At 65.2% G+C, this 55,578-nt stretch carries 54 protein-coding genes and 1 tRNA gene (1 of these 55 only partly in view); 26 read left to right on the top strand and 29 right to left on the bottom strand.

Features of this window, described 5'->3' with window-relative positions:
- On the bottom strand, positions 1-1,166 hold the 5' portion of the coding sequence (gene dacB / locus AC3WJU_RS11760) for a D-alanyl-D-alanine carboxypeptidase/D-alanyl-D-alanine endopeptidase (protein ID WP_492259913.1). 199 nt of this gene lie to the left of the window's left edge; only the first 1,166 of its 1,365 coding nucleotides appear in the window; the start codon lies at positions 1,164-1,166; its stop codon lies off the left edge, out of view.
- 313 nt (positions 1,167-1,479) lie between these two features.
- Between dacB and AC3WJU_RS11755 the strand changes: the two genes are divergently transcribed.
- From AC3WJU_RS11755 to AC3WJU_RS11745, 3 genes are all read left to right on the top strand, one after another.
- On the top strand, positions 1,480-2,007 hold the full coding sequence (locus AC3WJU_RS11755; protein ID WP_492259908.1) for an inorganic diphosphatase: 528 nt from the start codon (positions 1,480-1,482) through the stop codon (positions 2,005-2,007).
- Positions 2,008-2,049: 42 nt separating this feature from the next.
- Positions 2,050-2,649 (top strand): hypothetical protein, encoded by a 600-nt coding sequence (locus AC3WJU_RS11750; protein ID WP_306964393.1) that lies wholly within the window; start codon positions 2,050-2,052, stop codon positions 2,647-2,649.
- A 67-nt stretch (positions 2,650-2,716) separates the two neighbouring features.
- The gene (locus AC3WJU_RS11745) at positions 2,717-3,799 is read left to right on the top strand and encodes an FUSC family protein (protein WP_284990217.1); all 1,083 of its coding nucleotides are present in this window, start codon (positions 2,717-2,719) and stop codon (positions 3,797-3,799) included.
- A gap of 77 nt (positions 3,800-3,876) precedes the next feature.
- On the opposite strand, the gene AC3WJU_RS11740 is transcribed toward AC3WJU_RS11745, so the two are convergent.
- A complete protein-coding gene (locus AC3WJU_RS11740) occupies positions 3,877-4,722 on the bottom strand; it encodes an HAD family hydrolase (protein ID WP_059388920.1) in 846 nt (281 codons plus the stop codon).
- Positions 4,723-5,024: 302 nt separating this feature from the next.
- Positions 5,025-6,305, bottom strand: coding sequence for a serine--tRNA ligase (serS, locus tag AC3WJU_RS11735; RefSeq protein WP_059388919.1), 1,281 nt, complete (start codon positions 6,303-6,305; stop codon positions 5,025-5,027).
- Between the two features lie 111 nt (positions 6,306-6,416).
- Between serS and AC3WJU_RS11730 the strand changes: the two genes are divergently transcribed.
- Positions 6,417-7,463, top strand: a complete 1,047-nt coding sequence (locus AC3WJU_RS11730) for a diacylglycerol/lipid kinase family protein (protein WP_059388918.1) — start codon at positions 6,417-6,419, stop codon at positions 7,461-7,463.
- A gap of 46 nt (positions 7,464-7,509) precedes the next feature.
- On the opposite strand, the gene AC3WJU_RS11725 is transcribed toward AC3WJU_RS11730, so the two are convergent.
- From AC3WJU_RS11725 to AC3WJU_RS11715, 3 genes are all read right to left on the bottom strand, one after another.
- Positions 7,510-7,728, bottom strand: a complete 219-nt coding sequence (locus AC3WJU_RS11725) for a hypothetical protein (RefSeq protein WP_078107002.1) — start codon at positions 7,726-7,728, stop codon at positions 7,510-7,512.
- A 129-nt stretch (positions 7,729-7,857) separates the two neighbouring features.
- Complete coding sequence (gene pheA, locus AC3WJU_RS11720; RefSeq protein ID WP_306964385.1) at positions 7,858-8,805, bottom strand: prephenate dehydratase; 948 nt, start codon at positions 8,803-8,805, stop codon at positions 7,858-7,860.
- A gap of 31 nt (positions 8,806-8,836) precedes the next feature.
- Positions 8,837-9,163, bottom strand: a complete 327-nt coding sequence (locus AC3WJU_RS11715) for a rhodanese-like domain-containing protein (protein ID WP_059388916.1) — start codon at positions 9,161-9,163, stop codon at positions 8,837-8,839.
- An 82-nt stretch (positions 9,164-9,245) separates the two neighbouring features.
- Between AC3WJU_RS11715 and AC3WJU_RS11710 the strand changes: the two genes are divergently transcribed.
- The 3 genes from AC3WJU_RS11710 to AC3WJU_RS11700 are packed head-to-tail and all read left to right on the top strand — an operon-like array spanning position 9,246 to position 12,968.
- Positions 9,246-9,989 carry a Type 1 glutamine amidotransferase-like domain-containing protein gene (locus tag AC3WJU_RS11710; protein WP_284990213.1) on the top strand — a complete coding sequence of 248 codons (744 nt, stop codon included), beginning with the start codon at positions 9,246-9,248 and terminating at the stop codon, positions 9,987-9,989.
- A complete protein-coding gene (locus AC3WJU_RS11705) occupies positions 9,982-11,439 on the top strand; it encodes an amidase (RefSeq protein WP_492259907.1) in 1,458 nt (485 codons plus the stop codon). Before AC3WJU_RS11710 ends, AC3WJU_RS11705 begins: the two co-directional genes overlap by 8 nt.
- A gap of 50 nt (positions 11,440-11,489) precedes the next feature.
- Positions 11,490-12,968, top strand: coding sequence for a peptide MFS transporter (locus AC3WJU_RS11700; RefSeq protein ID WP_370872292.1), 1,479 nt, complete (start codon positions 11,490-11,492; stop codon positions 12,966-12,968).
- 82 nt (positions 12,969-13,050) lie between these two features.
- On the opposite strand, the gene AC3WJU_RS11695 is transcribed toward AC3WJU_RS11700, so the two are convergent.
- Entirely contained in the window at positions 13,051-13,647 is a 597-nt protein-coding gene (locus tag AC3WJU_RS11695; RefSeq protein ID WP_441432801.1) for a DUF4190 domain-containing protein, read from the bottom strand.
- A gap of 208 nt (positions 13,648-13,855) precedes the next feature.
- On the opposite strand from AC3WJU_RS11695, the gene pgm reads away from it, so the two are divergent.
- A complete protein-coding gene (gene pgm, locus AC3WJU_RS11690) occupies positions 13,856-15,520 on the top strand; it encodes a phosphoglucomutase (alpha-D-glucose-1,6-bisphosphate-dependent) (RefSeq protein ID WP_284990210.1) in 1,665 nt (554 codons plus the stop codon).
- Positions 15,521-15,526: 6 nt separating this feature from the next.
- Here the strand turns inward: pgm and AC3WJU_RS11685 are convergent, their stop codons facing one another.
- Both AC3WJU_RS11685 and AC3WJU_RS11680 read right to left on the bottom strand, forming a co-directional pair.
- Positions 15,527-16,027, bottom strand: coding sequence for a 2'-5' RNA ligase family protein (locus AC3WJU_RS11685; RefSeq protein ID WP_284990209.1), 501 nt, complete (start codon positions 16,025-16,027; stop codon positions 15,527-15,529).
- Positions 16,028-16,227: 200 nt separating this feature from the next.
- On the bottom strand, positions 16,228-16,833 hold the full coding sequence (locus AC3WJU_RS11680; RefSeq protein ID WP_078107055.1) for a malonic semialdehyde reductase: 606 nt from the start codon (positions 16,831-16,833) through the stop codon (positions 16,228-16,230).
- A 188-nt stretch (positions 16,834-17,021) separates the two neighbouring features.
- Here AC3WJU_RS11680 and AC3WJU_RS11675 point away from each other — a divergent pair, with 188 nt between their 5' ends.
- On the top strand, positions 17,022-18,374 hold the full coding sequence (locus tag AC3WJU_RS11675; RefSeq protein ID WP_492259906.1) for a uracil-xanthine permease family protein: 1,353 nt from the start codon (positions 17,022-17,024) through the stop codon (positions 18,372-18,374).
- A gap of 83 nt (positions 18,375-18,457) precedes the next feature.
- Here AC3WJU_RS11675 and AC3WJU_RS11670 read toward each other — a convergent pair whose 3' ends face one another.
- Positions 18,458-18,922 (bottom strand): GatB/YqeY domain-containing protein, encoded by a 465-nt coding sequence (locus tag AC3WJU_RS11670; protein WP_492259905.1) that lies wholly within the window; start codon positions 18,920-18,922, stop codon positions 18,458-18,460.
- Between the two features lie 187 nt (positions 18,923-19,109).
- Entirely contained in the window at positions 19,110-20,252 is a 1,143-nt protein-coding gene (locus tag AC3WJU_RS11665; RefSeq protein ID WP_306964375.1) for a glycerate kinase, read from the bottom strand.
- A 132-nt stretch (positions 20,253-20,384) separates the two neighbouring features.
- Between AC3WJU_RS11665 and AC3WJU_RS11660 the strand changes: the two genes are divergently transcribed.
- Both AC3WJU_RS11660 and AC3WJU_RS11655 read left to right on the top strand, forming a co-directional pair.
- Entirely contained in the window at positions 20,385-20,735 is a 351-nt protein-coding gene (locus AC3WJU_RS11660; RefSeq protein ID WP_284750952.1) for a YciI family protein, read from the top strand.
- 7 nt (positions 20,736-20,742) lie between these two features.
- Positions 20,743-22,014: an RNA polymerase sigma factor gene (locus AC3WJU_RS11655; protein WP_492259904.1), complete on the top strand. Its 1,272-nt coding sequence runs from the start codon at positions 20,743-20,745 to the stop codon at positions 22,012-22,014.
- On the opposite strand, the gene AC3WJU_RS11650 is transcribed toward AC3WJU_RS11655, so the two are convergent.
- From AC3WJU_RS11650 to hxlB, 4 genes are all read right to left on the bottom strand, one after another.
- On the bottom strand, positions 21,956-22,741 hold the full coding sequence (locus AC3WJU_RS11650; RefSeq protein WP_492259903.1) for a glycerophosphodiester phosphodiesterase family protein: 786 nt from the start codon (positions 22,739-22,741) through the stop codon (positions 21,956-21,958). The two genes, AC3WJU_RS11655 and AC3WJU_RS11650, sit on opposite strands and share 59 nt — an antisense overlap.
- 38 nt (positions 22,742-22,779) lie before the next feature.
- Positions 22,780-22,935, bottom strand: coding sequence for a hypothetical protein (locus AC3WJU_RS11645; protein WP_441432808.1), 156 nt, complete (start codon positions 22,933-22,935; stop codon positions 22,780-22,782).
- A 386-nt stretch (positions 22,936-23,321) separates the two neighbouring features.
- Positions 23,322-23,945 (bottom strand): 3-hexulose-6-phosphate synthase, encoded by a 624-nt coding sequence (gene hxlA / locus AC3WJU_RS11640; RefSeq protein WP_059388908.1) that lies wholly within the window; start codon positions 23,943-23,945, stop codon positions 23,322-23,324.
- 54 nt (positions 23,946-23,999) lie between these two features.
- The gene (gene hxlB / locus AC3WJU_RS11635) at positions 24,000-24,620 is read right to left on the bottom strand and encodes a 6-phospho-3-hexuloisomerase (protein ID WP_492259902.1); all 621 of its coding nucleotides are present in this window, start codon (positions 24,618-24,620) and stop codon (positions 24,000-24,002) included.
- 139 nt (positions 24,621-24,759) lie between these two features.
- On the opposite strand from hxlB, the gene AC3WJU_RS11630 reads away from it, so the two are divergent.
- Positions 24,760-26,034 (top strand): helix-turn-helix transcriptional regulator, encoded by a 1,275-nt coding sequence (locus tag AC3WJU_RS11630; RefSeq protein WP_492259901.1) that lies wholly within the window; start codon positions 24,760-24,762, stop codon positions 26,032-26,034.
- Between the two features lie 29 nt (positions 26,035-26,063).
- Here AC3WJU_RS11630 and AC3WJU_RS11625 read toward each other — a convergent pair whose 3' ends face one another.
- The 4 genes from AC3WJU_RS11625 to AC3WJU_RS11610 form a co-directional block, all read right to left on the bottom strand.
- Positions 26,064-26,873 (bottom strand): HAD family hydrolase, encoded by an 810-nt coding sequence (locus tag AC3WJU_RS11625; protein ID WP_306964366.1) that lies wholly within the window; start codon positions 26,871-26,873, stop codon positions 26,064-26,066.
- A 47-nt stretch (positions 26,874-26,920) separates the two neighbouring features.
- Entirely contained in the window at positions 26,921-27,445 is a 525-nt protein-coding gene (locus AC3WJU_RS11620; RefSeq protein WP_492259900.1) for a YbhB/YbcL family Raf kinase inhibitor-like protein, read from the bottom strand.
- Positions 27,442-28,410, bottom strand: a complete 969-nt coding sequence (locus AC3WJU_RS11615) for a carbohydrate kinase family protein (protein ID WP_492259899.1) — start codon at positions 28,408-28,410, stop codon at positions 27,442-27,444. The genes AC3WJU_RS11620 and AC3WJU_RS11615 overlap by 4 nt, the downstream gene beginning before the upstream one ends.
- Positions 28,411-28,479: 69 nt before the next feature.
- Positions 28,480-29,289: an alpha/beta hydrolase gene (locus AC3WJU_RS11610; protein ID WP_059388903.1), complete on the bottom strand. Its 810-nt coding sequence runs from the start codon at positions 29,287-29,289 to the stop codon at positions 28,480-28,482.
- Between the two features lie 173 nt (positions 29,290-29,462).
- Between AC3WJU_RS11610 and AC3WJU_RS11605 the strand changes: the two genes are divergently transcribed.
- From AC3WJU_RS11605 to AC3WJU_RS11590, 4 genes are all read left to right on the top strand, one after another.
- On the top strand, positions 29,463-29,747 hold the full coding sequence (locus tag AC3WJU_RS11605) for a hypothetical protein (RefSeq protein WP_306964360.1): 285 nt from the start codon (positions 29,463-29,465) through the stop codon (positions 29,745-29,747).
- 54 nt (positions 29,748-29,801) lie between these two features.
- Complete coding sequence (locus AC3WJU_RS11600; protein WP_059388901.1) at positions 29,802-30,905, top strand: GTP pyrophosphokinase; 1,104 nt, start codon at positions 29,802-29,804, stop codon at positions 30,903-30,905.
- Between the two features lie 6 nt (positions 30,906-30,911).
- Entirely contained in the window at positions 30,912-32,411 is a 1,500-nt protein-coding gene (locus AC3WJU_RS11595; RefSeq protein ID WP_441432812.1) for a SulP family inorganic anion transporter, read from the top strand.
- 237 nt (positions 32,412-32,648) lie between these two features.
- Positions 32,649-33,635, top strand: coding sequence for a bile acid:sodium symporter family protein (locus AC3WJU_RS11590; protein WP_059388899.1), 987 nt, complete (start codon positions 32,649-32,651; stop codon positions 33,633-33,635).
- Between the two features lie 3 nt (positions 33,636-33,638).
- On the opposite strand, the gene AC3WJU_RS11585 is transcribed toward AC3WJU_RS11590, so the two are convergent.
- The 4 genes from AC3WJU_RS11585 to AC3WJU_RS11570 all read right to left on the bottom strand — a co-directional run bounded on the left by AC3WJU_RS11585 (position 33,639) and on the right by AC3WJU_RS11570 (position 36,931).
- The gene (locus AC3WJU_RS11585) at positions 33,639-34,259 is read right to left on the bottom strand and encodes a LacI family DNA-binding transcriptional regulator (protein ID WP_059388898.1); all 621 of its coding nucleotides are present in this window, start codon (positions 34,257-34,259) and stop codon (positions 33,639-33,641) included.
- A gap of 3 nt (positions 34,260-34,262) precedes the next feature.
- Positions 34,263-34,997, bottom strand: a complete 735-nt coding sequence (locus AC3WJU_RS11580; protein ID WP_492259912.1) for a LysR family transcriptional regulator substrate-binding protein — start codon at positions 34,995-34,997, stop codon at positions 34,263-34,265.
- A gap of 69 nt (positions 34,998-35,066) precedes the next feature.
- The gene (locus tag AC3WJU_RS11575) at positions 35,067-36,131 is read right to left on the bottom strand and encodes a sulfate/molybdate ABC transporter ATP-binding protein (RefSeq protein WP_059388897.1); all 1,065 of its coding nucleotides are present in this window, start codon (positions 36,129-36,131) and stop codon (positions 35,067-35,069) included.
- Positions 36,128-36,931, bottom strand: coding sequence for an ABC transporter permease (locus tag AC3WJU_RS11570; RefSeq protein WP_284988591.1), 804 nt, complete (start codon positions 36,929-36,931; stop codon positions 36,128-36,130). Before AC3WJU_RS11570 ends, AC3WJU_RS11575 begins: the two co-directional genes overlap by 4 nt.
- A gap of 133 nt (positions 36,932-37,064) precedes the next feature.
- On the opposite strand from AC3WJU_RS11570, the gene AC3WJU_RS11565 reads away from it, so the two are divergent.
- A complete protein-coding gene (locus tag AC3WJU_RS11565) occupies positions 37,065-37,514 on the top strand; it encodes a DUF5997 family protein (RefSeq protein WP_059388896.1) in 450 nt (149 codons plus the stop codon).
- Positions 37,515-37,664: 150 nt separating this feature from the next.
- Complete coding sequence (locus AC3WJU_RS11560; protein ID WP_059388895.1) at positions 37,665-38,282, top strand: hypothetical protein; 618 nt, start codon at positions 37,665-37,667, stop codon at positions 38,280-38,282.
- A gap of 25 nt (positions 38,283-38,307) precedes the next feature.
- Here AC3WJU_RS11560 and AC3WJU_RS11555 read toward each other — a convergent pair whose 3' ends face one another.
- The 5 genes from AC3WJU_RS11555 to AC3WJU_RS11535 all read right to left on the bottom strand — a co-directional run bounded on the left by AC3WJU_RS11555 (position 38,308) and on the right by AC3WJU_RS11535 (position 44,695).
- Entirely contained in the window at positions 38,308-38,994 is a 687-nt protein-coding gene (locus tag AC3WJU_RS11555) for a GntR family transcriptional regulator (protein ID WP_306964347.1), read from the bottom strand.
- A gap of 34 nt (positions 38,995-39,028) precedes the next feature.
- Entirely contained in the window at positions 39,029-40,762 is a 1,734-nt protein-coding gene (locus AC3WJU_RS11550) for an acetyl/propionyl/methylcrotonyl-CoA carboxylase subunit alpha (RefSeq protein ID WP_492259898.1), read from the bottom strand.
- Positions 40,759-42,384 (bottom strand): 5-oxoprolinase subunit B/C family protein, encoded by a 1,626-nt coding sequence (locus AC3WJU_RS11545; RefSeq protein WP_492259897.1) that lies wholly within the window; start codon positions 42,382-42,384, stop codon positions 40,759-40,761. The genes AC3WJU_RS11550 and AC3WJU_RS11545 overlap by 4 nt, the downstream gene beginning before the upstream one ends.
- Entirely contained in the window at positions 42,381-43,139 is a 759-nt protein-coding gene (locus AC3WJU_RS11540; protein WP_492259896.1) for a LamB/YcsF family protein, read from the bottom strand. The genes AC3WJU_RS11545 and AC3WJU_RS11540 overlap by 4 nt, the downstream gene beginning before the upstream one ends.
- A 164-nt stretch (positions 43,140-43,303) precedes the next feature.
- Positions 43,304-44,695 (bottom strand): flavin monoamine oxidase family protein, encoded by a 1,392-nt coding sequence (locus AC3WJU_RS11535; RefSeq protein WP_284988583.1) that lies wholly within the window; start codon positions 44,693-44,695, stop codon positions 43,304-43,306.
- A gap of 107 nt (positions 44,696-44,802) precedes the next feature.
- Here AC3WJU_RS11535 and AC3WJU_RS11530 point away from each other — a divergent pair, with 107 nt between their 5' ends.
- Positions 44,803-45,510 (top strand): TetR/AcrR family transcriptional regulator, encoded by a 708-nt coding sequence (locus AC3WJU_RS11530; protein WP_441432818.1) that lies wholly within the window; start codon positions 44,803-44,805, stop codon positions 45,508-45,510.
- Positions 45,511-45,634: 124 nt separating this feature from the next.
- Here AC3WJU_RS11530 and AC3WJU_RS11525 read toward each other — a convergent pair.
- Positions 45,635-45,717: transfer RNA gene (locus AC3WJU_RS11525), tRNA-Leu, on the bottom strand.
- Between the two features lie 363 nt (positions 45,718-46,080).
- On the opposite strand from AC3WJU_RS11525, the gene AC3WJU_RS11520 reads away from it, so the two are divergent.
- The 7 genes from AC3WJU_RS11520 to pknB all read left to right on the top strand — a co-directional run.
- On the top strand, positions 46,081-46,824 hold the full coding sequence (locus AC3WJU_RS11520) for an FHA domain-containing protein (protein ID WP_284988580.1): 744 nt from the start codon (positions 46,081-46,083) through the stop codon (positions 46,822-46,824).
- A 5-nt stretch (positions 46,825-46,829) separates the two neighbouring features.
- A complete protein-coding gene (locus AC3WJU_RS11515) occupies positions 46,830-47,312 on the top strand; it encodes an FHA domain-containing protein FhaB/FipA (protein WP_059390255.1) in 483 nt (160 codons plus the stop codon).
- Between the two features lie 3 nt (positions 47,313-47,315).
- A complete protein-coding gene (locus AC3WJU_RS11510) occupies positions 47,316-49,052 on the top strand; it encodes a PP2C family protein-serine/threonine phosphatase (protein ID WP_492259895.1) in 1,737 nt (578 codons plus the stop codon).
- The gene (locus AC3WJU_RS11505) at positions 49,049-50,416 is read left to right on the top strand and encodes an FtsW/RodA/SpoVE family cell cycle protein (protein ID WP_059388888.1); all 1,368 of its coding nucleotides are present in this window, start codon (positions 49,049-49,051) and stop codon (positions 50,414-50,416) included. Before AC3WJU_RS11510 ends, AC3WJU_RS11505 begins: the two co-directional genes overlap by 4 nt.
- Complete coding sequence (locus AC3WJU_RS11500; RefSeq protein WP_059388886.1) at positions 50,413-51,870, top strand: penicillin-binding transpeptidase domain-containing protein; 1,458 nt, start codon at positions 50,413-50,415, stop codon at positions 51,868-51,870. The genes AC3WJU_RS11505 and AC3WJU_RS11500 overlap by 4 nt, the downstream gene beginning before the upstream one ends.
- Positions 51,867-53,678 (top strand): protein kinase domain-containing protein, encoded by a 1,812-nt coding sequence (locus tag AC3WJU_RS11495; protein ID WP_332603074.1) that lies wholly within the window; start codon positions 51,867-51,869, stop codon positions 53,676-53,678. The genes AC3WJU_RS11500 and AC3WJU_RS11495 overlap by 4 nt, the downstream gene beginning before the upstream one ends.
- Before the next feature lie 6 nt (positions 53,679-53,684).
- Positions 53,685-55,578 (top strand): Stk1 family PASTA domain-containing Ser/Thr kinase (gene pknB / locus AC3WJU_RS11490; RefSeq protein ID WP_492259894.1); only part of this gene is annotated, 1,894 nt, incomplete at its 3' end.

Raw genomic sequence — 55,578 nt, 5'->3', positions numbered from 1 at the left:
CGGGAGGTGGTGGCGTCTGCGTAGCGGTCGCCGAGCGTCCCGGTCAGCCCGGCAACGGGGAACCCGGCGAGGGCGGCACGGAGGCGAGTGTCCGGTCCGGAGGTAATCGCCCGCACCACATCCGCGAACTGCCGCGCGGACACCTGGTTGCCCAAGGCAAGGCCGGACACGTCCGCCAAGTGCATGGAGTCCGTCGCGATCCCCAGTTCCGCCACCTGGGCGCTCACGGCCGCCGTCGCGCCGTCGTTGGATCCCGGCTTTCCAGTGGACAGCGCGGCCATCCGGCCGAATACCTCGGCGAGGTAGTTGTCCGAGGTTTCCAGCATCAAGTCCACCTGCTCGCGGACGGTCGCAGAAGCCACGCTGGCAAGGACGTCCTGCTTCCCTGCCGGGGCGGCGGCGCGTTCCACACCGGGGACCACCGTGAATCCGGCAGCGGCGCCCGCGGCTTGGAGTTTCCCGGCGAAAGCCTCGGCGGCGGTGAGCGCGGCGTCCTGCGGACGCGGACCGGTGGTTGCCCCCGGGCTTGTCCGGGCCGAGTTCAGGGCGAGCGGAAAGATCGGCGCGGTTTCACCGGCAGCGACGTCGTCGAGGCTCCACGCCGGATTCAAAGCCGGACCGGTGAACAGTCCATCGTCCAACTGGACTGTGACCGGACCCTTCACACCGCGATCCTGAAGCGCTTTCGCCGCATCTGCCGCGAGAGTCTCCAGGCCGGCATGGCCAAGCACTTCGCTTGGCTGGGACGGGCCGTCGCCGAGCAGGACGTCTCCCCCGGCGCTCAAGATGATCGTCGACGGCGAAGGTCCCGTCAGGACCCGCGTGTTGAAGCGGGTCTCCGGGCCGATCGCCCGCAGCGCCGCGACCGCCGTCAGCAGCTTCATGTTGGACGCCGGCACCCGGTTCTTCGCGCCGTCGCGATCGTAAAGCGGAAGTCCGGTCAACGCATCTTCAACGACGCCGGTGAAGTCTCCCCCGCCGTCGGGCGTCAGGAGGGCGTTGAGCTGGCTGGTGACATCGGCCGGCAGCGGGACCGGGGCGGAAGCGTCCAAGGGCGCAACGATCTGGGTGCGGCTCAGTTGCTTGGGGACCTGTTGCCAGGCCGGCACCTGGGGCGCGGGCGCAGCGGCTACCCCGAAGAAGCCGGGTGCGACTCCGAGGCCCATCGGCACGGCCAAGGCCGCGATGACCGCGGCCAACAAAACCAGTGGCAGAAAGCCGACGACACCCTTCGGTTCCGGCCTCGCGGGCGTCCCGGGTCTGGGCTTCCGGGGCCTGAGAACGGGATTTTCCTGCTGTTCCGGAGACTGGTTGTCAGCCCCCGCCTCGTTAACGCCCTTCATGCAGCTTTAGTCCTCAAAGTCTTGAATGTCCCCACCGTTTCAAGAAACTTGGGCCTCTCGCTATATCCTCAATAGTAGTCGGCGGCGTCGGCTGCTCTGTTGCCGCGCCCATGCCAATACCGTCAAGGAGCATTCCATGAAGCACGACGTCACGATCGAGATCCCCAAGGGGTCGCGCGTCAAGTACGAAGTTGACCACGAGACCGGCCGCGTCCGCCTGGACCGCGTCCTGTTCACCTCCATGCAGTACCCCACGCACTACGGGTTCTTCGAGAACACCCTTGGCGAGGATGGCGACCCGCTGGACGCACTGGTCCTCCTGCAGGACTTCGACCTTTACCCCGGCGTCATCGTTGAATCCCGCCCCATCGGCGTTTTCAACATGACCGACGACGGCGGCGGAGACGCAAAGGTCCTCTGCGTTCCGGCCGACCCGCGCTTCGACCACATCCAGGAAATCTCCGATGTCAGCGAATTCCTGATCAAGGAAATCGAGCACTTCTTCACCCGTTACAAGGACCTTGAGCCGGGTAAGTGGGTCAAGGCTGAAGGCTGGGCCGACCGCGCCGCCGCCGTCGTTAATGGGTGGGTACCCGACACGGAACGGATCGGCCCACAATCGCCGGGCACCCGCCGTCGTAACGAGAAGTTGGCTCTGGATTAACCGCTTGAAAGTCAGCTACCTGCCGGTAATGTTTGATCCACAATGTTCACCCTGACCATCAACCAACGCGACAGCCGCGGCGACGGAGACCTCGTACCGCAGCTGCTCAAAGACCTGCGCCACGTCCCGGCGTGCTTGGACTTTGACCGCTCGGTGGAGGACGAAGTCCAGGGCATCGTGGAATTCCCCCATCAGGCCGTGGATTCAGCGCTCATCGCCTTGAGGAGCGGACAGTGGTACGTGGGAATCGGCGTGGGACCGGTCAACGAACCCCTGCCGCAGCAAATCAAAGACGCCTCCGGACACGGCTTGGTCTACGCACGCCGCGCCGTGGACCGTTTGCGGAACGGCAAAGAGCGGGTCCCTGTGGCAGTCGAGGGGCCGATCGCTGCCCTCGCTGCCGAATCGGAGGCCGTGCTGCGGCTCCTGGGGCACATCGTGCAGCATCGGAGCGTTGCCGAGTGGCGCGTCCTGGACCTGCTGACGCCCGGCGTGCGTGGGCAGCAGAAGGCCGTGGCCCAGGAACTGGGGATCAGCACCCAAGCCGTGAGCAAGGCCCTGGCACGCGCCCAATGGGTAGAGGAGCACGCCGCCCGGCCGGCCGCGGCGCGCTTGCTGCAGTTGATCCTCGACGTTTACTGATTGCGTCAGCCCGCGTTCATCCATATTGTCCTCGACACGTCCGTTCTTCCCGGCCTACCTTGAGTCCATGATCTCCAAGCCAAAGCTTGGGCGGCTTCTTCCCGCTCTCAGGCAGGCCGTCACAGGCCACCGACTCCTGTTTGCCGCAAAGACGGCCGTCGCGGCGGGGGTGGCTTGGTACCTCGCGCCGCTCATGCCTGGGACAGCCGCCGCCTATCCCTATTACGCTCCCTTGGGCGTCCTGGTCAGCATGCACCCCACTGTTGCGGCTTCCGCCAAGCATGGGCTGCAAAGCCTGCTGGGACTCGGATTGGGCATTGCCATGGCCTTCGCCGTGACCACGGTCACCACCCCGAACGCGCTGGCGGTGGCCGTCGTCGTCGGCCTGGGCGTGGTTATCGGCGGCCTGCCAAGGCTTGGAAGCGCCTCCGAATGGGTTCCCATGGCGGCGCTGTTCGTGCTGGTCCTGGGTTATTCGAATGCGCAGGGATTCTCTTTCGCGTACGTCCTGCAAATGGCTATGGGCGTGGCCGTCGGATTCGCGGTGAACTGGCTGGTCTTCCCTCCCCTTCATCTTGAAGGCATCGATCCCGCCATCGACGGACACCAACGGGCATTGTCCAAGCAACTCAAGGACATGGCCAGCGCCATGACGGAATCCTGGCCACCGGACCATGAGGAATGGGCGAGCCGCAGCGGCGAGCTCGCACGTACCGCGACCGACGTGCGGGCAGCTGTCCAAGCGGCGAAGTTGAGCGCAAAAGCGAACCCGCGGTCCCGCCGTCGAGCCCGCCGGCTGCCCGCCGACCTGGCCGGTTTGCGAACGCTGGAACGGCTGACCTTTCACGTCCAGGACATCACGGACGTCCTGGCAAGCGTCATCTGGGAAGAGGACGCGGGAACGGTCATTCCGGAGGGTGTCCCGCCAAACCTGGCTGAGGCGCTCGACGACGTAGCAACAGCGATCCGGCAATGGAGGCACGGAGATTCCGGAGACTTCCGGGATGCCCTGGACGAAGCCCGGGACAGTGTGGCAGCACTAAGTGACACCGTTACGGAAGCAGCCGCCGGCCAGGAGTCCGTGAACGCCACCGCATCGGTCGCCATGAGCCTCCGCCGGATCATCACTGTGGTCTCCGACGACGCCTGAGCTAGCGATGGGGTGAACTGGCGTAGCCCCGCAGCGCGGGGCTACTTCAGTTGCGCAGGTTCAGTTGAGCAGGGCTATTACAGCAGGCGACGCAGGATGAGGGCCGCGCCGTCGTCGTACACCGAAGCGGTGACCTCGTCCGCGACGGCGATGACTTCCTCAGGCGCCTGGCCCATGGCGACACCGCGCCCGGCCCAGCTGAGCATTTCGATATCATTGCGGCCGTCCCCCACTGCCACCGTGTGGCGCGGGTGCGTGCCAAGCCGCCGGCGCAACTGCTCCAAAGCGCTGGCCTTGGTGACCCCGGCGGCGGCGATATCCAGCCAGGCCGTCCAGCCCACCGAATAGGTGACCCCGGACAGCCCGATCTTGCGAATGGCTGTGGAAAATTCTTCGGCCGTGTTTTCGCTGCTGAACACCACGACACGCACCGCAGTGGCATCGAGCATGGTCTGGAAATCGACGCCGATGGCCTCAACGCCGAAGCTGGCGTCCTGGAACCGCTCCGTGGAGAGGAAGTTCCCGTCCTCGTCCTCAAGCGCGTATTTGGCGGACGGAAGCTGCTCGCGAAGAGCCATCAACGCCGGGGCGGGATCGAACGTGGCCTTGTGAATGATCTCGTAGCCTGCGTCCAGCTGGGGGTCGAGCCGCAATGTGACACCGCCGTTGCAGCACACGGCATATCCCCGTTCCAGCCCTATCTGCTCAATGATGGGCAACGTGGCGTTCAACGAACGGCCCGTGGCGATCAGGACGTCGTGGCCGTGGGCTACAACCGCCCTTGCGGCGTCGCGGACACCAGGCGACATGTGGCCATCGTGATCCACGAGGGTTCCGTCGACGTCCAACGCCACCATGAGTTTGTGATTCACATTCCGCTGGTCATCGATGCCAGCGACTGAGGTACCAGTCAAAATAGTCATGCCTCCAGTGAAGCAGACCCCACCCACGCCAGCTAGGACGCAGGCCACAGCAAGGGATTAACACGCGGTGAATACTCCCACGTTGTCCACAGTGTGAATATTAACTTGAGGCCTTGCCGCGAGGCCGTAGTCCGGCGCGCAGGAGCTTCTGCCGAAGACGGCCCGGCTGTACGACTCCCCCACTGATTCGGCCTTCGTGTGGGCCAAGCTCGCGATGCGGAGTGCTCTGTGTTTGGTGGCATCAGCCACGATCCCGTCCAGTGCCCCCGGTTGTGGAGGACCGCTCCACCCCGCCCACTGAGCTACAGAACGGGCAGGACCTCAAGGCCTCCGATGTACTTCTGGAGGGCCTTGGGGACGTTGACCGAGCCATCCGGGTTCTGGTGGTGCTCCAGGATGGCCACGATCCAGCGGGTCGTGGCCAGCGTGCCGTTCAGGGTGGCCACGGCGCGCGTGCCCTTCACTACGCCGTCCTCGTTGACCGCGCGCTCACGGATGTTCAGGCGGCGGGCCTGGAAGGTGGTGCAGTTGGACGTTGACGTGAGCTCGCGGTACGCGTTCTGCGTGGGAACCCAGGCTTCGCAGTCGAACTTCCGGGCCGCGGACATGCCGAGATCGCCCGCCGCGGTGTCGATCACGCGGTACGGGAGCTCAACCTTGGCCAGCATTTCCTCTTCCCAAGCCAGGAGCCGCTCGTGCTCGGCGGCGGCCTCTTCAACCGTGGTGTAGATGAACATCTCCACTTTGTTGAACTGGTGGACGCGGATGATTCCGCGGGTATCCTTGCCGTGCGAACCCGCTTCGCGGCGGTAGCAGGAACTCTGCCCCGCGTAGCGGATAGGCCCGGCCGACAGGTCCAGGATCTCGTCCGCGTGGTAACCCGCAAGGGCCACTTCCGAGGTTCCCACGAGGTAAAGGTCGTCTTCGGCGAGACGGTAGATCTCGGCGTCGTGCTTTACATCGAACCCGGTGCCCTGCATGGTCTCCGGACGCACCAAAGTGGGGGTGATCATCGGGACGAAGCCGGCCTCGATGGCTTGGTCCATGGCCATCTGCAGCAAGGCCATCTCCAAGCGGGCGCCGACGCCGCGGAGGAAGTAGAAGCGCGCGCCTGAGACCTTGGCGCCGCGTTCCATGTCGATCGCGCCAATGAGTTCGCCGATTTCCAGGTGGTCCTTCGGCTCGAAGTCCGGAAATTCGCGCGGGGTGCCGACCGTCTTGACCACGACGTAGTCGTCCTCGCCACCCTCAGGCACGCCGTCCACAATCAGGTTGGGAATGACCCGCAGCAGCTCTTCCTGCTTGGCCTGGGCTGCGTCGGCTTCGGCGGAGGCAGCCTTGACGGAATTGGCCAGTTCCTTGACCTCGGCCAGCAGCGCCTGTTTTTCCTCGCCCTTGGCCTGTGCCACCTTCTTGCCGAAGGCGTTCTGCTCCGCACGGAGGTTTTCGTAGCGGATCAGGGCCGCGCGGCGGTCCGAATCGGCGGAAATGATCGCGTCCACCACGGACTCGTCGGCGCCGCGGGCGCGCTGGCTGGCACGGAACTTGTCCGGGTTTTCGCTGAGGTCTTTTACGTCGATCACCAGACAAGAGTATCGAATGAGCGCGCAGCTCCGCGGCCAATGCCCGACGGCGGCCGGCACCCCCTTCCGCCGTGCACCGCCGCGCCTGCAGCGGGATAGGGTTGAAGCACCATGAGCAACTGGATCCTGTACGTGATTCTGGCTGGGGGCGTGGTCTTCGCCGTCTCCAGTTGGTGGGGCGTGCGCCGGCTCAGGGCCAGGCATACCCGCAGCGCTGTGCATGAAGACGCACACAAGCCGGAAGCCGGCCTGCAAAGGGTGGCCGTGGTCCTTAACCCGGTCAAGGCGAAAGCCGAGGACGCGCGGAGGATCATCCGGGAAGCCTGCCATCTTGCGGGCTGGGACGAACCCCGTTTCTTCGAAACCACCGCAGACGATCCCGGCCATTCGCAAACCAAGGCGGCACTCGCGTATAAGCCCGACGTCATACTCGTCGGCGGCGGCGACGGCACCGTGCGCGTCGTGGCTGAGGCCCTCGCGCACACCAACGTCGCGATGGGCTTGATTCCCCTGGGAACCGGAAACCTGCTGGCACGCAACGTGAACCTGGATGTCAACGATCTGCGGGGCAGCGTCCACACAGCGCTCTTCGGCCACCAGCGCTACATCGACACCGCCCGAATGGCGATCCACAACGAGCTGACAGGCGCCTCTTCCGAGCATGCATTCCTGGTGATCGCCGGCATGGGACTCGATGCCGAGGTTGTGGGCGATACCAACGACGGGCTCAAGAAGGCAGTCGGCTGGCTGGCCTACACCGAGGCGGGCGTCCGCCACCTGCCCGGCCGGCGCAAAAAGGTCACCATTGCCATGGACGACGAGCCCGAGCAATCCCGGAAAATCCGAAGCGTCTTGTTCGCCAACTGCGGCCTGATTCCGGGCGGCATCGACTTCATCCCCGGTGCGATGATCGACGACGGCGTGCTGGACGTTGTGGTCATGAGCCCCCGTAGTGCCATCGGCTGGCTCGCGGTGTACGCCAAGATCCTGTTCAAGCACAACCGGAACCTGCCGGTCATGAATTACTACCGTTCGGGCAAAGTGGTCATCAGCAGCAGCGAACCGATGGCCACGCAACTTGACGGTGATCCCTCGGGCGAGGCCACGAAGGTCACCGTCAAGGTGGAGCCGCGTTCTCTCCTCGTGCGCGTCCAATAAACCGGTACTCGTGCAACTACCGGTGCGCGCGCGACGGCGCAACGCGCTATTTGGCGTTCTTCGCCGCTTCCGTTGCTTTGTGTTCTGCCAAGGCTTTGGCGGCTGCGCGCGCTTCCGATTGCTCGCGAATCATCGCCTGTTCTTCCTCAAAGCGCAGCCGATCGGCCCGGTCGGCGTCGTCGCCGTCCCAGTCCTGGTTGTCCGCCTTGGGCTTGGGATTGACGATCATTCCCTGGCCGCTGGTGTCATTGCTATTTCCTGACATGGCCCGCTCCCTCCGTTAGGGGCATGCGTCCATCAATTGTGGATCAAGCAAGCATACGCACAGTTTTATCCACGCGATAGGGGTTGAAGAGTCAATTATCCAACGCTTTGCGAAGCGGATTCGGGCCGGTCAAGCGCCCGGTTCCCCACCCAAAATGGCCCGAACCCAGGCATGCGCGGATGCGAACGCGGCGTCGGAGGTATGCGGAGCCACGAAGGCTTTCTGCTCGTCCGCCCGCGCATAAGACCCCAGGAAGCGGGTGGCCGGGCTGATCCGGTGCAGGCCTGCCAAGGCGTCGGCTACCCGGGCGTCCGACGCGTGGCCGTCGGCGTCGATACTGAAGAAATAGTGACCCAGATACTGGCCTGTGGGCCGGGACTCGATACGGCTGAGGTTGACTCCGCGGGTGGCAAACTGGTCCAGGATTTCCATCAGGGCGCCCGGGCGGTCTTCGGGCAGGGGCACGACGACGGTGGTCTTGTCGGCACCCGTGCGCTCAGTCAGTGCGCCGGGACGGCTGACCAGGACGAAGCGCGTAACCGCGCCGGGGTTGTCTCCAATGTTCTCCGCAAGGATATTCAGTCCCGGCCGCTCGGCCGCGACAAGGGGTGCGCAGATGGCGGCGTCATAGTGCACATCACCCTCGAGAAGCCCGACGGCGGCCGCTGCCGTAGAGGATCCCGGCACATATTCCGCATTTGGGATATTTTCGTCGACCCACAGCCGGCACTGGGCCCAGGCATGGCCATGGGTGGAGACCCGGCGGATGTCCGAGATCTTCACGCCGGGCCGGGCAACCAGCACGAACGTGATGGGAACGAGGGCTTCGCGGATGATCCGCAGCTCGGTTCCGGTGGCAATAGCATCCAGGGTGGCGGTCACTCCACCTTCCACCGAGTTCTCGATCGGCACCATGGCCGCATCCGCCTCGCCTTGGCGAACCCTCTCCAAAGCCGTGTTCACATTGGTGCAAGGGACCCTGTTGGCATCGGCCGCTCCGGGGACCTGCAAGAGGGCAGCCTCAGTAAAGGTGCCTTCAGGACCGAGGAACGTGTAGGTGAGCACGGATCCCGACATGTATATATTCCTTAGGTGTTATGCGTTGGGGCTACAGGACGACCGGCTTGAGGCCGTTCTCAGATACCATCGGGCGGCCGGTCTCGAACCACATGTCCATGCCTCCGGCTATATTGGTGGCGGTGTAACCCTGCCCCACCAGCCACTGGACCGCCCGGTAGGACCGTCCGCCCGTACGGCAGATGACATACAAGTCATCGTCAGGATCAAGCTCGTCAAGGCGCGCCGGGATCTGGTCAAGCGGAATATGCAGCGCACCCTCGGCGTGGCCCGCTACCCATTCGTAATCCTCCCGGACATCCAGGATTTTCGCGTCGGCCGGAACATCGCCGACAGGCACGGTCTCGAAATCGCTCACGTGGTCCCTTCCAGTTGATTCAGATCTCCAATCCAGCCTACCGTTGCAGGGACCGAGACCGCTCAAGGCAAAAGGAGGCGCCATGGCTGCCGACGGGCCCACCATCCTGGCAACCTCCGGTGGCTATAAGTCCGGGCATCGCACCAGGATGGAGTTCGACCTCCTGGTTCACCACGCCGTCGAACTCTCCGGGGTCAGCGGACGTGCGCCGCGAGTGGCGCATATTGGGACGGCCTCCGGAGACCAGCGTTGGTTCGCCGCGGAATTGGACCAGGCCGCCCGGGTTTCGGGCTTCGATTTCAGCCACCTGAACCTTTTCACGATGCCCAACTACGGCGATCCCGAGGCCTACCTTTTGGAACAGGACGTGGTGTGGGTCAACGGTGGTTCCGTGGTCAATCTTCTGGCCGTATGGCGCGCCCACGGACTGGACAGCATCTTGAGGCGCGTCTGGGAACACGGTGTGGTGCTGGCAGGGGTGTCCGCGGGCTCGATTTGTTGGTTCCAGGGCGGCACTACGGATTCGTACGGCCCTGAATTGCGCGCTGTGACCAACGGACTGGACTTCCTCCCCTACGCCAACGGCGTCCATTATGACTCCGAGCCGGGCCGCCGCCCCCTGGTCCACCAGTTGGTGGCGGAGGGCGTGCTGGGCGAAACGCACTGCACCGACGACGGCGTCGGGCTCGTTTACAGGGGCACGGAACTTGTGGACGTGGTTGCCGAGGTCAGGGGCAAGGCTGCATATCGCGTCACCGCGACTTCCAGCGATCCGGCCGACAGCGTTGCCGTGGAAGAGCGCTTGGAGGCCCGCTTCCTTGGCTGACATCCACGAGCTCGGCGCGGCCGGGTTGCGCCAAGCCTTGGCCGCCGGCGAGCTCTCGGCAACCGAGGTGGCGGAGCACTTCCTCGCGAGGATCGGACAGCTGAACCACACGCTGGGCGCCTTCGTCACGGTGACGGCGGACCAGGCCATGCTCGACGCCGGGGCCGCGGACGCAGCCTACGTCCGCCGACGCAGCGGTGGCCCCGGGCTTCCCCTCCTGCACGGCGTGCCGCTGGCTTTCAAAGACCTCACGGATGTTGCCGGAGTAGTGACCACCCATGGCAGCGGTGCCCTGGACCGGAAGGCCGCCCCGGAGGACGGAGCCCTTGCCGCAACGCTCAAAGGCGCGGGTGCCATCTCACTGGGCAAGACTCAGGTTCCGGAATTCGGACTTACGGCCTACAGCGAAAACCGCATCGCACCGCCGTCGCGCAATCCATATGCACTGAGCCGCAGCTCCGGCGGCTCTTCCGGAGGCAGTGCTGCCGCGGTTGCGGCGGGCTTGGTTCCCTTCGCGCCCGGGAGCGACGGCGGCGGCTCCATACGTATTCCCGCTGCGGCATGTGGACTCCTGGGGTTGAAGCCGGGCCGCGGCTTGGTGCCGGCCGGCGAGAGCGTCGGGGACGCGGCACGCCTGGTGGTGGCCGGTCCCTTGGCTCGCTCCGCGGAGGATGCCGCTCTCATGATGGATGCCCTGGTGCCAGCCGGAATCCGTCCGGAAGGGGGCTACCTTGCGGGCCTCGAGGAGGCTCCCGGCGCATTGCGCATCGGCGCGAGCCTGGACAGCCCGTGGTCCACCACTTTCCCGTTCACCCCGGAGCGGGAAGCCCTTGATGCCTTCGCCAAAGGCATCGCACTGCTGACGGACGCGGGCCATTCAGTGCTGGATGCCGAGGTCCGTTATGACAATCGCTATCCGGAAGCGTTCACCACCGCCTGGACTGCCGGCGTTGGGAGCGCCCGGATCCTGCCGCAGCGCGAAGCCCTGCTGACCCCGCTGACCCGGACCTTCCGGCGAAGGGCGCAACAGCGGAGCGCAGCGAAGGTCAACGAGGCCATCGGCTTCCTGCGGCAGTTCACCCACGACACCATCGCCCAGTACGGGCAGTGGGACCTCGTCCTGACGCCGTCGCTGGCACAGACGCCACGGCCCGTGGGCTGGTTCACCGGCACAATGCCCGGAGGCGAGCAATGGCCAGCCCCCGACTGGCCAGGCGACGCGGACGACGACTACCGCAAGCAATGCGAGTTTGCGCCCTGGTCCTCCATGGTGAACGTGTGCGGCCTGCCGGCGATCACCGTACCCGTTCATTGGACCGGCCCGACGCCTGGAACGGGGCTTCCGATGGGCATCCAACTCATCGGAAAACCGGGATCCGAGCTGCTGCTCCTGCGGCTCGCGAGGCAGCTTGAGAGGCAGCAAAAAGTGGCGCCCCACCCCGGCAAATAGTTGCTCTAGGCATCTAAATGATGTGACAAATGCGCTCAGTCAATGTCACCATGGATCAGATGAGCACAACTCTAGACACGCGGACGCCCGCCAAAAACGCGGGCGATACGTCATTTTTCGGCCACCCAAAGATGCTGGCCAGCCTCTTCTCCGTAGAAATGTGGGAACGATTCTCCTTCTACGGCATGCAGGGCATCCTGCTTTACTACATGTACTTCACCGCGGACCATGGCGGACTCTCGATCGACAAATCGCTCGCCGCCGGACTGGTTGGCGCGTACGGCGGAGGCGTGTACCTCTCCACGATCCTGGGCGCCTGGTTGGCGGACCGGCTTTTCGGCTCCGAACGGGTACTTTTCGGTTCCGCCATCATGATCATGACCGGCCACATCGCACTTGCCCTCCTGCCCGGGATCCCGGGCCTGGTGGCGGGCCTCGTGCTGGTGGGTATCGGATCCGGCGGCCTCAAGGCGAACGCAACAGCGCTGGTCGGCACCCTCTATGGGGAGAAGGACGAACGCCGTGACGCCGGCTTCTCCATCTTCTACATGGGCATCAACCTCGGCGCCCTCATCGGACCGCTCGTGACCGGCTGGCTGCAGGAAAGCAACGGCTTCCACTGGGGCTTCGGCGCAGCCGCAATCGGCATGGCGATCGGCCTGGTCATCTACGCACTGGGCCGCAACAAGCTCCCGGAAGAAGCACACCGCGTTCCAAACGCCCTTCCGTCAGCACAGCGGAGCCGTTATGGGCTCATCTTCCTCGGCATCGCCGTCGTGATCGCCGTGCTGCTGATAACCGGCGTGGTGAATCCCGGCAACCTGGCCAAGAGCATGGCATACGCCGCCATTGTCGCCTCGGTCATCTATTTCACGCTGATCTTCAGAAGCAAGAAGGTCACGCCGTTTGAGCGCAAGCGTGTTGTCGCATTCATTCCGCTGTACATCGCGTCTGCAGCGTTCTGGGCACTCTTCCAGCAGCAGTTCACGTTCATTGCCGTGTACTCGGAGGAAAAACTGGACCGCAACCTCTTCGGATGGGAAATGCCGGCGGCCTGGGTACAGTCCATCAACCCTGTATTCATCATCGTCTTCGCAGGCGTCATGGCTGCCCTCTGGACAAAACTTGGTCCGAAGCAGCCGGGATCCCCCATCAAGTTCGCTGCCGGACTGTTCGTCATGGGACTGGCATTCCTGGCCTTCATCCCCTTGTCCGGCGCAGGAAAAACCCCGCTGCTTGCGCTCGTGGGAATCCTGTTCCTCTTCACCTTGGCGGAACTGTTCCTGTCCCCCATCGGCCTGTCCGTGAGCACCAAGCTGGCCCCCAAGGCCTTCCACACCCAGATGGTGGCCCTGTTCTTCCTCTCGGTGTCTCTCGGCACCGCGTTGGCGGGCATCCTGGCCGGCCTGTACAACCCTGACAACGAATTGCCGTACTTCCTGGGCGTCGGCGGCACGGCGGTTGTGATCGCTGCTGCCTTGGCGGCTGGCTCGCCCGCCATCAAGAAATTGATGGGCGGCGTCCGCTAGTCACGTGACCGAGCTGGAGCGCGACGGCGGCCGGTGCGTTCGGCGGGTTTCCCGCCAGGCGCACCGGCCGCCGTCGTTGTCGCTAGTAGTTGTAGTTGTAACGCGAAGCCGTGGCGGCAAAAATCGCGACAAAGACCCAGAAGATGGTTACGGCAACAATCCCCAGGTATCCCAGTACAAGGCCCGCGATGGCCATGCCCTTGCCGGCTGGTTCCTTCCTGAGGGCCATGTGGCCGAGGATCACCGCGGCAATCTGGGGCAGGACGAAGAAGCCAAGGCCCACGAACACCGCGATCCCGCAGCACATGCTCGCAATGCTCAGGCCCTTCGGCTCGACCGGCATGCCGTAGTAGGCGGGCTGGCCATAGGGACTGGCCGGCTGCCCGTACCCAGGCGGCCCTTGGGGAGGTTGTTGACCGTACGGCGAAGCGGGCTGGCCATAGGTGCTGGCGGGCTGCTGGCCATAGGGCGGCTGGCCGTACTGAGCCGGACCACCCTGGGGCTGTTGCGGCTGTGGCTGGCCGTAGGGGCCGGGAGCCGCCGGCGAGGCAAACGGCTGCTCGCCGTACGGGTTCTCACCGGCCTGGGGTGCGGGCGGAATGTACGACGGTGGCTCGTAGCCCTTGGGCGGTTCGTCACCCTCGGGAGCGTTCTCGGGTTTAGCTGGCTGGTCGGTCATGGAATATCCCCCTTGCGAGTCTTTGTGCCCAGCCTACCGCCGAGCGAAGGCGCACATAAGCTCGCAGAGCCCCGGCTCCGCAACGCCATGCCGCACTCCGGTAAACGGGCAGTGAATCTTCGTCGATCATGCGGAAATACGAAGTCACAGGCCCCGCAATAGTCGGTTTTCTCTTCTAGCGCACCGGGCGGTCTGGCATGCTGGGTCAATGGCTAGCCGTGCGGGCACTGTTGCCCTTCCCCAGGACCTTGTAGACATCACCGCTCTTCTTGACGCGTACTACGACGTGACGCCGGATCTTAGTGATCCCGCACAACGCGTTGCCTTCGGCACCTCCGGGCATCGGGGGTCGAGCCTCAAGGCCTCATTCAATGAAGGGCATATCCTCGCCATCACCCAGGCGATCGTGGAATACCGCGCCGGGCAAGGCATCACCGGCCCACTCTTCCTGGCCAAGGACACCCACGGGCTCAGCGAACCGGCGCAGAATTCCGCCCTTGAGGTCCTCGCCGCCAACGGTGTCAACGTACTGATCGACGCGCGCCACGGCTACACGCCCACCCCCGCCCTGAGCCACGCGATCCTGAAATACAACAACGAAGCCGGCCCCGGGCAGCCCCAGGCAGACGGCATCGTGGTCACCCCGAGCCACAACCCTCCGGCCGACGGCGGTTTCAAGTACAACCCCCCGCACGGCGGCCCTGCAGACACCGACGCCACCGGCTGGATCGCCAACCGCGCCAACGAGCTCCTGGAAAACGGGCTGCGCGGCGTCAAGCGGATTCCGTTGAACGACGCCCTCAAAGCGGATGGCACGGGCAAGTTCGATTTCCTGAGCAGCTACGTGGACGATCTCCCTTCCGTCCTGGACCTCGATGCGATCCGCACCGCCGGCGTACGCATCGGCGCGGACCCCATGGGCGGCGCATCCGTGGACTACTGGGGTGAAATCGGCGAACGCCACCAGCTCGACCTGACCGTGGTCAACCCCACCGTGGACCCGCAGTGGGCTTTCATGACCCTCGACTGGGATGAGAAGATCCGCATGGACTGCTCCTCGCCGTCGGCCATGGCCTCACTCATCAAGCGCATGTCGGACAGTGCTTCGGCCGGAACGGGCGCCTTCGACGTTGCCACCGGAAACGACGCCGACGCCGACCGCCACGGCATCGTGACGCCCGACGGCGGCTTGATGAACCCGAACCACTACCTCGCCGTCGCGATCGACTACCTTTACCGCAACCGCACAGGCTGGAACCCGGAGTCCGTCGTCGGCAAGACCCTTGTCTCCTCCTCCATCATCGATCGCGTTGCCGCGGGGCTGGGCCGCAAGCTCGTGGAAGTTCCCGTGGGCTTCAAGTGGTTCGTCCCCGGCCTGCTCTCGGGCGAGGGTGCCTTCGGCGGCGAAGAATCCGCGGGCGCCTCCTTCAACAAGCGCGACGGAAGCGTCTGGACCACCGACAAGGACGGCATCCTGTTGGCCCTCCTGGCATCGGAGATCACGGCCGTCACCGGCAAGTCGCCGTCGCAGCTCTACAAGGGCCTCACGGACCAGTTCGGCGCGCCCGTCTATGCCCGGATCGACGCCGCTGCGACGCGGGAGCAGAAGGCCAAGCTCGGCAAGCTCTCCGCCGCGGATGTCACAGCCACCACGCTGGCGGGCGAGGACATCACCGCCAAGTTGACCGAGGCTCCCGGCAACGGCGCCTCGATCGGCGGCCTCAAGGTTGTCACAGAGAACGCCTGGTTCGCGGCCCGTCCGTCGGGAACCGAGGACGTCTACAAGATCTACGCCGAGTCCTTCAAGGGAGCCGACCACCTCAAGCAGGTCCAAGAAGAGGCCAAGGCACTCGTGGACGGCGTGATCTCCTAGACCTCGCTAGTTTGGCTCCGCCGGGAGGCGCCACACTTTCAGGATCCGCCGGATCGTGTGGTTGCCTTCCGGCGCCATGTCCACCAGTGCGATCTGATCGAGCACGACGGCGTCACCCGGCTTGGGGCGCTTGCCGTCGTGATGCGAAATGTGCGGACGGTAGTTCTCCATGACGTATCGCGGGGTTGCCGCGCGCCCACCGACACTCTCCATGGCTTCGAACAGTTCCTCATGCAGACCCTGCAAAAGGGGATGGTGTTCCACGAGGCTGACCGGGATGGACCCTTGGTGACCGAATCCGGCGTCGGGCCCCACCGTCAGTTCAGCCCCGAGGGCGCCCATCGCGGGGGCCGTCACAAGCTCGCTGAGGCGCGCGGCGACGTCGACACCATCGGAGGGCTCGACGTCGAACCTCAACAGGGTGATGTGCAGCGGCCAGTCACTGCGTGGGAAGACGAGCCCGTCAGCCACGGCTTCGACGAACGCCACGAGAATGAGGTTCCGCATAAGGAAATTTTGCCACCGCGACGCCCTCCCCCGGCGACGATCAATCCCAAAGGTGAGCGAGGGTTGCTCGAAAAGGCGCTAAAGGTGAGCGGGCGTCGCTCGAGGACCAACGCCCGCTCAGATATACCGCCTTAAGCGCGAACGCTCGCTCACAAGAGTGAGCGAGCGTCGGCGGAAAAGGCCCTAAAGGTGAGCGAGGGTTAGACGGTGCGGACGACGTCCTCGTACGCGAACTTCGGCTTGGCTTCGCCGAAGGCGTCCGGACCCGGCTGGCCGATGTTGACCACGAGGAAGCTCTTCTGGTCACCGGCGGGGAAGAACTCGGCGTCGATGGCAGCGAAGTCGGCACCGGTCATGGGGCCGGCAGCGAAGCCGAGGGAGCGGACGGCGAGGATGAAGTAGCCGGCCTGCAGGTGGGCGTTGTTGTTGCCCGTAGTTGCGGTGAACTCGGGGTTGGCGTCATACATGGCCTTCGGGGCAGAGTAGACCGGGAGGAACTTGTCCCACTGCTCGTGCCAGGCGGTGTCGTAGGAGAGCACGGCGACCAGCGGAGCAGAGGCGGTCTTGGCCTTGTTGCCCGGAGAGAGGGTCTCGACGAGCTTGGCGCGGGCCTCGTCCGAACGGACGTAGGTGACGCGCAGCGGCTGGGAGTTGAACGCTGTCGGGCCGAACTTGGTCAGTTCGTAGATGGCCTGTGCTTGCTCCTCCGAGACCTCACCGGCAAAGGAGTTGGCAGTGCGGGCTTCGGCAAAGATGGCGTCGACTGCTGCGGCGTCAATCACTGCTTCTTCGTGGGCGATCGTCATTCGCGTACCTTTCGCTGTGCCCGCAGCCATCGACGGCCGGGCGCTTATGCTTTCCATGGTTGCAACTTCAACTTCCCTCCGCCTCTTCCCGTGAAGCCACGTGACGTTCCACACAGCGGAATCGGCAGGCCGTACGGGCGGTAAGGTTGCACCCGAACAATCACAACTTTCAGGGAAGGCTCCCGCAGATGAGCATGCTCGGAACCAAATGGAAGCTGCACGGCAACGGCAAGACGATCCGGCCGGGACACGTGGTGGCACCCGAGGAGCGGCTGGCATGGCCGCTGACCATCGGCGTCGGCATGCAGCACGTCGTCGCGATGTTCGGAGCCACCTTCCTTGTGCCCATCATCACGGGCATGCCACCGGCCACCACACTGCTCTTTTCCGGCATCGGCACCCTGTTGTTCCTGGTCATTACCAAGGGGCGCGTACCGAGCTACCTCGGTTCGAGCTTTGCCTTCATCGCCCCCATCCTGGCGTCCCAGCAGCAGTTCGGCGTTCCCGGCGCGCTCGGCGGAGTGGTGCTTGCCGGCGTCGTACTGGCGCTCGTCGGCGCGGTGGTGCAGAAGTTCGGCGCTGAGTGGATCAACCGGACCATGCCACCTATTGTCACGGGCGCGATTGTCGCCCTGATCGGCCTCAACTTGGCGCCAGCCGCAAAAGCCAACTTCGACAAGGCCCCCATCACCGCCCTCGTGACGCTGGTGACGATCATCCTGGTGAGCGTCCTCTTCCGCGGCATTCTGGGCCGCCTGAGCATCCTGGTGGGCGTGGTGGTGGGCTACCTCACCGCCATGACGCGCGGCGAAGTGGACTATTCCAAGATGGACGCGGCGTCGTGGATCGGCCTGCCGCACTTCCAGACTCCGGAGTTCCACCTCGGCGTCGTGGGCTTGTTCGTGCCGGTCGTCTTGGTGCTCGTGGCCGAGAACGTAGGGCACGTGAAGTCTGTGGCCGCGATGACGGGACGCAACCTCGACGACGTCTCCGGGCGAGCGTTGATGGCCGACGGCGTCGCGACGGTCCTCGCCGGCCTCGGCGGCGGCTCCGGCACCACCACCTACGCGGAGAACATCGGCGTCATGGCGGCGACGAAGGTCTATTCGACGGCGGCCTACTGGGTTGCCGGTGCCTTCGCCATCCTCTTGAGCTTCTCGCCCAAGTTCGGCGAACTCATTGCCACCGTTCCCCCCGGCGTGCTGGGCGGTGCCGCGACCATGCTCTACGGGATGATCGGCGTCCTGGGCGTGAAGATCTGGGTGCAGAACAAGGTCAACTTCTCCAACCCGATCAACCTGACCACAGCCGCCGTCGCACTGATTATCGGGATCGCGGACTATACGTGGACCATCGGCGAATTGAAGTTCACGGGCATCGCGCTGGGTTCGGCCGCTGCCCTGGCGGTCTATCACGGCATGAAGGGCCTGGCCCGTTGGCGCGGGACGGTTGCCGAGCCGGAGATGGAGACGGCGGGACTGCCGCCGGCGGCCAAAGCGGCGATGAACGCCGCGGCAAAGAGGAGTGGGAAGAAGCGGTAAGGGGCCGCCCAGCGCAATTCATGCATTCGGCGGGGAGGGCAACCCTCTCCGCCGAACACAGCTCGCTAGCCGAACACCGATAGCTATGAGAGGCGCCTACGCACAATATCGCTGACCGCCTTGCCGTCGAAGCGGCCGGCGACCTTTTCGGTGACCGGTTTCATGACATAGCCCATGTGCATCATGGACAGCTCCACGCCTTCGGCCTTGAGTGAGGCGATGACCTCGTCAACGATGGACACGACCTCGGCGGCGGTCAGTGGTTCGGGCAGGTAGGCCTCGATGACCTCGGCATCCGCAATCTCCGTGGCGGCCCGCTCGGACTCTCCAGCCTCCTCGTAGAGGCAGGCGACCTCGTGATATTGCGCGGCCTCTTTCTGCAACATGGCGGTGATCTGGGCGTCGTCCAGGTGGATCGGCGCCTGTCCGGCTTTCTCACGGTTATCGATCTCGCTCAGGACGTTGCGCGTGGCGTTCAGGGCTACGCGGTTGCCATCCTTCATATGGCTGACGACGTCTGCGTGCAGCCGCTCTTTCAAGGTGGACATGGTGTGCTCCTCGATTCGATGGTGCCGTGCTGGCCGGCTGCCAGCCCGGCAGGCGGTGACGGCGTCCCGGGCGGGGTCGTCGCATCGTGGATGCATGGCAGAAGTCAGAGCCATGCTTTGTAGGTTAATTATCTGCCCGGACGACGCCGAGTAACCCCGCTGGGCATGTCCCTGGGTGGACGGGAGCCTAGACCCCTTCCAGCACCTGGCTCGTGGCCCACGCGAGGTACTTGGCTGCGTTCGCCACGGCGTCGGCAACATCCGGCACGCCGTCCCGACGCTGTGCGACGTCGAGCAACTGCGCCGCGGCCACCACGCCGTGGCCGGCCAGTTCCTCCGGTGTCACCAGGATCCGGCCCGCCACCACAATCACCGGAATTCCATGCCCTTGGGCGGAATCCGCGAGAGCGATGGGTGCCTTGCCGGTCAGCGACTGCGAGTCCATGGATCCTTCGCCGGTGATCACCAGGTCAGAGCCGGCGAGCTGTTCGGGAAGCCCAGTCAGACCCGCCACGAGGGCGAACCCGCCTTCCAGCGTCGCTTGGGCGAAGGCCAGGAACGACGCCGGGAATCCTCCAGCCGCTCCGGCCCCGGGAACGTTGACGTCGTGACCGCCCGCTTCCCGAAGCAGCGACGCCCAGTTGCGCAGGCCGGCGTCGAGCAGTTCCACCGCGTCCTCGTCCGCCCCCTTCTGCGGGCCGAAAACATGCGCGGCGCCGTCGCTGCCATAGAGCGGGTTCCGGACGTCGACGGCGATCCGGAACCTCACCGCGGTCAGCCGCGGATCCAGCCCGGAGACGTCGAGGGATACGACGTCGGCGAGCGAGCCTCCGCCGAGTGGAACCACGTTCCCGGCCGCGTCCAGGGGCTTCAGCCCGAGCGCACGCAAGGCGCCGCTGCCGCCGTCGGACATCGCGGAACCACCCACGCCGAGCACGATCTCGGTGGCTCCGGCGTCAAGGGCGGCGGCGATGAGCTGGCCGCAACCGTAGCTGTGGGCGCGCAGGGCGTTTTCCGGAGTCGGCTCCATGTGTGCCAGTCCGGAGGCTTGCGCCGTTTCGATCACTGCAGTGGCTCCGCCAAAGGCATTTTGCCGGATGGCCCACGCAGCGCCTACCGGCTTGAGGATGGGACCGACGACCGCATTGATCCGCTCTTCGTAGCCCGCCGCCACGGCTGCTTCCAGTGTTCCTTCGCCACCGTCGGCGATCGGAAACTGCGTCACCACGGCGTCCGGATAGACGCGCAATGCCCCCTCGGCCATCGCTGAGGCTGCTTCGGCGGCGGTGAGGGAGCCTTTGAACTTGTCCGGGGCAATCAGGATGCGCATGTTCCCATCCTGCCAGCGGGGCTAAGCTTTTCGCAGATTCGTGCGCGGAGATGTCGAAAACAGCCGGCGCCGTTCGTATAGAGGGTGAGACGCGGGCACGGTGCCGGCGCCACATCCCAAGGAGGAACAGTCATGCCACGTTATCTGCTCAGCATCTACCAGCCCGACGGCCCAGCCCCGGAGCCCGAAGTCCTCAACAAAATCATGGCCGATCTTGACGTCCTGAACCAGGAAATGCGCGACGCCGGCGCCTGGGTTTTCACGGGTGGCCTGCACCCTGCCAGTACCTCCACAGTGGTGCGTGTGAACGACGGCGAGGTTCTCACCACGGACGGCCCCTTCGCTGAGGCCAAGGAACACGTGGGCGGCCTGTGGGTGATCGAAGCCCCGGACCTGGACGTGGCACTTGGCTGGGGACGCAAAGCCGCCCAAGCCACCACGCTGCCTATCGAGGTCCGGCCGTTCGCGGGCTACCGGGAATAGTTTCCCCGTGGTCCATATTTCGGAGATCGCACGAATATTCCGTGAAGAGTATGGACGATCCGTGGCGGTCCTGGTCCGCGTTCTGGGCAGCATCGACGCCGCCGAGGACGCGGTCCAGGACGCCTTCACCGAGGCCGTGGCGCGCTGGCCCGACGACGGCCTGCCGCCGAGCCCAGCGGGCTGGATCATCACCACCGCCCGCAACCGGGCTGTCGACCGGTTCCGCCGCGAGGCCTCCGGCAGGGAGAAACTCGTCCAGGCCGCGATCCTGCACGGTGATGAACGCAGCGATGAACCCGAAGAGGTGGATACCGTGGAGGACAACCAGCTCCGGCTGATCTTCACCTGTTGCCACCCCGCCATCAACCGGGCCGCGCAGGTGGCCCTGACACTCAAGCTCCTGGGCGGGCTCACCACGGCGGAGATCGCCCACGCTTTCCTGGTCCCCGAGGCAACCATGGCCCAGCGCCTGGTGCGGGCGAAAGGGAAGATCCGCGACGCCGGCATCCCCTACCGGGTACCGAGCGGCGCCGAGCTTCCTGAGCGTTTGAAGTCGGTGCTGGCCGTGGTCTACGTGGTCTTCAACGAGGGCTACGCTGCGAGTTCAGGGGCTGGGCTGGTGCGCGAACACCTCTGCCACGAGGCTGTTCGCCTCGGCCGGCTCATCATGGAACTCATGCCTGATGAGCCCGAAGCCAAAGGCCTGTTGGCCCTCATGCTTCTGCTCAATGCCCGCAGTGACGCCCGGACGACTCCCGACGGCGGCCTGGTGCTCCTCGCGGACCAGGACCGCAGCGTCTGGGACAAGGACCAAATTGCGGAAGGGCAATTATTGGTGCGGCAATGCCTGAAGCGGAACCAGCCCGGACCGTACCAATTGCAAGTCGCCATCAACGCGGTCCACAGCGACGCCGCACAGCCCGCAAGCACGGACTGGCGGCAGATCCTGGCATTGTACGGACAGCTCCTGGCCATGGAGCCGACGCCGGTGGTCGCCTTGAACAGGGCCGTTGCCCTCGCGGAGGTGGAGGGACCCGCCTCGGGTCTTGCCGCCGTCGACGTCCTTGAACTGGGCAACTACTATCTTTTCCACGCAGTGCGGGCGGATCTGCTCCGGCGCCTGGGACGCAACAATGAAGCTGCCGCCGCCTACCGGGAAGCGCAGGAGCGCACGGACAACGACGCCGAGCGAGACTTCCTGGCGTCACGCATCCGGGCGCTCACCACCACTGGCCCCGGACCTGCAGCACCGACTTCAGACCATCCGCTCGGTCGGTGACGATCCCGTCCACGCCCATATCAAGCAACCTGGCCATCTCTGCGGGATCGTTGACGGTCCAGACGTGAACCTGCAGCCCAAGCCGATGCGCCCGCCGCAGGAAACCGGGGGTCACAACGGCCAGGGGTCCGTAGCGGACCGGCACTTGGAGGGCATCGACGTCGTGCAGGATCTTCCGCAGCCAGCGCTCGGGAAGAAGCGGTCCCAAGAGGGTGAAGGCGGCGTTGCAGGCGATGCCTGCCGAGGACGCCGTGCGACGGCGGAGCAGGCGCAGGACGGCCCGACGCCGGCGATCTGAGAAGCTCGCGATCAGCACCCGGTCGTGGGCGTCGAGTTGTTCAATGACTCCAGCGAGGGGTTTGACGGTATGCCAATCCTTGACATCAATGTTCAGCCGCGCCTCGGGAAATTCCTTCAGGACATCGGCCAAGTGGGGAATTGCTTCGCGGCCACCGATCCAGGCCTTGGCGATCTCGGCGGCACTGAGACTGGAGATGGAGCCATGGGCATCCGTGACACGGTCAAGGGTGTCGTCGTGGAAAAGGAGCACCACGCCGTCGGCAGTGGCGCGGGCATCGGTTTCAAGATGCGTGAAGCCGAGCTCAAGCGCCGCCCTGAATGCCGCGGCCGAGTTCTCAAGGCCATCCGGCGAAAATCCGCGGTGCGCGAACGCAAGCGGAGCGGATTGTCCGTCCGTGCGGCTGAAGAAAGGCAAATTCGGGCTCACACGGGTAGCGTAACCCGGCTGCGCCTCCCGCGAGCCCGTCAGGATTCCTGCCGGACGATCTCCACGCCGTCGCCGCAGTGCACCAGCGTGCGGCCGCGGCCGCCGTCGAGGTTTACCCAGACCACGCTGTGGTCACTCGACACGGCGTCCACCTGGCCGGGGTTCTCAAACCCCGGCGCAAGCTTGACGCTCACGCGGTCTCCGCGGCGCAATTGCTTCCAATGTTCAGCCGGCACTGCGCGGCGAACGGGGGCCTCGGGCCACCCTGTCGTCTTTCTCTTGGCCATCATGTCCCCTGTGATCGGCATCGAATACGACAAGAGACTACGAGGAGTAGTTGAACGGCAGTTGGACTGAAGCTGTGTAATGGGTGAGCGGTCCCAACCAACTAGCAATTGTTGTCGTTTAGAGGCCTGAAAACGACGAAAATTGCGTGGGCCCACGCCGCCAGAGTTCCCTGGCCGTGGGGCCCCACTGGCGAGGGACCCTGCCTGAGCTTGCGAAGGCTGGGAGCCGGTGGGGACTTGCGAGGCGAGGGTGGCGGTGGGGACCAGTTGGGACCGCCGGCTGGGAGGTGGGCCTAGATGATGGCGGCGCGCAGTTGCTTCGCGGCCAGTGCGGGGTCGTCGGCACCGTAGATGGAACCGCCGACGACGGCGACATCCGCTCCGGCGCGCTGGACGGCTCCGATCGTGGACAGGTTCACGCCACCGGCCACCGAGAACGGCACGCGGGCTTCCTCACCGGCGCTCAGGAGCACATCCAGGTTGTAGCCCGGCTTTGCCTGCTCGTCGAGGCCGGCGTGGAACTCGATGAACTTGGCACCGAGGGCCCGGGCTTCCTTGGCACGGGTTACTTTGTCCGCAACGCCGATCAGGTCAACCACGATGCCCTTGTTGTGGGCCTTGGCGGCCTTGACTGCACCCGCGATGGTGGAGTCGTCTGCGCCGCCAAGCACGGAGACCAAGTCTGCGCCCGCCTTGAAGGCGATGTCGGCTTCAAGTTCACCGGCATCCATGGTCTTGAGGTCGGCAAACACGACCTTGTCCGGGTGGGCATCCTTGATGGCCGTCACCGCGGACAGGCCTTCGCTTTTCACGAGGGGGGTGCCGAGCTCGATGATGTCCACGTATTCGGCGACCTTGCCGGCGATCTCGAGGGCGGCTTCGGTGGTGAGGACGTCGATAGCGACTTGCAGCTTCATGGAGGGATCTCTTTCTGTCGTTTGTTGTGGTGTTGGTGCGGTGAAAATCAGGGGCTATTCGAGGTTGGCGTGGCGGAGCCAGAGTTCCTCGGCCGGGGTTGCATCGTTGTCCCACAGGGCCTGGAAGACGGCTTCGGCAGCGAGGAAGAGCACCTGCTCGAACAGGCTGCCGGAGTATTGACGCGACAGCATGGAACCGTGGTCTGTCTTCTGCGCCGCCGGAATGATGACGACGACGTCGGCCAGTTCCGCGAGCGGGGACGCGGCATTCGTGGTGTACACGGCGATCCTGGCGCCGGCTTTGGAGGCAGTCTCGGCGGCGCGCACGACGCCGGAGGTCGTCCCGGAGCCCGAGGCGAGCAAGAGGAGGTCGCCCGAGCGGATGGCCGGTGTGGTGGTGTCCCCCGCGATGTGCACGTCAAAGCCGAGGTGCATCAGCCGCATCGCAGCCATCCGCAGGACGAGGCCGCTGCGGCCGGCTCCTGCAACGAAGATGCGGCCGGTGGCCGAGTTCCCGGCAGTCTGGACTTCCGTGGCCAGGCTGGACAATTGCCGAAGGTCCACTTCAGCTGCCGTTTCCGCGATCTCGCTGCCCACGAGGGCCAGGCTTAGCTCGACATCCGGGCTTGGGTCGACGTCCGATACGGCCTGGACGGCCCCTGCGGTGGTGGTCATACGTTGCCTCCTGCTCAGGTGAATGCTCCGTTTGAATCAATCCTTCAGGACTGAACGGGTAGGCGTAACGCTGAACAAGGGCGGTATTAGCTACCCGTTTGGGTAGTAGGCGGACGGCGCGAAGCGCTAAAGTGGCGGGATGACCTCAAGCCGATGGACCCTTCTCGAGGCAGTCGCTGAACTGGCCAACGCACCGCTCACGAACATCGCCGAGAGGCTCCGTGAAGCGACGCTTCCGTACGTAGGCAGCAGCGCGCTGGTGATCTTCACCGAAGATTGCACCGGCCGCCCCCAGAAGAAAGCCGGGACAGAGGGCATCATCAGCCGCGTCTCAATTCCCGAGTTGGATCAACTGCGGGCCCGGGTCACGGAAGGCGAGGTGTGGCACGGGGAAGCGGCCATCGCCGGCGAGCAACGGCCTGTTCTTGCATTGACGTCCGAGAGCAATGCGCTGCTGACCCTCACTGAGCCGGCCCTGCCCGAAGAACCGTTGGAGCGCGCGTCGGCCCTGCGGATGCTTGACTACCTATGGCAGCTCACAGCGCGGCGCATCCAGGAGAAGGTGGCGGACGCGCCGCCGTCGTACCTTTTGGAATCCCGCGCGGCGTCAGCCGAGCGGCTCCGCGTCACGGCCGAACTCGTGGACAGGCATTCGACCACCCTGGAGACACTTTTGGCGGCGTTGCGATCGAGCGCCCTGGACGATGCCACTGCCAGAAAAACCGTCACCGACCTGGCCGCTACCTCGCTGGTCAGTCTCCGGACGCTCAGCGACCGCACAACAGACCTCGTCGAAGAGCCGGTGGCCAAGGCGTTCGAACGGCTGCGGGAAGACCTGCGGCCGCTCATGCACTTCAGCGGGCTCGACATCCAGTTCATCGAGCCACCGGTCAACGGCCGTGCCTTGCCCGGCGAAGTTGCCCACGCCTCCAGGGCGATCGTGCGGGGACTGGTGCTGGCCATCGTGGAGCAGCCAGCGGTCAGGCGTGTGCGGGTGCAGTGGGACTGCGACGGCGTGAACCTCCTCATCAACGTGCGCGACGACGGCCTAGGCGAACTGACGTCGGATTCGCCCAACATTGCCCGGCTCAACAACAGGGTGGCAGCGCTGGACGGCCGAATGAACATCGAGGTCATGGCCGGCTGGGGAGCTGACGTGCAGGTGGTCCTGCCGCTGGACCCTCCATCAGCCCCGGCGGGCGATATCGGCGGATGGGGCCTGGCCGAGCGAGAAATGGAAGTTCTTCAACTGTTGGCGGCCGGGCAGCGCAACCGGGCCATCTCCGCCAAGCTGCACATCAGCGAAAACACCGTTAAATTCCATGTCAGGAATATCTTCAGGAAACTCGGCGTGGGTTCACGAACAGAGGCCATTGCCTTGGCGCACAGCCACGGCCTGCGGGCGCCGAACTAGCCGTGCACGGCGGCCCGGTGCGGGGCCGACTAAACCCGCAGGGAAGCGAGCTTTGCCTCGAGGATCTGGGCCACGCCGTCGTCGTCGAAATGGGGCGCCTGCTGGCCGGCTGCGCTGATCGCCTCCGGATGGCCGCTGGCCATCGCGTACCCGTCGCCCGCCCAGCGCAGCATCTCGACGTCGTTGGGCATGTCACCGAATGCCACCACCTCGGCGGCCTCGATGCCTCGGGATGCCGCATATACGGCGAGTGTGACGGCTTTGTTGATACCGGGCGCCGACATTTCCAGGAGTGCGGTCCGCGGCGCCGAGTGGGTGGTCTCCACGAGATGCGCGACGGCGGGCTGCACCTTTGCGAGGAAATCATCCGGAGTACCGCTGCGCGTTACGGCAAGGAACTTCACGACGGCGTCGTCCGCGGTCAGCGTTTCGTCCAACCACGCGGGCGTGAACTCGGCCAGGAGCTCGCTGGTCTCGTTCTCGATGAACCCGGGCTCCAGGTGGAATCCCGTGAGTGTTTCGGCAGCGAACAAGGCGTCGGGCCGGAGCTGCTTGATGATCCGGCGGGCCTCCAGTACAGAGGCGATGCTCAAGGCATTGGCCGAAATCAGCTTGTCAGCTTCAAGGTCCCACACCACTGCACCGTTGGAGCAAATAACGATGCCGCTATGGCCGATCTGTTCGCGGAGGGGGTAGAGCCAGCGCGGTGGCCGACCCGTCACGAACACCACCTCGATGCCCGCGTCGCGGCAGGCATGGAATGCGCGGATGGTGCGGCTGCTGATCTTGCCGTCATGCCCAAGGATGGTGCCGTCAATGTCACTTGCTACGAGCCGCATTATGTCAGTCTACGTGGGGGCGGCCGCCGTCGACTTAGCCCCTGGGGCTAGCGCCGCTCGAAATGGCCCGTGATGACGCCCCGGGCCAGCGTGTGAGAAGCCAGTGTGCGGACGAGGGCTTCCGTGGAGGCACCGGCATCGAGCCCCAGTTCATCGACGTCGACCGCGTGCACGGCCACGATGTACCGGTGCGGACCGTGCCCGGGCGGCGGCGCGGCACCCAGGTAACCGGGGAACCCGGCGTCGTTCTTGAGTTGAACTGCTCCGGCCGGCAAGTGCGCACCACCCGGAACTCCGGCACCGGCAGGCAACGAGTTCGTAGTGGCGGGGATGTTGACCACTGCCCAGTGCCAGTAGCCGCCCGCCCTGGGAGCATCGGGGTCGAAGACGGTGACGACGTAACCCTTGGTGCCCTCGGGGGCTCCGCTCCAGCCCAGCTGCGGGGATTCGTCCTTGCCGCCCGTCACGCCGAAGCGCTTGCTGGTCTGGGCCGGGCTGAGAGCGTCGCCGTCCTTCAGCGAGCCGCTGGTGACATCGAACGATGGGACTTGTGGAAGGTCGGCGTAGCTCATGGCTGCCTCTCGACGCTTGCGCCGGCTTCCGGGAGGCCCAAGGCGTTGAGTTCGGCACGCGTCGGCGGATTCGCGCCCGGCCGGGAGACCGTGATTGCCGCTGCGCGCGCGGCATGGCTGAGGAGTCCTTCGAGCACTTCGGCGGGCATGGCGTGCAGTTCGTCGCGGTTTTGGGCCCCTGCCAGCCCGTGGTCAACGATCCCGGAGAGCAGTGCGGCCATGAAGGAATCGCCCGCACCCACGGTATCCGCCACCTCTACCTTTGGGGCGTCCACCTGGGCCTCGCCCGCGGCTGTGACACCCCAGGGTCCGTCCGCGCCTCGCGTGACCACCACGACGGCGGGCCCCCCGCTGCCGCCGAGGCCCAGCCAGCGCCGGGCCGATTCCAAGACATCGACGCCCGGATAGAGCCACTCAAGGTCCTCGTCGGATGCCTTGACCACGTCGGCAAGCGCCACGAAACGCTCCACCTGGGCCCGCGCAAATTCTCGATCCTTGATGATGCTGGGCCGGCAGTTCGGATCGAAGCTAACAGTCGCATTCGGATGGGCATGCTCGACGGCGGCAAGGACATCCGCTGCGCCCGGCTCCAACATCGTGGCAATCGAGCCGGTATGCAGGAGCGAGGTCCCCTGAAGCATGAACGGCAAGCGCGCGGCGAGGTCGGGAAGCTCCCAGGCGAGGTCGAAGGTGTAGCTTGCAGCGCCGTCGTCGTCGATCAAGGCGGTGGCCACGCTGGTAGGGCTCTCGTCCGGCGGCAGCGGAACCATGACGGAACTGGAGCGCAAGTGGGCTGCGATCGAGTCGCCGTAAGCATCCTTGCCGAAGCGGCCGATGAACTGGACTGCGTGGTCCAGCCTGGCCAGGCCCACGGCAACGTTGAGCGGACTTCCGCCCACGTGGGCATCGATTCCCGAGGAACGCTGGACGACATCAACCAGCGCTTCACCTATGACTGTCAGCATGGGACAACTCTGCCACGCGGATGTGGTGTGCGTCTCTCGATGACAGCCGGTGACTTTGCCGGCAAACCGTCACGCGAGCAGCCGCTGCACCAACTCCCGGCACTTCTTGTACGCAACGGCCCTGGGATCGATCAGGTCGAAATGGTCGCCAGGCACCTTGAGGAACTGGGCCGCGCCCCCGGAAGCGGTGGCTGCGGCAACATAAGCCTCGGACTGGCTGCACGGGACATCCTCGTCCGATGCAGCATGGACCGCGAAGACCGGTACGGGGATGGGCAGCGACCTCATGGGGTCCGCATAGATATGCCGTTTGGGGTATCTTACCGAGTCGCCACCCATGAGGTTGTCGACGGCGCCGTTGCTCAGGTTGAGCCGCTCGGCGTCGGCAAGGTTCAGCAGGCCAGACTGGCTCACAACGCCGGTGAGCCGCACTGCCGCACCGTTGTCATGGCGATGGAGCTGGCGGTCGGCGTCCGGGGCGCCGATTTTGGAGAGTTTTTCCCGCCCGGCCGCCCAAACCGCGAGATGGCCGCCTGCGGAGTGTCCCAGTGCCACCACTTTGTTCAGATTAAGTTCATGTTTGCCGGCAATCTCGCCCAAGTGGTCGATCCCATCGAGGACATCTTCGAACGTATGCGGCCAGCCGCCACCGTTTCCGGCCCTCCGGTATTCAAGGTTCCAGGCGGCAATTCCATGTGCAGCGAGATCCCGGGCAATCGGCTCACCGAGCTCGGCGCCGTATTGGGAGCGCCAATAGCCTCCGTGGATCACCACCACCACTCCATCGGGTTTGTTGCGGTGTGGTTGTAGCGAATCGGGTACGAACAGCTCGCCCCATTGGCTGGAGTGCTGGCCGTAGTAGTACTTGTGCCGCTTCATCGTGTCCTCCTTTGTGCCGAGCCTATCGCGGAGGAGCGCCGCGGAGCGGGAACGATGGCCTGAGGATCCACGCGGAGCCTTCCTGTAGCCACTGCCCGAGCGTACCCTCAGGGGTGAAGCGCTACCCTCGCTTCACTCCCGCGTTTTTGCGGGAAATGCTTCTTTACCCGGACGTGATTTCAATGATCCGTCGTATCTCCGCGTCGGTTCTTGTGGCTTTGACCTTGAGCGTGCTGGCTGTGGCTGCGCCGGCTTCGGCGGCAAACCCGCCTGGAACTGGAAAGCCTAACCAGTCCTGCCAATCCCTCGAACCGAACACACCCGGCAATGCCGCCAACAGCCCAGGATCGCCATTCAACGAGCCGGGCATCAACAGCATCAACGGCGGAGTGGGTGGACAGAACTACTCCCCCACCTCCCAATACGATGTTGCATGCTTCCAGGTGGCGCACCGGTAGCGCCAGAGGGCCCGGCTCAGCTCCACTGTCGGACCTCCCCCGTAAGCTGGAGGCATGGCTAGCAATTGGGACAGCTTGGATCCTCAGCTGCGCGAATCAGTACAGGCGAACGTGGAGCTTTACGAACGCGTCCGGCCTGCCCTGAAACTTGTCACCCGCGATGTCCTGTTGACCTTGCGGGACATGCTCAAGAACAGCGAGTCCGTGCCCCTCTTCGTCACGGGACGCACCAAGACGGTCGAATCTTTCCGGGAGAAGATTTCCCGCACCGAGGTGCCCCTGGAGGGGGGTCCGCGGGTGCTGAAGTTCCCGGATCCCTTCCGGACCTTGAACGACATGGTGGGGCTGCGCGTCATCACCAAGCTCCCGGCCGAGAACGCCGCAGTTGCGAACTTGATCAAGCGCCAGCGCCAGCTTTTCGATTGCCGCGGAGACCTTGAGAAGGACATCGGCTCCATCGAGTCCGGCACCTACGGATATTCCAGCCGCCACCTCATCCTCCGCACCATCCAAAACGAGTCCGTGAAGGCCTACCAACAGGTCTTCAATCCGGACATTCCGCCCAATGGCAGCTACTTCTTCGAATGCCAGATACGTACGGTTTTTGCGCATGCCTGGAGCGAGATCGAACACGACATCCGCTTCAAGGCCGAGGATCCGCGCGCTTGGACACCGCATTTCGACCGCCAGTTCACTGCTACAGCCGCAATGCTGGAAACCGTGGAAAGCGCCTTCGCCGACCTCCACGAACGCTACGAGGAAGTCCGCGGCTACTGGGATCTCGACGGCGAAGGCTCCATGCCCCTCACGCCCAACCGGGTGCGTGACGTCTGGCGGACGCTGCTTCCCCACGTTGACCGTAAAGTTGATGACGACTGGGGTTGGGCTGCGGAGCTTCTCGCGGCCCACGGACTGAACAAGACCGTGGAACTCGCCGGTCTCCTCAGCGCCAACCGGATCACCGAGGTCCGCAAAGCCCTGGATCACCGTTACTCCCCTGGACCGGACCGCCTTCTGGATGACCTCCTGCTCTGGCAGTACGGCACTGAACACATCGACCTCACCGCCGAGGCGCCCGACGTCGTCCCCCACCCCCGGCGGGACAGCCTCCAGCGGCGTCTCAAGCAGATTGAGCGGTACCGCCTGACCAACAGCTAAGGACCCATGACACCCGAGCAGCTCCAGTCCCTCCGTTTCACACTGCGCTCTCCCCGCAGGCTCAAGACGGAAGCATTGGCCGGGTTGGTGGTGGCGCTTGCGCTCATTCCGGAGGCCATTGCGTTCTCCGTGATCGCCGGCGTGGATCCGCGCATCGGCCTCTTCGCGTCCTTCACGATGGGGGTCACCACGGCGATCGTGGGTGGCCGGCCGGCTATGATCTCGGCAGCCACCGGCGCCGTCGCCCTCGTGATCGCCCCCGTCATGAAGGATCACGGGCTGAACTACCTGATTGCCACGGTCATCCTGGCCGGGGTCTTCCAAATCGTCCTGGCGGTCCTGGGGGTCACGCGGCTCATGCGCTTCATTCCGCGCTCGGTGATGATCGGATTCGTGAATGCCTTGGCCATTCTGGTGTTCATGGCGCAGCTGCCTGAACTCATCGGCGTCCCCTGGATGGTGTACCCGATTGTGGCCGTCGGGCTGCTGATAGTGTTCGGCCTGCCCAAAATAACGACAGCGGTGCCCGCGCCTTTGGTGGCCGTCGTCGCCCTCACGATCGTCACGACGCTGGCCGGCGTCCGCGTCCCCACGGTGCACGACAAGGGCGAACTTCCCAATAGCCTTCCCGGTTTCTTTCTGCCCAACGTGCCTTTGACCTGGGAAACCTTCCAGACCATTGCCCCGTTCGCTTTGTCCATGGCGCTGGTTGGCCTCCTGGAGTCCCTCTTGACGGCCAAGCTCGTGGATGACATCACGGATACCCGCTCCAACAAGGCCCGGGTGTCCTGGGGCCAAGGCATCGCCAACATCGTCACCGGATTCCTGGGTGGCTTGGGCGGCTGCGCCGTGATTGGGCAGACCATGATCAACGTGAAGGGTTCGGGCGCCCGCAGCCGGCTCTCGACCTTCCTGGCCGGAGGGTTCCTGCTGGTCCTCGTGGTGGCGCTCGGGGACGTGGTGGGCATGATTCCCATGGCCGCTTTGGTGGCTGTGATGATCTTCGTTTCCCTCATCACCTTTGACTGGCATTCGATCCGGCCGGCGACCCTCAAGCGACTCCCGAAGTCCGAGACCGGCGTCATGCTCGTGACGGTGGCCGTGGTGGTGGCGACGCACAACCTGGCTATTGGGGTGGGAGCCGGTGTCGTCACGGCCATGGTGCTGTTTGCCCGCCGAGTGGCCCATTTCGCCACGCTGGAGCGGAGTGAACTTGAGCTCAACGGCCGGACCGTGGCGAGCTACACGGTGGATGGCGAGTTGTTCTTCGCTTCCTCCAACGATCTCTACACGCAGTTCGACTATGCGAAGGATTCCTCGGAGGGAATCGACCACGTGGTCATCGATCTTCACGCCTCGCACATCTGGGACGCTTCCACCGTTGCCGTATTGGATTCCGTGACCGAGAAATACCGCAGGCACGGCCGCGAGGTGGAGCTGGTTGGCCTCAACGCGGCGAGCGTCCGGATGCGCGAACGGCTTGCAGGCAAGCTCAACGCAGGCTAACGTCCACCGGCACACCCAACGATCGCGCCCCCAACTGATCCCCACCGCCACCCTAGCCTCGCAAGCTCGGCCAGGGAACCCTGGCGGCGTGGGCCCACGCATTTGTTGTCGTTACGAGCCCTCAAAACGACAACAAATGCGAGCTAGTTGGGCTGGGAAACGACGGTCATCTGACATATTGGCCCGATCCGGGTCACGGATTGGGCGCACGTTCAACCACAGTGCCACGATAGAACGATGCTTGAGGCAACAACCAACCCCGCAGAAGCCCCCGTCCTGAATCCGGCACTGGCCGCGGAAGCCAAAATCGCCAGGATCGCGGTCACGGTCTTTCCCGTCCTCGTGGTCCTCGCCGGAGTGGCCGGTTTCCTGCTTCCCGACGCCTTCAAACCACTGGCACCAAGCGTTCCGTTCTTGCTGGGCATCATCATGTTCTGCATGGGCCTGACCCTTACCCCTCCGGACTTCGCATCGGTGGCGAAGCGCCCTTGGGCTGTGGTTCTGGGCATCGTGGCCCACTACGTCATCATGCCGGGCGCTGGTTGGCTGATCGCCGTCGCGCTCAACCTGGAACCCCAGCTGGCAGTGGGCTTGATCCTGGTGGGCTGCGCGCCGTCGGGCACGGCCTCCAACGTGATGGCTTTCCTGGCGAAGGGTGACGTTGCGCTGTCGGTGGCCGTCGCCTCCGTTTCCACCCTCATTGCCCCGATCGTGACCCCTTTGTTGGTGTTTTTCCTCGCGGGTTCCTTCCTGAACATCGATGCCGGCTCCATGGTCCTGGACATCGTCAAGACGGTCCTCCTCCCGGTCATCGGGGGGCTCGCGGCCCGCCTCTTCCTCAAGAAGCTCGTGCGCAAGGTGCTGCCGGCACTTCCCTGGGCATCCGCCGTCGTGATCTCATTGATCGTCGCCGTGGTGGTGGCGGGTAGCGCCGGCAAGATCGTTGCCGCGGGCGGCATCGTCTTCCTCGCGGTGGTTCTCCACAATGGCTTCGGCCTCGGCCTGGGCTACCTGGCGGGCAAGCTGGGGCGCCTCGATGACAAGGCGCGGCGGGCCCTCGCGTTCGAGGTGGGCATGCAGAATTCCGGTCTTGCCGCCACTCTTGCGACCGCGCACTTCACGCCCCTGGCAGCGTTGCCGTCGGCCGTATTCTCCCTGTGGCACAACGTTTCCGGTGCCATCGTCGCGGCCTGGCTGGCCCGGAAGCCGCTCAAGGAGGGCTGACAGCTACGGCGTCTTGAACTCCCAAGGCGCCGCCTTGGTGGTTCCCGCGCCGATGGTGCGTCCTGCGAGCCGGTCAAGGAGCAGTGTGATGGCTCCTTCGAGCGCTTCCGGTTCCGGAGTCCCGCCCGCGGATCCGGGGGCCAGGACATCGAACCCGGCAGGCTGCATCGTGTCCGAAATGATGACCTGGGCTACTCCGCGCCTGGCCAACTCCCCCACCGTGAGGTCAAGAAGGGTGCCGGGCGGGAGAGCCCCGATGATGGCGCCGTCGGCACCGCCGGAGAGCATGAACCGCCGCCACCCTTCGCCGATGAGGATTACGGGCAAGTAGCCGTGCTGAGGCAAAATGCGTGCGGCGGCCGTTGCCAAGGCCCGGTCCCACGGCCATTCCAGGTCGCCGATGGCAATCGCCACGAGGTCGGTCTTGCCGCGGCGCATTCCGCGGGCCGCTTGATTTGGTACGTAACCCAGTTCTTTGGCCGCGGCCTGGACACGCTCTTGTGTTGCTTCGCTGATGCGGGTGGTGCCACCGAGGCGCCCGGACAAGACGTAGGACACGGTGGTGAGGGAAACGCCGGCGCTCTTGGCGACGTCCCGGATGGTCGGCTTCGCTCCAAGTCCCATGGCCTAGCGCTTTCCTTTCTTCCGGGAGCCCTTGCCCCGGCCCTTGTCCGGGTTCGGGGCATAGCGCTGAGCGACTGCCGGCTTTTTGGCGCCGGTGCCGCGGCGGTCCGGCTTGGGTGCCTTCTTGGGCTTCTCCTGCTGCGCCGAAGGCTGCCTCGAGCTCTGGGCGGTTCGCCCCCGGACGATGCCAATGAATTCCTCGATGACCTCGCTCGAGGAGTCGCTCGGCCAGGCCAGGGCGATCTGCGTCCCTTCGGCCCCGGTCAGGCGCCGCGCTACCGTGTCCTTGACGTTGAAATGCCGGGCCACGGACATCGGTAGGATCACGAGACCGGCGCCCGAGGCCACCACCTGCATGGCCATCTCCGGCCCGCCCATCGCGGCGACATCCAGGAAGTTCTCCTCCGCGAGGTCCTCCAACGCCACCTCTTCGAACACCGAGATTTCGTGGCCCTTCGGGGCCACCACCACAGGCTGCTCTTCGTAGAGCGGGATGACGTGGAGTCCATCGCGATCCACCGGCAGGCGGACAAAGCTGAGCTCCGCGGAACCGTCGCGCAGGACCTCCAGCTGCGCGCCGTCGTCGGACATGAACGAGTGCAGCGGAACGTCGGGCATGCGCTCTTCCCAGCGCCGGATCCATTTCCCGGGGGTCACGCCGGCGACGTAGGCGAAAGTCAGCCCCTGGGGGCCGCTTGTTTCGGCGTCGGAGGCGTCGGGGACGCCGACGGCGGGCAGGGATTCTTGATCGGATGGCACCAGTTCACAGTACCGCGCGGGCGGTAGCCAACGCAGCGCCGGCCCAAGCTACGCCGCGTACACCTGGACCGCCGTGGCCTTCACCACGAAGAAGACGCGCGAGCCAGGCTCCAGTCCCAGCTCGGCGGACGCAGAGGGCGTGATGTCCGCTGCCAGATCGCCGGCCCGGACCCTGATATGGTCCCCATGCGGTTCAAGATCAGTGATTGCAACCGGGAACGAGTTGCGCGGGCTGCCGTGGGCGGCGTCCAGGAAGATGGAAACGGCCGACGGCGGGAAAGCGGCGACGCCGGGCTCGCCCGGTTCCGCTTCGTCATCGAGGTGTCCCGCGACATGAAGATCGGGAAGCTCCGCGGTGGCGAGCGTCCTGAGTCCGTCCTCCGTGACGGTGCCGGACATGAGGTTCACTCCGGCCAGACCAGCGGCGAACTGGCTTCGTGGACGCCGGAAGACCTCGCGGGTGGCGCCTTCTTCCACAATCCTGCCCTTGTCCATGACGATTACGCGGTCCGCGAGCATGAGCGCATCCAGGACGTCGTGGGTAATGATCAGGGCCCGACGCCCGGACAGGACGCGTTTCAGGAGCCGGCGCAAGTGCGGAGCGGCGTGGATGTCCAGGGCGGACATGGGTTCGTCAAGGAGCAGCAATTCGGGACTGGCCGCCAACGCGCGGGCCACCGCAACACGCTGGGCTTGTCCCCCGGACAGCTGCCCGGGCTTCCTCCCGGCGAACTCCATGACGTCGACTTCGGCAAGCCAGTACCGCGCGGTTTCGCGTGATTCCGCCCGGGAAGCGCCTGCACTGCGCGGGCCGAAAGCCACGTTGTCGAGGACGCTCAGGTGCGGGAAAAGCAACGGTTCCTGGGCCAACAGCGCCGTACCGCGAAGGTGTGGAGGGGTCCATACCCGGCTGCCGCCGTCGAGGTCGAAAAGAACCTGGTCCCCTAGGCGGGCAGAGCCGGCATCCGGCCGCACGAGTCCCGCCGCGACGGACAGAAGCGTCGACTTTCCGGCCCCGTTGGGGCCGAGGATCGCCACGGTTTCCGCTTGCCCGACGCTCAATGACACGTCGAGGTTTCGGGCCCGAACGGTGGCGTCGATGTGGAAGCTCACGCGGCGGCCTCCGCGGGAATGTCTGCGCGGTGGGGACGCCGGTAAGACAGTCCGACGACGATCACCGCCACGGCGACAAGCACGAGTGAAAGGGCGACGGCGGCGTCCGCGTCGGTCTCGCGCTGCAGGTAGATTTCGAGAGGCAATGTCCGAGTGACACCTTGCAGGCTCCCCGCGAAAGTCAGCGTGGCCCCGAACTCGCCCAGGCTGCGGGCAAAGGACAATACCGCCCCCGACGCAAGACCGGGAAGGACCATGGGTACGGTCACGCGGCGCAGGATGGTGGTGGGGCGGGCGCCGAGCGTCGCGGCAACGGCTTCGTATCGGTTGCCGGCCGTCCGCAAGGCACCCTCGAGGCTCACCACCAGGAACGGCAAGGCGACGAACGTCTGGGCCAGGACCACCGCCGTCGTCGAAAAGGCGATCTGGATGCCCGCGAGCTCAAGGCTCTTGCCCAAGAGACCCTGCCGCCCGAACGTGTAGAGCAGCGCGATGCCGCCCACTACCGGCGGCAACACCAGGGGCAGGAGGACGAAGGCACGGAGGAGCCGCTGCCCGCGGAAGGGCCGGCGGGCAAGGACAAGGGCCAAGGGGATTCCGAAAACGACGCAGAGCGCGGTGCTCGCTGCTGAAGTGCGGAGGCTGAGGCCCAACGCCGTGAGCGAGGAATCGGAGGTCACCAGCGGGATGAATTGCGCCCAATTGACCTTTGCGACCATGGCGGCCAGCGGCAACAGGACGAACAAGCCGCCCACTACCGCAAGGCCATACACCCACCGTGGAATCCCGCTGAAGTTCATCTGCGCCTACGGTACGCCGGGGCTTGCGTCACCAGGACTTTCCGGGCGCCCCCGGCGACTCGTATGTGCGGCATGGATTCATCCTAGAACAGCGGCTGTGCCACTTCGCTGCGGGGGCGGATACCCTTGAACCATGACCTCTGCAAACTCCCAGTCCATGAAGCCGGCCACCGTTGCCAAGAAACTTGGCATCTACCTGCCTGCAACACCCCAGGAGTTCCAGGATTCGGAAATCACCCGCGCCGATTTCGCCGAGCTCCAGGCCAACGCCCCGGAGTGGCTCGCCGAGCTCCGCCGGACGGGTCCGCACCCGCGTCCCGTGGTGGCACAGAAGCTGAATGTCTCCATCAGCGGCCTCGCCCGCGGCGGAATCACCGAGCCCCTAACGACGGCGGAAATCACCGAACTGCTGGCAGCTCCCCCGCAGTGGCTCGTCGTCGAGCGCGCCACGCACGCAGCCGTGCGCTCCGAGGCAAAGCGCATCAAGGAAGAAGCTGCCAAAAAAGAAGCCACGAAGGACGCCAAGACGAACGCCGCTGCCAAGCGGGACGCGCCCAAGGCATCCAAGCGGGACCACGCTTAAGCTCCAGCCGGACTTCAGCAGCAAGGCAGGGCACCCGGGCCAGGGTGCCCTGCCTTGCTGCCCTTAAGCCCGATTCGGGCTCTCGCCTCCGGGCCTTCCTCGGCGCATACTGATTTCAAAGGGGTGCGCATTCGCGTGGAGGTGGTCCGATTGCCCGCCACAACTGGAATCCAGCTGACGGTCTGGGAGATCGGGCTGTGGGCGGTCTTGCTCACGTGCGCGGTGTCCTTCACCGTCAACACCGTCCGGAAAGCGGTCATCCACGCAGCCCCCGACGGCGGCCGCCTCGCCTTGCAGGCGCCCCTCGGCCAACGCGATCGGGAACCCGTCAAAGAGCCGGACGCCACCTTCTGGAACATCTTCGCCGGACTCGTGGTGATTGTCCCCGCAGTCGTCATCCCCGCGTTGGGCTCGCCCGCCGTCGGGCTCTTGATGCTCTTCCTCGCCATGGGTGCCGCTGCCACCGCCTTTGCTGTCGGCCGGAAACTGGAGCAGAAGCGTCAAAATCGGAGCGGTTTCACGGAGGCGGCAGCCCGTCACGACGCTCTCTTGGCCCGCTGGCAACGGTATGAGCTGGATCCCGCCAAGGGCATCGACTTCCCCGGCATGAGCGATGTCAACGTTCCGCAAACCGCCGCGTTGGTCCGTGCGCTGCAGGAAGCCCAACGCTGCCGTCTCACCGCGGGGACGGACTATGCCCGCGCCGTCGAGCGGTTGGATGTGGCGATGGCCGAAGCCGAAGCGGCGGCGGGCGTTTCCGCACCGTAACTGGCTGGCGTCGAGTGCCCGCTGCCTACGGAATTGCCCCGATGTGCACCAGGAGTTCGTGTTCGGCACCGTCGAGGTAGCGGCGCAACTCGGCTGCGGCCTCTTCCCGCTGTCCGTTGCGGATCTGGGCAACCAAGGCGGCGTTCCGTTCCACATAATGCCCGTGGAAGTCGGGAGTGGTGGCCATTGCGTGGAAGACCAATCGCATCTCGGCCAGCACTTTCTCCATCAATGCGTCCAGGGAGGCGCTTCCGGACAGCGACACCAAGGCCTTGTGCAACTCCTGGTTGGCGTCCGCCATGCCGGCCACCGATCCCTCGGCAAGGGCGGCCCGGGCCTTGTCCACGATCACGTCCATAGCGTCGAGGGCTCCGGCCGGGACATCGCCCCACAACACGGCCGCCGGCTCAATCAGGCGGCGCACCCGGTAGATTTCGCGGACGTCGTCGGCTCCCGGGGCGGCTACGAACACGCCGCGGTTGGGGATGCGCTGGACCACGGATTCACCGGCCAGCACCGTAAAGGCCTCCCGCAGGGTGTTCCGGGAAACGCCGAGCGCCTCGGACAGGGCTTGCTCGGAGAGCTTCGTGCCGGGCGGCAACAGGCCGTCGGAGATGCGCTGGCGAAGCTGGGCGGCAACCCAAGCCCCGGTATGGGCGTGGGTGGCGTGGCCGGCGTCGGCGATTCCTTGAAGCGCAGCGTTCATGGGCATGCCCCAAATCTACCGAACGGCGACCGTGCCAACCTCAGCCGATGCTCGCGAGCACTTCTCCGCGCCCGACGGCGGTGCCCGGCTCGTGCGGACCGCGCGCCACGGTGCCGGAACGGTGGGCCGGGACGGTGGTTTCCATCTTCATGGCTTCCAACACTGCCACGGGCTGTCCGACTTCCACTGCCGCACCGTCCTCAACCAGCCACTTCACCAGCGAGCCGGACATCGGCGAGGCGAGCCCGGCGTCGTCGGCCGCAACAGGCCCAGGGGCAGCAGCGACGGACCCGCCACCGCCGCTCATCAGCGCTTCGAACAAGCGGAGGGGGAGCCCAAGCTGCACCGCTTTGCCGTCCAGCTCCACCGTGAACGTGCTGCGTTCGGAGCCGGGGACCACGCGGGCGATCTCGGGAGAGGCGGCCAGCTCCTCGGCGAACTCGGTCTCGATCCACGTGGTGTACACGCCGAGCTTGTCCTCCGAGGTGAAGGCCTCGTGGCGGACCACGGCCCGATGGAAGGGAAGCACGGTGGGCAAACCCTTGATCTGCATCTCATCCAGGGCAACCCGGGCGCGGCGCAGGGCCTGCTGCCGGTCCTCGCCTCGGACAATCAGCTTGGCCAGGAGGGAGTCATATTCCCCGGGAACCACTGATCCGGAGCGAACTCCCGAGTCCACGCGGATGCCCGGACCGGTGGGCGCTTCGAAGACTTCCACGGTACCGGGGCCGGGAAGGAAGCCGCGTGCCGGATCTTCGGCGTTGAGGCGGAACTCGAAGGCGTGTCCTGTGGGCTCAGGGTCCTCGGTCAGGGAGAGGATGCCGCCTGCGGCGATCCGAAACTGTTCGCGGACCAGGTCCACCCCGGAGGTTTCTTCGGTGACGGGATGCTCTACCTGCAGGCGCGTGTTGACCTCGAGGAAGGAGATGGTGCCATCCACGGCCACGAGGTATTCCACGGTTCCGGCGCCGTAGTATCCCGCCTCACGGCAAATGGCTTTGGCCGATTCGTGGATGAGCGTGCGCTGTTCAGGGCTCAGGAAGGGTGCGGGCGCCTCTTCCACGAGCTTCTGGTTGCGACGCTGCAGGGAGCAATCACGGGTTCCGAGGACCACCACGTTGCCGTGCATATCGGCCAGGATCTGCGCCTCAACGTGCCGCGGTTGGTCCAGGAAGCGTTCCACGAAGCATTCGTCACGTCCGAAGGCCGCCTTGGATTCACGCACGGCGGATTCGAAGGAGTCCTCGATGTCCTCCAGGCGCCGCGCAATCTTGAGCCCGCGGCCTCCCCCGCCAAAAGCAGCTTTGATCGCCACCGGCATGCCGTGTTCCAAGGCGAAGGCAAGTACTTCAGCGGCGTTGGCCACAGGACCGTCGCTGCCCGGCACAAGCGGAGCCCCTGCGCGGACGGCGATCTCGCGGGCCGTCACTTTATTGCCCAACTCCCGGATCGACTGCGGCGCGGGGCCGATCCACGTGAGGCCGGCGTCAATGACGGCCTGAGCGAAGTCGGCGTTCTCGGACAGGAACCCATATCCGGGATGCACGGCGTCGGCACCGGCACGGCGGGCGACGTCGATCAGCTTGGCGATGTCCAAGTACGTCTCGGCGCCGGTGGAACCGCGCAGCGCGTAGGCCTCGTCGGCGAACCGCACGTGGAGGGCATCGGCGTCGGGGTCCGAGTACACGGCAACAGACTGCAAGCCCTCGTCTGAGCAGGCGCGGGCAATCCGCACGGCGATCTCGCCGCGGTTGGCGATCAGGACCTTTTTCATGGCTGGGTTCCTTCGGAGACAGCGCCGGCAACGGCAGGTTCAAGTGGTTCAAGGGTTGCGGGGTCCACGATCGTGAACCGCACGGTATGGCCGGGCGGCAATTGCGCCGCCGTCGGCAGGTCTTCGGGTACGACGACGGCAATCACCGGATACCCGCCGGTCACCGGGTGGTCGGCCAGGAAGAGGACCGGGTGTCCGCTGGGTGGAACTTGGAGTGCGCCGGCAACCGTACCTTCACTCGGGAGCTCGCTGGCGCCGCGGTCGGGGTTCCGTTCGAGCGGACGGTTGCTTCCCGGCCTGAGCCGGACACCGATCCTGTTGGACTGTTCGGTGGTGAGCCAGTCCTCCTGCGTGAGCGCCTCCAGGGCCCGTGAATCAAACCAGTCGTCCCGCGGGCCCAAGGTGATCCGCAGCTCCGAAGAGACCGCTCCTAGCCGGAGCGTGGATTCCTCGGGGGCGCCGACCATCTGGAAAAGCGGCGCTCCTCCCACGGGGAGGCTGGTCCCGGCCGACAGTGGCGCGGGACCGATTCCGGACATCGAGTCGCTTGAGCGGCTGCCGAGCACCGGATCAACATCAATCCCGCCGCGGACGGCAAGGTAGCTGCGGGCCCCGAGGGTCGGATCGCCCAGGCTGAGGGATTCGCCGTCCAGGAGAGCGAAGGGCGCGCACATCGCGGCGCGGCGGGCCGGCGCCCCGGAGGCATCGCGGATTTCCATGGGGACCACCGCCCCGGCAACCGCGAGTACCTGGTCGCCGGCGGCCCGGACCGTGAGTCCGCCTAGCACCGTTTCCACAACCGCGGTACCGGGTTCGTTGCCCACCAGGCGATTGGCCTGACGCATCGATTGCTGGTCCACGGCGCCCGCCGCTGAGACTCCCAAGTCCCCCAGTCCAGGGCGGCCGAGGTCCTGGACCAGCGATTGCAGTCCGGGTGAGTCCACCACGAGGGCGGGTCCGGTGAATTCGCGGGCGGCATGTGCTGCCGGAGTCAACGCGATGGCCTCGCGGACAGCGACATACCGGACCCTATCTCCTGGGCGGACAAGCGCCGGCGACTCCCGCTCGAGATCCCAGAGGACCGCCGTCGTACGTCCGATCAGCTGCCAGCCGCCCGGGGATTGCCGCGGGTAGACGGCGGAGAACGTTCCGCCGAGCGCCACGGAACCGGCGGGAACGGAGGTACGGGGCGAGTTGCGACGCGGAACATCGAGGCTGCGGTTCTCGCCGAGCAAGTACGTGAAGCCCGGGGCGAATCCGCCGAAAGCCGCGGTCCAGAGCTGGCCCGTGTGCGCGGCCACCACGCCGTCCCGGCCCAGACCGGTGAGCACGCCCACCTCGGTGAGGTCCTCGCCGTCGTACACCACTTCGATAGTGACGTCGCGGGAACTGTCGAGCGGCACCCCGCCTCGATCAACATGCCCGACGGCGGCGCGCGCCGCGAGTGCCTCGGCATGCGTGCCGAACTTAATCAGTACGGTGGCTGCCGCGGCGACCGCATCGAGCTGGCCGGGCAGGGGCTCGGCAAGCAGCCGGGAATGAAACGCCAGCACGGAAGGGAGATCGGAAAGCTCCACCAGGAGGGCACGCGGGCCGGACCAGCGTATTCCCGTGAGGCTCACGCGAAGCTCCGCACGGTCACGCCGGCGGCTTCGAGCCCCGCGCGGACGGCGGCTGCCATGGCCACGGCGCCGGGAGTGTCTCCGTGGACGCAGATGCTTTCTGCATGGACGTCCAGGATGGAACCGTCGCGGGCCACGATTTTGCCCTCCGTTGCCAGGCGGACCATGTTTTCCGTGATGGCGGCGTGATCGTGGAGCACGGCACCTTCTTCGCGGCGCGATACGAGGGTGCCGTCCGCGTTATAGGCGCGGTCGGCGAACGCCTCGGCTACTCCACGGAGTCCCTTCGCTTCCGCCTTGGCGAGTGCGACGGAGCCCGGCAGGAGAAGGAGCGGGAGTCCGGGACTGAAGGCATGGACGGCGTCGGCCACTGCCTGGGCGTGGACCTCGTGGTGGACGATCGTGTTGTAGAGGGCACCGTGCGGCTTGACGTACTTGATCTCGGAACCGGCAGCACGGGCCAGGGCTTGGAGTGCGCCGAGTTGGTAGAGAACGTCGTCGGCGAGTTCCGATGCGGAGCAGTCGAGGAACCGGCGGCCGAAACCCGCGAGGTCCCGATAGCCCACGTGGGCGCCAATGGTCACTCCGGCGGCTGCGGCGTCCCGGCAGGTGCGGGCGATGGTGCTGGGATCTCCGGCGTGGAATCCGCAGGCCACGTTGGCACTCGACACGTAGCGGAAGACTGCGGCGTCGTCCCCCATGGTCCAGTTGCCGAACGATTCTCCGACGTCGCTGTTGAGGTCAATAAAAGGCATTGTGATCCCCGTCTCAGGTTGAATACCTCACCATCATGCCTGAAATGCCAAGATTGTTCAACAATCTTGGTTGCGGGGCCAACTGCCCGGGTTCCACACGTGAGGTCTCGACCCTTTCAGCGAGCGAAAGGGACGAGACCTCACTTTTGGATTAGTACCTGTTCCTAGGCCACCGGTACCGCAGCGACGCGGCTGTTGGCGGCGACGATCCTGGCAGCCGTTGCCTGGCCCATCCGGACCGCTCCGTCCACGTGCTGGTAGCCTTCCGCGGCCAGATCGGAGGAGGACCAGAAGATGGGTCCAACGTTGGCGTGCTGGTCCTTGCCGTAGCGGTGCAAACCACCCAGGTCGTAGCTGGCCGCGTAGGCTCCGCGGGTCCACTCCTCGGAACCCCAGTCGGATTCGTAGTAGACCTCGGCATCCAGGGCCTTGTCGCCCAGGAAGCTCGCGATGGACTCAAGGACCTTCTTCTTGCGGTCCCCGGCGCTGAGCTCGAAGACGGCGTCTGCTTTTTCGTCCGAGATGAAGCCCACCAGGGTTCCGCGGGTGTCTCCGTGGTTGGTGTTGTCGTAGACCTCCTGGACCAGGGCGTCGGCGCCGAAGCCCGTGCCGGACAGGCCGTCTTCGCGCCAGAACGGCGTGCTGTAGACAGCGTGGACCTTGATGACCAGGCCCAGGGACTGGTGCTGGTGCATCTGGTGTTGGCGGCGCGGCAGCGGCGGGTTGTAGGAAACGCGGGAGTACAGGTTCGGCGGGACTGCCATGATCACGAATCGCGCATTGACGGTTGCGCGCTCGGACTCAACAGTGACGCGGTGGCCTTCACCCGCCGGCTCCCAATTGATGGTGCGGACCGGGCTGTTAAGTACGACGTCGTCGCCCAGTTCCGCGGCGATCAGCAGGGAGACCTGCTGCATGCCGCCGATAACCCGCTTGTCCAGGATGAAGTCTTCGTCCGTCAGGTTGGAGAACGAACCTGCGGAAGCCGCCATCAGGACCGCTTGCAGCGCGGAGAAGGCATGGGCCGGCTTGGTGAGCATGCCTCCGGCGATGAAGAGGCCGATATTATTGCAGGCTTCCTCGTCCGTGGAGTTCTGGCGCAGCCAGTGGTGGAAGGAAATGGTGTCCAGTTCGCGGGCTTTGGGGTGGGCCCAGGGTTCCTCAGGGCCGATCTCGGCGGCGAGGCCATCCAGGATGGCGGTGAGCTTGTCCATCTCGGCTGCGGTGGTTTCGCTCACCGGGAAGGAAGCCCCGGTGTAACGGGTGCGGCTGCCGTCCGGCGCCAGGTAGACAGACTCGCCGTCGCGGTAGCGCGCGTACATCTTCAAGCCCAGTTCGTCCAGGAGCCCCATCAGGGCGGTCTGGTCAGGGGACACCCATTGTCCGCCGATTTCCAGCATGGCCCCGTCAATGGTGTCGGTCCACGTACGGCCACCGACGCGGTCGCGCGCTTCGAGCACGGCAACGCTGAGTCCGGCCTTCTTCAATTCGCGGGCGGCCGTCAACCCCGACGGACCGGCACCGACAATTACGACGTCGCGATCAAGATTCAACATGATGTCCTTTCTGTGGCCGTCCCCGTTGGCTGACCAATAAATGAATGACGTTCATTTATCTCAACTGTAGCTGCCTTGGCCCCGGCTGTGAAGACCCAAATGGAATAATGCTGAGGACACAGCCTCCAGAAAGGTCAGCGATGCCTGAACCCACCCCCGCTCCCGGTGAGACCAAAGCGCGCCGCAGGGCAGGCCGGCCGATGGCGGCGGTCCTGGACCAGGACGGCATCACTGCGGCGGCGCTGGAACTGATCAGCAAGAAGGGTTACGACGGCCTCACCATGGCGGCCCTCGCCCGCTCCCTGGGTGTCGCGCCGTCGGCCCTTTACAACCACGTGTCCTCCAAGGACGAAGTCCTCAAGCTCGTGGAAGAGGACCTGATGTCCAAGGTCGACTTCGGCGGTTTCAGCACGCTTCCCTGGGAAGAAGCCGTCCGGCAATGGGCATATTCCTACCGCGGTATCTTCGCGAGGCACACCCCGCTGATCTCCGTGATCGCGGTCCTGCCCGTGACGGACGCCCCGCAGACGCTCGCCATGTACGAAGCTGTGACGGAGGGATTCCTCCGCGCGGGTTTCCCGGAGAAGCAGATCATCCCGAGCATCGTGGCCCTCGAGGCCTATATCTTCGGGGCCGCTTTCGACGCTAACGCGCCGGCGGACATTTTCGATTCCGGCCGCTTGGCCGACTCCACGCCACACTTCACCTCAGCCGTCCGCAGCCTGGGACCCGAGCGGAACAACTACCCGTCCGACCTCGCGTTCAGCATGGGCCTGGATGCACTGATCACCGGGCTAGGAGCGCTCCGGGCGTAGCCCAACTAGCTCGCAGTTGTTGTCGTTATGGGCCCCCAAAACGACAACAACTGCGAGTCAGTTGGGAGTTCGGTGAGTTAAACAAAGGAACCCCGGTCAGAGACCGGGGTTCCTTTGAATTGCGTGCGCGAGGGGGGATTTGAACCCCCACACCCTTTCGGATACTGGCACCTGAAGCCAGCGCGTCTGCCGTTCCGCCACTCGCGCGCAACTTTCTTTCGCCCGGGCCGTACCAGGTTTCCCCGGCCTCACCCCTGCGAAAGCAGCGAGATCAAGCATAACGGACAACCTGTTGAAAACGCCAATCGACCCGGGACGGGGCCGTAAAACCCTGGGACGCCACGGATTGCCGGTCCCCCACATGATGCGGAAATCACGCGAGAAGCATCCCGGAATGATGCAGCCCGGCGAACTTTTCCGGCGTTCCGGCCGTTGTGGAATAAGGCCATTCACAGTCTTGCCCAGTAGTATCGGGGTTGAAGACAGGCTTCCTGCGTGCGCTCCGGCCACTGCGGGGATTCGTCTTGGCTACTGATACTGCCGGGTCAACGAAGCGGAAGGAGAAGGACCATGGGCTTGCTTGACAGGGTTGAGCGTGGCATCGAAAAGGCCGTCCGAGGCGTCTTCTCCACCGGGTCGCGGGCGCGGGTGGAGCCGGTGGAAATCGCCAGCAAGCTTCGCCGTGAACTGGACAACAAGTCCATCACCATTTCGGCCGGCCGAACATTGGCACCCAACGTTTTCGACGTTCTCTTGAGCGATGAAGACTTCGCGCGCGCCCAGGACTGGGGAACTCCCCTGGCCGAGGAATTGTGCGACGTCGTCATCCAGCACGTGCGCAGCCAAGGTTACATTCTGCAGGGTCCCGTACGGATCTCCTTCCGTCACGACGATGCCCAGCGCGAAGGCCATTTCGAGATCACGTCCCGCACCGAGAAATCCGGCGGGGCTGCCGCGCCCGTTGCTCCCCGGCCCGTTGTGCCCGCCGCTCCGAGCCGCGAGCCCACACGGCTCCAGCCTGTCCTGGACATCGGCGGACAACGCTATTCCCTCAACGCGCCTTCCATCGTGCTGGGCAGGTCATCCGAAGCCGACATCCTGGTGGACGATACCGGCGTCTCGCGCAAGCACTTGGAAATCCAGACGGCAGACGGAGTCATCCGCGCCGTCGACCTCGGTTCCACCAACGGAAGTTACGTCAACGGCCATAAAGTGGACGGCAGTGTAGAACTTACTGACGGATCCACCATCACCATGGGACGGACCAAGATCATCTTCAGACTTCTCCCCCAGCCCTCTGGTGGGCGCCCGTGAGCGACATCAGCGAACTGACCATCACCGCACTGCGCTTCGGCTTCCTGCTGTTGCTCTGGATACTGATCTTCAGCATCGTCTCGACCATGCGTCGCGATCTCGTGATCGGCCGCAAGGCAGCCATGGGAACTCCGACGGCGCGCGAAGTACGCAAGCATCCGGAGCTCGCCCCGGCGCCGCCCCAGCCCGTGAAGCAGCAGGCGCACCAGCTCGTCGTCGTCGAGGGCCCGCTCAAGGGCACCACGCTTCCTTTGGCCGCGAGCCCCATTCTGCTGGGCCGCGCACAAGAGGCCACCTTGGTCCTCGAGGATGATTATGCTTCGGGCAGGCACGCGCGCTTGTTCCCCCAGGGCAGCCGATGGTTCATCGAAGATCTTGGCTCCACCAACGGCACCTACCTCGCCGATCAGCAACTGACCCGAGCCCTGCCGGTGGAGCTTGGCGTCCCCGTGAGGATCGGCAAGACGGTCATCGAATTGAGGGCGTAGCCCATGGCTTCCCCCCAGCCTTCCGAAGGCAAGGCGCTGCCTCCGGAGCTCCCCCTCATCATGCGTTACGCGGCGCGGTCCGACGTCGGGCGTGTCCGCTCGAAGAATGACGACTCCGCATATGCCGGCCGGCATCTTGCCGTCGTCGCGGACGGCATGGGCGGGCACGCGGGCGGGGACGTCGCCTCGGCATCCACCGTGCTGGACATGATCCACCTCGATCACGATTCCTACCCGGACGGCGCGGAAACAGTCCTCGCGGACGAAATCCAGACTGCCAATTCCCTCCTCTCCGAACTCGTCCACGTAGACCCGAAGCTCGCGGGCATGGGCACCACGGTCACCGCCCTGCTGCTCGAAGGCAGGCGGCTGCACTTCGCGCACATCGGCGATTCCCGCGCCTACCGCCTGCGCAATGGCAAATTCGAGCAAATCAGCGTGGACCACACTTTCGTGCAGAGGCTGATCGACGAAGGCCGGCTGCGCCCCGAGGAAGCCGAAACCCACCCGCACAAGAACGTCCTCATGCGCGTCCTGGGCGACGTGGACGCCAGCCCCGAGCTGGACCTCGACGAGCTCGACGTCGAACCGGGCGAACGCTGGCTCCTCTGCTCCGACGGCCTGAACTACGTCCAAGGCGCAGTCGTGGAGCAAGTAGTCCGCGAAACCAAGGACCTCGCCGAATGCGCCGAGCTCCTCATTGAGCTCACTCTCGCCAACGGGGCTCCGGACAATGTCACCGTGGTGCTGTTGGAAATCGTGGAAGAGACCGGCGATAACCTCAGCACGGCCGCCGTCGACGTCGTCCCGGAAGCGCAGGTGCCGCCGAAAGCGGCCGATCCCGCGAAGTCCGCACCGAGCAAGGACAGCTCGCACGGCAGCGATGCGGCGGCCCCGGCCAAAAAATCCGGAGCCAACAGCCCCGCGGCCGGCGGGGTCACGCCTGCCGTAGCGCCGCCGGAAACCAAATCCGACGCCGGGCCCTCCGCCGCCGCGGAGCCAGCGGCGCCGGGTCCTGTAGCGGGTTCCGCAAAACCTGCCGGGACCACCGAGCCTCCGACGGCGACAGACCCGCACCTTGGCGAGCACCTGTCGGCGGAGATCCTCCGCGAAGAGCTCGCAAGCCGTCCGCACGAGCTGGTCGGGGCTGCCGCGACCGCGGCCGATACGGGTTCGATCCCGACCATAGCCGGACGCAGCGTTGCACGCCGGGCTGCCACGGTGCTGACCCACAAGGCCGAACAGGACCGCCAGGATCCGCAACCGCTTGTAGCCCGGAAGCGGCGCTGGTTGACGCCGGCCATTGCCGCCGTCTTGGCCATCTTCGTGGTCGCCGGGCTGTGGCTCGGCTATGCGTGGACGCAGACTCGCTACTACGTCGGTGAATTCAATCAGCACGTCGCAATATTCAACGGCATTTCGCAGAGCCTGGGCCCGTTCCAGCTCTCGAAAGTCGAGGCCACGACGAACATCCGTATGGATTCCTTGCCTGAATTCACGCAACAAGTCGTTCGCCAGACCGTTCCGGCGCGGGATCTGGCCGATGCCCAGCAGATTGTGAAAAACCTTCAGGAAAAGGGCACCACCGGGCTTCCAGTCACATGCCCCACAGGCACGGCCAAACCGACGGCGAGTCCCTCGCCCACAACAGGCCCCACGCCGGCGAGCCCGAGTCCCTCGAACCGGCCAACATCGTCGCCGACGTCCACGGCGGTCCCTACGTGCGCGGTGTCCCCATGATCCTGGCCACCACCACACCCAGGCCGCGCCGCAACGTCGAGCTCGTCCTGCTGGTCCTTGCCCTTGCTGTGGGAATCGGCGCCAGCGCGATGGTCGGGCTCAACAGTCCGGCCGCGTTCGACGCCGATTTCTGGTTCCAGTCGAGTCTCTTGATCGTGGCGGCATTCGCTTTCCACATGATCCTCAGGTTCCGCGCGAAATATGCCGATCCGATCATCCTTCCGATCGTGGTTGCACTCAACGGCTTGGGACTGGCCCTGATCCATCGCATGGACCAGCCTGGCGAGGACACGGGAAACAACCAGTTGCGCTGGACCCTCCTGGCCATGGCCGTGTCAATCGTTGTGATCTGGTTCCTCAAGGACCACCGCATCCTTCGCCGCTTCACCTTCATCTCGCTGGCGGCCAGCGCGGTTCTCCTTGTATTGCCGCTGGTTCCCGGAATCTCCGCCGGCGAGGTGCTGGGCGCGAGCGTCTGGATCCGGATCGGTCCCATGACTTTCCAGCCCGGCGAAATCGCCAAGATTACCCTGGCTATATTCTTCGCAGGCTATCTTTCCTCCAACCGGGACCTCATCCTGCTTGCCGGCCGCAAAATCGGCCCCATGCAATTGCCGCGCTTCAAAGATCTTGGCCCCATGATCACGGCTTGGCTCGTGAGCATCGGCATCCTCGTGTTCCAGCGGGACCTCGGCACCTCGATCCTTTTCTTCGGCTTGTTCATCGTCATCATCTATGTGGCAACAAGCCGGATCAGCTGGGTAGTCATCGGCGTCGCACTGATCCTGGGTGGCGGATTCCTGGCGTCCAGGTTCTTCTCGCACGTCGCGTTCCGCCTGGACAGCTGGTGGAACGCCTTCACCCCGGAAGTCTTCGACCGGTCCCCGGGCGGCAGCGGACAGATCGTCCAGGGCCTCTTCGGCATGGCCGACGGCGGCCTCGGAGGCACAGGGCTCGGACAAGGCCGGCCGGATCTGGTGCCGTTCGCCAACAGCGACATGATCGTGGCCCTCATCGGTGAGGAACTGGGACTGATCGGTCTTTTTGCCGTCGTGATGCTCTACATGCTGCTCTTCACCCGGGGGTTCCGCGCTGCTCTTGGCGCGCGGGACGCGTTCGGCAAACTCTTGGCTTGTGGCCTGTCCTTTGCCATAGCGCTGCAGTGCTTCGTGGTGATCGGCGGCGTCACCCGGCTGATCCCGCTGACGGGACTCACCACTCCATTCCTTGCGGCAGGCGGTTCCTCCTTGCTTGCCAACTGGATCATCGTGGGCTTGCTGCTCATGATTTCGAACACCGCGCGCGGCCCGGTGGACACTACGCCCATTACCCATGCCCCCACAGAGGCGGTGCAGACCTCATGAACCATTCCATACGCAATGCGTGGATGGCAGCAGTTGCCATGTTCGCCCTCCTCTTTGGCGCGATCAGTTACGTCCAGGTCATCGGCGCCGGCGACCTCAACGACAATCCGTGGAACCAGCGCGCTGTCCTGGCGAACTACTGCAACGACCGCGGTGCCATCATCGTGGGCGGCAAGCCAATCGCCGAATCCGTTGCCGGAGACGAAACCTGCAAGTACCAGCGCAGTTACGCCCAGCCGGAGCTTTATGCGGGGATCACGGGATACTTCTCCAGGACCTATGGGTCCACCGGGCTTGAGCAACAGCTCCGGGATGAACTGGCTGGCAGCTCCGACCAACTCTTCCTGGACCGTGTGAGCCAGATTTTCCTTGGGAGCCAGCCGAAGGGCGCCTCGGTGGAATTGACCCTTGATCCCGTGATCCAGAAGCTCGCCTACGACCTCATTCCTGACGGCCAGCGCGGCTCGATCGTCGTCACCAATCCGAAGACGGGCGCCATCATCGCGATGGTCTCCAAGCCGTCCTATAACCCCAACCTGATCGCCACGCACGATCCTGCCAAGGAGAAGGCCGGTTACGACCAAATCAACCAGGTCCCCGGCATCAACCTGAACCAGTCCGTGAGCGGACCCACCGGCGAGCTGTTGGCGCCCGGTTCCGTGTTCAAGCTCGTCGATACGGCGGCGGCATTGAGCTCCGGGAAGTACAACAAGGACAGTGTCCTGCCGAACCCGGACAGTCTGCCGTTGCCCGGTTCCAGCGCCTCGCTGCCCAACTATGCCGGGGGCAACTGCTCCACCCGCAACACCGCCGATTTCGCTTTCGCCCTGGAACAGTCATGCAACACGCCCTTCGCCAGCATTGCCCTGGACCTGGGCCAAAACGCGATCGCGGACCAGGCCAGCAAGTTCGGCTTCGGACAGGATTTCGGGGACCAGCTCAAGCTGCAGTCCGCGGTCAGCGTCTTCCCCAAGAACCTGGACCAAGCAGCGCTGGCCCAGTCCGCCGTCGGGCAGCGTGACGTCAGGGCCACTCCGCTGCAAATCGCCATGATGACCGCCGCTATTGCCAATAAGGGCGTCCAGATGAAGCCGAACCTCATCAAGACTGTGCGGGCACCTGACCTGCGTGTCATCAGCGAGCCCAAGGCCGAGGCGCTGCGTACTTCCACCACGCCCGATATCGCCAACCAGATCACGCAGTGGATGACCGACGTCGTGTCCCAGGGCATTGCGAGCGGCGCCGCAGTGCCGGGAGTCCAGGTGGCCGGCAAGACCGGTACCGCGCAACTCGGCGATTCAGGCTTGAACAACTCATGGTTTACCGGGTTCGCCCCGGCCAACGACCCGCAGGTAGCCGTCACCATTGTCATGGAAGGCGTTGATGTGTCTACCGGCGCAAAGCTAACCAGTCCGAACGCGAAGAAGATTTTTGAGGCGGTGTTGAACAAGTGAGGCCTACGTCAGGAATCACCCTCGGCGGCAGGTTCCAGCTGACCAGTCGCATAGCGATTGGCGGCATGGGAGAGGTCTGGAGGGCCAAGGACCAGATCCTTGGCCGGATCGTCGCCATCAAGGTACTCAAAGAGGAATACACGGGCGACCCCGGGTTCCTCCAGCGGTTCCGCGCCGAGGCCCGCCACACCGCGTTGCTCAATCACGTGGGGATCGCCAACGTCTTCGATTACGGAGAGGAAGACGGCTCCGCCTACCTGGTCATGGAATTGGTGCCGGGTCAGCCGCTGAGCAGCATCCTGGAGCACGAGCAGGTCCTTTCACCGGACCGCACCCTGTCCATCATTTCCCAAACCGCCCGGGCGCTGGCCCCTGCACATGCCCAAGGCCTGGTACACCGGGACATCAAACCGGGCAACCTCCTGATCACGCCGGATTTCCGTGTCAAGATCACCGACTTCGGTATCGCCCGCCTCGCCGACCAGGTTCCGCTCACGCAGACCGGCCAGGTCATGGGTACGGCGCAATACCTGGCTCCGGAGCAGGCCACGGGACAAACAGCCACAGGCGCCTCGGACATCTATTCCCTGGGGATCATCGGCTACGAGTGCCTTACAGGGCACCGTCCTTTTTCGGGAGAATCCCAGATCGCGATTGCGCTGGCCCAGGTCAACGACGCCCCGCCGCCGCTGCCTGAAAGCCTGCCCACCCCCATTCGCGCCCTGCTGATGTCCATGCTCGCCAAGGATCCGAAGAACCGTCCCGCGGATGCCATCAAGCTGGCCGAAGCCGCGGAAGCGATCCGCGCTGGCGATATCGCAACGGCACACGCGGCCGTCCCGGGGATGTTGCTGTTCGAATCCGCCACGGGCCCTATCACTGCCCCTACGGACATTGCCACCGCGCCCACCGGCATCGTCACCTCGCCCTACGGCAGGGAAGCACGGTCGACGTCGACGTCGGCGCTCCCGGTGATTGGCGCCGCCGCCGCGGGAGCCGCTGCGGTGGGGGCTGCCGCCGAAGGTGGAAATCCGCTGGCCCGTGCCAATGCCCTGGCCGCCGAACGCAGCTTGGATCAGGCCGACGAGCACAACGCGTACATCCATGAAGAAGAGGAGTACCAGGAGCAAGAGCCGCCGCGGAAGAAACGCAGCCCGTGGACGTGGCCGCTCATCGCGCTGATCGTGCTCGTGTTGCTCGCCCTGGTGGGGGCGCTCCTGACCCAGTCAGGGTTGTTCTCGCCGAGCAGTCCAGCACCGGCTAGCACCACTCCTCCGTCCCAGGTCTCGAGCGCACCGCCAACCTCGGCAAGTCCGAGCCCCACGGAAACCTCGGCCACCCCGACGCCCACTACGTCCACCCCGGATACCATCAACCTGATCCCGGAGCAGTACAAGGGACAGCCGTACGACAAGGTGCGCTCGGACCTCAACGCACTCGGCCTCGCGGTCAACGGAGTCCAGGTCTTCGATCCATCCACGCCCGGCACTGTCATCGACATCAATCCTTCCGGCCCGGTGGCCAAGGGATCGACCATCACCGTCAGCTACTCCAAGGGACCGCAGATGGTCACCGTGCCGACCATCGGCAAGGGAGCCACCGAATCACAAGTACAGGCCGCTATCGAAGGTGCGGGCCTGCGCTGGGTCACTGGAGCCCCCGTTGACGGAGCAACCGGCCAGGCGCCGGGAACATTCGTCAGTTCCGATCCCGCGGCCGGGCAGAAAGTACCCGCCGGGTCCGTCGTGACCTATCACTTGTCCAAGCCGAACTCGAACCCGTCTCCTTCCACCAAGACCACCCCGTAGGACACCATGCCAACCGGACGCTCTACACCTGCCCACAGAGAGGACAGCACCCCAATGACATCCCAGCGCGTCCTCAACGGGCGGTACGAACTCGGTGAATTGCTCGGCCGTGGTGGCATGGCCGATGTCTACAAGGGCGTCGACACTGTTCTTGGACGAACCGTGGCGGTAAAACTGCTCCGCGCCGATCTCGCCCGTGATCCGCAGTTCCACGCCCGCTTCAAGCGCGAGGCGCAGGCGGTGGCGGCCTTGAACCATTCCTCGATCGTCGCTATCTACGACACGGGCGAGTACACGGTGTCCGGCGGGCCGGGCGAGGACGTCCGGGTCCCATACATCGTCATGGAATACGTGTCCGGCCGGACTGTCCGCGACCTGATCCGTGCCAAGGAACTGGACATCGATCAGGCCATCGAGTTCATCCTTGGGGTCCTTGCCGCCCTGGAGTACAGCCACAAGGCCGGGATCGTCCATCGCGATATCAAGCCGGCCAACGTCATGGTGACCGGAGAGTCAAACGACGTGAAGGTCATGGACTTCGGAATCGCACGGGCGATGGCCGATTCCGCGGCAACCATGACCCAGACGCAGGCCGTGGTTGGTACTGCCCAGTACCTGTCGCCCGAGCAGGCCCTCGGCGAGACCGTGGACGCCCGCAGTGATCTGTATTCCGCGGCGTGCCTCCTGTTTGAAATGCTGACGTCCCGTCCTCCGTTCACGGGAGACAGCCCTGTCTCGGTGGCCTACCAGCATGTCCGCGAGATCCCGGAGCCCGCCAGCACCTTCAATCCAGCCGTTTCAGAGGCACTCGACAGTGTCCTGGCCAAGGGCCTGCAGAAGAATCGCGCCGATCGTTTCCAGGATGCGGCTGCCTTCCGGCGGGCCTTGCGTGCGGCCAAGAACGGCGTTGCGGTCCCGGCCCTGGCCGCCGGCACTCCAACGGACGTCACGGAGGCGGTGCCGTTGACGCAGCCGATTCCGGAAGGCGGCTTGGCGCGCGGCCTGGTGGGCGCCGAATTCCTGGACAGCACCCTGAGCGGAGGGCCGGAAAACGGCCTGGCCGCCGGCGGCCAGGACATGCTGGCCCGGGAGGCGGCGGAGTCTGAGTCAGAGCACGACGGCGCCATGCCGCTTGGGTTCGCCCCTGAACGCGAACGGACCGCCCGGCAGAAGTCCCGCCGTCGTGCGTGGACCGCAGTGGTTGTTATTTTGGTGCTACTGGTCTTGGCCGGCGGCGGATTCTGGGTGTACAGCACGGTGAACCAGAAGCCGACCCCGCCCCCGTTGATCGCGGTACCGGCGGTGGCCGGCATGAGCGAGGCCACGGCGTTGCAGACGCTGTACGGCGCCAATCTCAGCCCGGAGTCGCACCATGTCCCGGATGACAAGGTCCCCAAGGGGACTGTGATCAGCACCGACCCTGGCGTGGGGTCCCAAGTGGCGCCGAAATCGCACGTCATGCTGAACGTTTCTGACGGGCCGGTCTCGGCGACTGTCCCTGCAGGCCTGAGCGGGCTCACCGAGGCCGCTGCACGCGACCTCCTGCGCCAGGCCGGACTCGTGGGTGGGTCGAGTACCTTGGCCAATAGTGCCACCGTTCCCGCGGGCTCCGTCATCAGCACCAAGCCCGCTTCGGGAGCTGTAGTGGGCGTGGGCAGCACCGTCGACCTGGTGGTGTCCACGGGCAAGGTAGCCGTGCCTCAACTCGTCGGTTTGAGCGAGGCCGATGCAGAAGCGCTGCTCAAGGCGAACGGCCTGGCCATCGCGGTCACCGAACAGGAGAACTCGCAAGTAACCCCTGGAAAGGTGACGGGCCAGGGCGATGCCTTCAATTCCCTGGTAGAGCAGGGCAAGACCATCAGCGTGATTGTCGCTAAGGCTCCCGCCCCGCCCCCGAGTC

It is taken from the genome of Arthrobacter sp. FW306-1B-F12A (assembly GCF_058781865.1).
Note: the sequence above shows the minus strand (reverse complement) of the source record. Positions and strands in the feature narration are given on the sequence as shown.

Coding starts and splice junctions, on each gene's coding strand:
- AC3WJU_RS11755 (WP_492259908.1), top strand. CDS start 1,480: ATGAAGCACGACGTCACGATCGAGATCCCCAAGGGGTCGCGCGTCAAG.
- AC3WJU_RS11750 (WP_306964393.1), top strand. CDS start 2,050: ATGTTCACCCTGACCATCAACCAACGCGACAGCCGCGGCGACGGAGAC.
- AC3WJU_RS11745 (WP_284990217.1), top strand. CDS start 2,717: ATGATCTCCAAGCCAAAGCTTGGGCGGCTTCTTCCCGCTCTCAGGCAG.
- AC3WJU_RS11740 (WP_059388920.1), bottom strand. CDS start 4,722: ATGACTATTTTGACTGGTACCTCAGTCGCTGGCATCGATGACCAGCGG.
- AC3WJU_RS11730 (WP_059388918.1), top strand. CDS start 6,417: ATGAGCAACTGGATCCTGTACGTGATTCTGGCTGGGGGCGTGGTCTTC.
- AC3WJU_RS11725 (WP_078107002.1), bottom strand. CDS start 7,728: ATGTCAGGAAATAGCAATGACACCAGCGGCCAGGGAATGATCGTCAAT.
- pheA (WP_306964385.1), bottom strand. CDS start 8,805: ATGTCGGGATCCGTGCTCACCTACACGTTCCTCGGTCCTGAAGGCACC.
- AC3WJU_RS11710 (WP_284990213.1), top strand. CDS start 9,246: ATGGCTGCCGACGGGCCCACCATCCTGGCAACCTCCGGTGGCTATAAG.
- AC3WJU_RS11700 (WP_370872292.1), top strand. CDS start 11,490: ATGGATCAGATGAGCACAACTCTAGACACGCGGACGCCCGCCAAAAAC.
- AC3WJU_RS11695 (WP_441432801.1), bottom strand. CDS start 13,647: ATGACCGACCAGCCAGCTAAACCCGAGAACGCTCCCGAGGGTGACGAA.
- pgm (WP_284990210.1), top strand. CDS start 13,856: ATGGCTAGCCGTGCGGGCACTGTTGCCCTTCCCCAGGACCTTGTAGAC.
- AC3WJU_RS11685 (WP_284990209.1), bottom strand. CDS start 16,027: ATGCGGAACCTCATTCTCGTGGCGTTCGTCGAAGCCGTGGCTGACGGG.
- AC3WJU_RS11680 (WP_078107055.1), bottom strand. CDS start 16,833: ATGACGATCGCCCACGAAGAAGCAGTGATTGACGCCGCAGCAGTCGAC.
- AC3WJU_RS11675 (WP_492259906.1), top strand. CDS start 17,022: ATGAGCATGCTCGGAACCAAATGGAAGCTGCACGGCAACGGCAAGACG.
- AC3WJU_RS11670 (WP_492259905.1), bottom strand. CDS start 18,922: ATGTCCACCTTGAAAGAGCGGCTGCACGCAGACGTCGTCAGCCATATG.
- AC3WJU_RS11665 (WP_306964375.1), bottom strand. CDS start 20,252: ATGCGCATCCTGATTGCCCCGGACAAGTTCAAAGGCTCCCTCACCGCC.
- AC3WJU_RS11660 (WP_284750952.1), top strand. CDS start 20,385: ATGCCACGTTATCTGCTCAGCATCTACCAGCCCGACGGCCCAGCCCCG.
- hxlA (WP_059388908.1), bottom strand. CDS start 23,945: ATGAAGCTGCAAGTCGCTATCGACGTCCTCACCACCGAAGCCGCCCTC.
- hxlB (WP_492259902.1), bottom strand. CDS start 24,620: ATGACCACCACCGCAGGGGCCGTCCAGGCCGTATCGGACGTCGACCCA.
- AC3WJU_RS11630 (WP_492259901.1), top strand. CDS start 24,760: ATGACCTCAAGCCGATGGACCCTTCTCGAGGCAGTCGCTGAACTGGCC.
- AC3WJU_RS11625 (WP_306964366.1), bottom strand. CDS start 26,873: ATGCGGCTCGTAGCAAGTGACATTGACGGCACCATCCTTGGGCATGAC.
- AC3WJU_RS11620 (WP_492259900.1), bottom strand. CDS start 27,445: ATGAGCTACGCCGACCTTCCACAAGTCCCATCGTTCGATGTCACCAGC.
- AC3WJU_RS11615 (WP_492259899.1), bottom strand. CDS start 28,410: ATGCTGACAGTCATAGGTGAAGCGCTGGTTGATGTCGTCCAGCGTTCC.
- AC3WJU_RS11610 (WP_059388903.1), bottom strand. CDS start 29,289: ATGAAGCGGCACAAGTACTACTACGGCCAGCACTCCAGCCAATGGGGC.
- AC3WJU_RS11600 (WP_059388901.1), top strand. CDS start 29,802: ATGGCTAGCAATTGGGACAGCTTGGATCCTCAGCTGCGCGAATCAGTA.
- AC3WJU_RS11595 (WP_441432812.1), top strand. CDS start 30,912: ATGACACCCGAGCAGCTCCAGTCCCTCCGTTTCACACTGCGCTCTCCC.
- AC3WJU_RS11590 (WP_059388899.1), top strand. CDS start 32,649: ATGCTTGAGGCAACAACCAACCCCGCAGAAGCCCCCGTCCTGAATCCG.
- AC3WJU_RS11585 (WP_059388898.1), bottom strand. CDS start 34,259: ATGGGACTTGGAGCGAAGCCGACCATCCGGGACGTCGCCAAGAGCGCC.
- AC3WJU_RS11570 (WP_284988591.1), bottom strand. CDS start 36,931: ATGAACTTCAGCGGGATTCCACGGTGGGTGTATGGCCTTGCGGTAGTG.
- AC3WJU_RS11565 (WP_059388896.1), top strand. CDS start 37,065: ATGACCTCTGCAAACTCCCAGTCCATGAAGCCGGCCACCGTTGCCAAG.
- AC3WJU_RS11555 (WP_306964347.1), bottom strand. CDS start 38,994: ATGCCCATGAACGCTGCGCTTCAAGGAATCGCCGACGCCGGCCACGCC.
- AC3WJU_RS11550 (WP_492259898.1), bottom strand. CDS start 40,762: ATGAAAAAGGTCCTGATCGCCAACCGCGGCGAGATCGCCGTGCGGATT.
- AC3WJU_RS11540 (WP_492259896.1), bottom strand. CDS start 43,139: ATGCCTTTTATTGACCTCAACAGCGACGTCGGAGAATCGTTCGGCAAC.
- AC3WJU_RS11535 (WP_284988583.1), bottom strand. CDS start 44,695: ATGTTGAATCTTGATCGCGACGTCGTAATTGTCGGTGCCGGTCCGTCG.
- AC3WJU_RS11530 (WP_441432818.1), top strand. CDS start 44,803: ATGCTGAGGACACAGCCTCCAGAAAGGTCAGCGATGCCTGAACCCACC.
- AC3WJU_RS11520 (WP_284988580.1), top strand. CDS start 46,081: ATGGGCTTGCTTGACAGGGTTGAGCGTGGCATCGAAAAGGCCGTCCGA.
- AC3WJU_RS11510 (WP_492259895.1), top strand. CDS start 47,316: ATGGCTTCCCCCCAGCCTTCCGAAGGCAAGGCGCTGCCTCCGGAGCTC.
- AC3WJU_RS11505 (WP_059388888.1), top strand. CDS start 49,049: ATGATCCTGGCCACCACCACACCCAGGCCGCGCCGCAACGTCGAGCTC.
- AC3WJU_RS11500 (WP_059388886.1), top strand. CDS start 50,413: ATGAACCATTCCATACGCAATGCGTGGATGGCAGCAGTTGCCATGTTC.